The 57,671-nt window shown below is 36.6% G+C and carries 46 protein-coding genes and 2 other annotated features; of the genes, 12 read left to right on the top strand and 34 right to left on the bottom strand.

Annotated elements, in window-relative coordinates:
- Window positions 1–561 precede the first annotated feature (561 nt).
- Both trpA and trpB read right to left on the bottom strand, forming a co-directional pair.
- Window positions 562–1,332, bottom strand: coding sequence for a tryptophan synthase subunit alpha (trpA, locus tag HHT355_RS12780; protein ID WP_103203835.1), 771 nt, complete (start codon window positions 1,330–1,332; stop codon window positions 562–564).
- Complete coding sequence (gene trpB / locus HHT355_RS12775; RefSeq protein WP_103203834.1) at window positions 1,325–2,509, bottom strand: tryptophan synthase subunit beta; 1,185 nt, start codon at window positions 2,507–2,509, stop codon at window positions 1,325–1,327. Before trpB ends, trpA begins: the two co-directional genes overlap by 8 nt.
- 236 nt (window positions 2,510–2,745) lie before the next feature.
- Window positions 2,746–2,995: a binding site (T-box leader), on the bottom strand.
- A gap of 400 nt (window positions 2,996–3,395) precedes the next feature.
- Here trpB and HHT355_RS12770 point away from each other — a divergent pair.
- Window positions 3,396–3,917, top strand: a complete 522-nt coding sequence (locus tag HHT355_RS12770) for a cysteine hydrolase family protein (RefSeq protein ID WP_103203833.1) — start codon at window positions 3,396–3,398, stop codon at window positions 3,915–3,917.
- A 74-nt stretch (window positions 3,918–3,991) separates the two neighbouring features.
- Here the strand turns inward: HHT355_RS12770 and HHT355_RS12765 are convergent, their stop codons facing one another.
- Window positions 3,992–4,387: a BRcat domain-containing protein gene (locus HHT355_RS12765; protein ID WP_103203853.1), complete on the bottom strand. Its 396-nt coding sequence runs from the start codon at window positions 4,385–4,387 to the stop codon at window positions 3,992–3,994.
- 167 nt (window positions 4,388–4,554) lie between these two features.
- Between HHT355_RS12765 and spoIID the strand changes: the two genes are divergently transcribed.
- Complete coding sequence (gene spoIID, locus HHT355_RS12760; RefSeq protein WP_103203832.1) at window positions 4,555–5,511, top strand: stage II sporulation protein D; 957 nt, start codon at window positions 4,555–4,557, stop codon at window positions 5,509–5,511.
- Between the two features lie 187 nt (window positions 5,512–5,698).
- A complete protein-coding gene (locus HHT355_RS12755; RefSeq protein ID WP_103201687.1) occupies window positions 5,699–7,018 on the top strand; it encodes an IS1380 family transposase in 1,320 nt (439 codons plus the stop codon).
- Window positions 7,019–7,110: 92 nt separating this feature from the next.
- On the opposite strand, the gene HHT355_RS12750 is transcribed toward HHT355_RS12755, so the two are convergent.
- The 5 genes from HHT355_RS12750 to HHT355_RS12730 all read right to left on the bottom strand — a co-directional run bounded on the left by HHT355_RS12750 (window position 7,111) and on the right by HHT355_RS12730 (window position 13,881).
- Window positions 7,111–9,588, bottom strand: a complete 2,478-nt coding sequence (locus HHT355_RS12750) for a transglutaminase family protein (protein WP_158245969.1) — start codon at window positions 9,586–9,588, stop codon at window positions 7,111–7,113.
- 25 nt (window positions 9,589–9,613) lie between these two features.
- Window positions 9,614–10,807: a DUF58 domain-containing protein gene (locus HHT355_RS12745; RefSeq protein ID WP_103203830.1), complete on the bottom strand. Its 1,194-nt coding sequence runs from the start codon at window positions 10,805–10,807 to the stop codon at window positions 9,614–9,616.
- Window positions 10,808–10,833: 26 nt separating this feature from the next.
- A complete protein-coding gene (locus HHT355_RS12740; protein WP_103203829.1) occupies window positions 10,834–11,772 on the bottom strand; it encodes an AAA family ATPase in 939 nt (312 codons plus the stop codon).
- A gap of 101 nt (window positions 11,773–11,873) precedes the next feature.
- Complete coding sequence (locus HHT355_RS12735) at window positions 11,874–12,575, bottom strand: 5'-methylthioadenosine/adenosylhomocysteine nucleosidase (protein WP_103203828.1); 702 nt, start codon at window positions 12,573–12,575, stop codon at window positions 11,874–11,876.
- A gap of 145 nt (window positions 12,576–12,720) precedes the next feature.
- Window positions 12,721–13,881, bottom strand: coding sequence for a serine hydrolase domain-containing protein (locus tag HHT355_RS12730; RefSeq protein WP_103203827.1), 1,161 nt, complete (start codon window positions 13,879–13,881; stop codon window positions 12,721–12,723).
- 189 nt (window positions 13,882–14,070) lie between these two features.
- Between HHT355_RS12730 and HHT355_RS12725 the strand changes: the two genes are divergently transcribed.
- Together HHT355_RS12725 and HHT355_RS12720 are read left to right on the top strand one after the other, a co-directional pair.
- Window positions 14,071–14,322 (top strand): TIGR03905 family TSCPD domain-containing protein, encoded by a 252-nt coding sequence (locus tag HHT355_RS12725; RefSeq protein ID WP_103203826.1) that lies wholly within the window; start codon window positions 14,071–14,073, stop codon window positions 14,320–14,322.
- Window positions 14,319–15,383 (top strand): undecaprenyldiphospho-muramoylpentapeptide beta-N-acetylglucosaminyltransferase, encoded by a 1,065-nt coding sequence (locus HHT355_RS12720; protein ID WP_103203825.1) that lies wholly within the window; start codon window positions 14,319–14,321, stop codon window positions 15,381–15,383. The genes HHT355_RS12725 and HHT355_RS12720 overlap by 4 nt, the downstream gene beginning before the upstream one ends.
- Before the next feature lie 149 nt (window positions 15,384–15,532).
- Here HHT355_RS12720 and HHT355_RS12715 read toward each other — a convergent pair whose 3' ends face one another.
- Window positions 15,533–15,946, bottom strand: a complete 414-nt coding sequence (locus HHT355_RS12715; protein WP_103203824.1) for an HIT family protein — start codon at window positions 15,944–15,946, stop codon at window positions 15,533–15,535.
- A 134-nt stretch (window positions 15,947–16,080) separates the two neighbouring features.
- Here HHT355_RS12715 and HHT355_RS12710 point away from each other — a divergent pair, with 134 nt between their 5' ends.
- Window positions 16,081–16,803 (top strand): sensor histidine kinase, encoded by a 723-nt coding sequence (locus HHT355_RS12710; RefSeq protein WP_103203823.1) that lies wholly within the window; start codon window positions 16,081–16,083, stop codon window positions 16,801–16,803.
- Here the strand turns inward: HHT355_RS12710 and HHT355_RS12705 are convergent.
- The 14 genes from HHT355_RS12705 to HHT355_RS12640 form a co-directional block, all read right to left on the bottom strand.
- Window positions 16,798–17,796 carry an SCP2 sterol-binding domain-containing protein gene (locus tag HHT355_RS12705; RefSeq protein ID WP_103203822.1) on the bottom strand — a complete coding sequence of 333 codons (999 nt, stop codon included), beginning with the start codon at window positions 17,794–17,796 and terminating at the stop codon, window positions 16,798–16,800. The two genes, HHT355_RS12710 and HHT355_RS12705, sit on opposite strands and share 6 nt — an antisense overlap.
- Window positions 17,793–18,872, bottom strand: a complete 1,080-nt coding sequence (locus tag HHT355_RS12700) for a rhomboid family intramembrane serine protease (RefSeq protein ID WP_103203821.1) — start codon at window positions 18,870–18,872, stop codon at window positions 17,793–17,795. The genes HHT355_RS12705 and HHT355_RS12700 overlap by 4 nt, the downstream gene beginning before the upstream one ends.
- 17 nt (window positions 18,873–18,889) lie before the next feature.
- A complete protein-coding gene (gene glpK, locus HHT355_RS12695) occupies window positions 18,890–20,383 on the bottom strand; it encodes a glycerol kinase GlpK (RefSeq protein WP_103203820.1) in 1,494 nt (497 codons plus the stop codon).
- Window positions 20,384–20,661: 278 nt separating this feature from the next.
- Window positions 20,662–22,050, bottom strand: coding sequence for a DUF6382 domain-containing protein (locus tag HHT355_RS12690; protein ID WP_158245968.1), 1,389 nt, complete (start codon window positions 22,048–22,050; stop codon window positions 20,662–20,664).
- Between the two features lie 12 nt (window positions 22,051–22,062).
- On the bottom strand, window positions 22,063–22,629 hold the full coding sequence (locus tag HHT355_RS12685; RefSeq protein ID WP_103203818.1) for a TadE family protein: 567 nt from the start codon (window positions 22,627–22,629) through the stop codon (window positions 22,063–22,065).
- A gap of 69 nt (window positions 22,630–22,698) precedes the next feature.
- Window positions 22,699–23,133, bottom strand: coding sequence for a hypothetical protein (locus tag HHT355_RS12680; RefSeq protein WP_103203817.1), 435 nt, complete (start codon window positions 23,131–23,133; stop codon window positions 22,699–22,701).
- A gap of 2 nt (window positions 23,134–23,135) precedes the next feature.
- Window positions 23,136–24,014: a hypothetical protein gene (locus tag HHT355_RS12675; protein ID WP_103203816.1), complete on the bottom strand. Its 879-nt coding sequence runs from the start codon at window positions 24,012–24,014 to the stop codon at window positions 23,136–23,138.
- Between the two features lie 196 nt (window positions 24,015–24,210).
- Complete coding sequence (locus HHT355_RS12670) at window positions 24,211–26,730, bottom strand: DUF5702 domain-containing protein (protein ID WP_103203815.1); 2,520 nt, start codon at window positions 26,728–26,730, stop codon at window positions 24,211–24,213.
- Window positions 26,731–26,769: 39 nt separating this feature from the next.
- The gene (locus HHT355_RS12665) at window positions 26,770–26,964 is read right to left on the bottom strand and encodes a Flp1 family type IVb pilin (protein WP_330403407.1); all 195 of its coding nucleotides are present in this window, start codon (window positions 26,962–26,964) and stop codon (window positions 26,770–26,772) included.
- Between the two features lie 30 nt (window positions 26,965–26,994).
- Entirely contained in the window at window positions 26,995–28,482 is a 1,488-nt protein-coding gene (locus HHT355_RS12660; RefSeq protein WP_103203814.1) for a type II secretion system F family protein, read from the bottom strand.
- 9 nt (window positions 28,483–28,491) lie between these two features.
- On the bottom strand, window positions 28,492–29,235 hold the full coding sequence (locus tag HHT355_RS12655) for a type II secretion system F family protein (RefSeq protein WP_103203813.1): 744 nt from the start codon (window positions 29,233–29,235) through the stop codon (window positions 28,492–28,494).
- Window positions 29,236–29,247: 12 nt separating this feature from the next.
- Window positions 29,248–30,459, bottom strand: a complete 1,212-nt coding sequence (locus tag HHT355_RS12650) for a CpaF family protein (protein ID WP_103203812.1) — start codon at window positions 30,457–30,459, stop codon at window positions 29,248–29,250.
- 14 nt (window positions 30,460–30,473) lie between these two features.
- Window positions 30,474–31,466, bottom strand: coding sequence for a P-loop NTPase family protein (locus tag HHT355_RS12645; RefSeq protein ID WP_103203811.1), 993 nt, complete (start codon window positions 31,464–31,466; stop codon window positions 30,474–30,476).
- Window positions 31,467–31,706: 240 nt separating this feature from the next.
- On the bottom strand, window positions 31,707–31,976 hold the full coding sequence (locus tag HHT355_RS12640) for a pro-sigmaK processing inhibitor BofA family protein (RefSeq protein ID WP_103203810.1): 270 nt from the start codon (window positions 31,974–31,976) through the stop codon (window positions 31,707–31,709).
- Between the two features lie 146 nt (window positions 31,977–32,122).
- Between HHT355_RS12640 and HHT355_RS12635 the strand changes: the two genes are divergently transcribed.
- The gene (locus tag HHT355_RS12635) at window positions 32,123–32,350 is read left to right on the top strand and encodes a YaaL family protein (RefSeq protein WP_103203809.1); all 228 of its coding nucleotides are present in this window, start codon (window positions 32,123–32,125) and stop codon (window positions 32,348–32,350) included.
- A gap of 85 nt (window positions 32,351–32,435) precedes the next feature.
- Here HHT355_RS12635 and HHT355_RS12630 read toward each other — a convergent pair whose 3' ends face one another.
- From HHT355_RS12630 to HHT355_RS12620, 3 genes are all read right to left on the bottom strand, one after another.
- Window positions 32,436–32,915, bottom strand: coding sequence for a flagellar export chaperone FliS (locus HHT355_RS12630; protein ID WP_103203808.1), 480 nt, complete (start codon window positions 32,913–32,915; stop codon window positions 32,436–32,438).
- A 49-nt stretch (window positions 32,916–32,964) separates the two neighbouring features.
- Window positions 32,965–34,557 carry a flagellin N-terminal helical domain-containing protein gene (locus tag HHT355_RS13675; protein WP_158245967.1) on the bottom strand — a complete coding sequence of 531 codons (1,593 nt, stop codon included), beginning with the start codon at window positions 34,555–34,557 and terminating at the stop codon, window positions 32,965–32,967.
- A 71-nt stretch (window positions 34,558–34,628) separates the two neighbouring features.
- Window positions 34,629–37,799, bottom strand: a complete 3,171-nt coding sequence (locus HHT355_RS12620; RefSeq protein WP_103203807.1) for a DUF6240 domain-containing protein — start codon at window positions 37,797–37,799, stop codon at window positions 34,629–34,631.
- Between the two features lie 197 nt (window positions 37,800–37,996).
- On the opposite strand from HHT355_RS12620, the gene HHT355_RS12615 reads away from it, so the two are divergent.
- Window positions 37,997–39,754: a DUF885 domain-containing protein gene (locus HHT355_RS12615; protein ID WP_158245966.1), complete on the top strand. Its 1,758-nt coding sequence runs from the start codon at window positions 37,997–37,999 to the stop codon at window positions 39,752–39,754.
- Window positions 39,755–39,956: 202 nt separating this feature from the next.
- On the opposite strand, the gene metG is transcribed toward HHT355_RS12615, so the two are convergent.
- Together metG and galE are read right to left on the bottom strand one after the other, a co-directional pair.
- Window positions 39,957–41,936 carry a methionine--tRNA ligase gene (gene metG / locus HHT355_RS12610; protein ID WP_103203805.1) on the bottom strand — a complete coding sequence of 660 codons (1,980 nt, stop codon included), beginning with the start codon at window positions 41,934–41,936 and terminating at the stop codon, window positions 39,957–39,959.
- A gap of 121 nt (window positions 41,937–42,057) precedes the next feature.
- Window positions 42,058–42,304 (bottom strand) — a binding site (T-box leader).
- Window positions 42,305–42,918: 614 nt separating this feature from the next.
- Window positions 42,919–43,932: a UDP-glucose 4-epimerase GalE gene (gene galE / locus HHT355_RS12605; RefSeq protein WP_103203804.1), complete on the bottom strand. Its 1,014-nt coding sequence runs from the start codon at window positions 43,930–43,932 to the stop codon at window positions 42,919–42,921.
- Between the two features lie 196 nt (window positions 43,933–44,128).
- Here galE and HHT355_RS12600 point away from each other — a divergent pair, with 196 nt between their 5' ends.
- Window positions 44,129–44,866 carry a hypothetical protein gene (locus HHT355_RS12600; protein ID WP_103203803.1) on the top strand — a complete coding sequence of 246 codons (738 nt, stop codon included), beginning with the start codon at window positions 44,129–44,131 and terminating at the stop codon, window positions 44,864–44,866.
- Between the two features lie 106 nt (window positions 44,867–44,972).
- On the top strand, window positions 44,973–45,959 hold the full coding sequence (locus HHT355_RS12595; protein WP_242967679.1) for a S1 RNA-binding domain-containing protein: 987 nt from the start codon (window positions 44,973–44,975) through the stop codon (window positions 45,957–45,959).
- Between the two features lie 146 nt (window positions 45,960–46,105).
- On the opposite strand, the gene HHT355_RS12590 is transcribed toward HHT355_RS12595, so the two are convergent.
- Complete coding sequence (locus HHT355_RS12590; RefSeq protein WP_103203802.1) at window positions 46,106–46,921, bottom strand: GTP pyrophosphokinase; 816 nt, start codon at window positions 46,919–46,921, stop codon at window positions 46,106–46,108.
- Window positions 46,922–47,452: 531 nt separating this feature from the next.
- Here HHT355_RS12590 and HHT355_RS12585 point away from each other — a divergent pair.
- Window positions 47,453–49,252, top strand: a complete 1,800-nt coding sequence (locus HHT355_RS12585; protein ID WP_103203801.1) for an ABC transporter ATP-binding protein — start codon at window positions 47,453–47,455, stop codon at window positions 49,250–49,252.
- Window positions 49,243–51,018: an ABC transporter ATP-binding protein gene (locus tag HHT355_RS12580; RefSeq protein WP_103203800.1), complete on the top strand. Its 1,776-nt coding sequence runs from the start codon at window positions 49,243–49,245 to the stop codon at window positions 51,016–51,018. Before HHT355_RS12585 ends, HHT355_RS12580 begins: the two co-directional genes overlap by 10 nt.
- A 391-nt stretch (window positions 51,019–51,409) precedes the next feature.
- Here the strand turns inward: HHT355_RS12580 and HHT355_RS12575 are convergent, their stop codons facing one another.
- The 5 genes from HHT355_RS12575 to HHT355_RS12555 all read right to left on the bottom strand — a co-directional run bounded on the left by HHT355_RS12575 (window position 51,410) and on the right by HHT355_RS12555 (window position 57,378).
- Window positions 51,410–52,846 (bottom strand): sensor histidine kinase, encoded by a 1,437-nt coding sequence (locus tag HHT355_RS12575; protein WP_146039195.1) that lies wholly within the window; start codon window positions 52,844–52,846, stop codon window positions 51,410–51,412.
- A gap of 22 nt (window positions 52,847–52,868) precedes the next feature.
- Entirely contained in the window at window positions 52,869–53,546 is a 678-nt protein-coding gene (locus HHT355_RS12570; protein WP_103203798.1) for a response regulator transcription factor, read from the bottom strand.
- Between the two features lie 206 nt (window positions 53,547–53,752).
- Window positions 53,753–55,735, bottom strand: a complete 1,983-nt coding sequence (gene tkt / locus HHT355_RS12565; RefSeq protein WP_103203797.1) for a transketolase — start codon at window positions 55,733–55,735, stop codon at window positions 53,753–53,755.
- Between the two features lie 156 nt (window positions 55,736–55,891).
- A complete protein-coding gene (locus tag HHT355_RS12560) occupies window positions 55,892–56,443 on the bottom strand; it encodes an ECF transporter S component (RefSeq protein ID WP_103203796.1) in 552 nt (183 codons plus the stop codon).
- A 215-nt stretch (window positions 56,444–56,658) separates the two neighbouring features.
- Window positions 56,659–57,378 (bottom strand): NAD-dependent protein deacylase, encoded by a 720-nt coding sequence (locus HHT355_RS12555; RefSeq protein ID WP_103203795.1) that lies wholly within the window; start codon window positions 57,376–57,378, stop codon window positions 56,659–56,661.
- Window positions 57,379–57,671 lie beyond the last annotated feature (293 nt).

Below are 57,671 nucleotides of genomic sequence, written 5' to 3'. Positions count from 1 at the left end.
TGCCCTGCATGCACATCATTCGCATATCCATATCAAAAGAATTATTATTGCTAAATAGGATAAAATCTTTATTCATGCTTTCTGTTCCTTTCCGGTTTAATAATTCATACTAAACATATAAACATTATATGTTTTATTCATGCAAAAGTCAACCAGTATTTGCTATGTTATGTAAATTTATTGCATTTGTATAAAATTTAGCTTCGTTTACTTTTATTTTTATATATAATATTCAAACCATACATATATGTATACTTGGTATTATGATTGTATATATCTGATTAACTGCAGTGTTTTTGTTTAAGATTATTATATAATTTGGCTGTTTTTAGCAGACATAAAATATCCCGGCTGACAGACAAAAAAAGTGTACGAATATATCAAAATACACAGTTCGTACGAACTTAAGAAAACTCCCCTTTTTAACATTACACTTTTTAACCGTGTATTTTGCTTATATTCGTACAACTTATATTCAATCAAAGATTAGTCTCTGATTTTCTCCGTATGTATATTCTGCTGCGTTTTATAACTACTACCATCTGCCTGTAAAAGCGCAACTTATTTAATAGCCTGAAGCATAGTTTTTACATATTCTGATACCGGTTTTATACAATCTTTGCCGTATCGTTCAATAATCTTGACTATGGCGCTTCCTACTATGATCCCGTCTGATATTTCCGCCATAGCCCTTGCCTGTTCCGGTGTCGATATTCCGAAACCTACGGCACAGGGAATATCTTTAACGGCTTTTGCACTTTTAATCATATCTGCCGCATCCATACCGATTTTATCCCTGATGCCGGTTACTCCCAAAGACGAAACGCAGTATATAAAGCCCTCCGCCTGACCGGCTATATTTTTTATTCTTTCCCCTGACGTAGGCGCAATCATTGAAATAAAGGCAATTTCATATTTGTTGCAGTAGGGTTTTGCTTCCTCCCGTTCTTCAAAAGGCAAATCAGGTATGATAAGCGCATCTATTCCGGCTTCTTTGCTGTTTTTTATGAAGTGTTCCGTGCCGTAAGAAAATACCGGATTAATATAAGTCATAAATGCCAAAGGTACATCACAGGCCTTTCTTATTTCTTTTACCATATCAAAAATTTGGTCTGTAGTAGTCCCTGCCAAAAGAGCACGATTATCCGCAGCCTGTATTACAGGTCCTTCCGCAACCGGATCGGAAAAGGGAATCCCCAGTTCAATCATATCAACTCCCAAATTGGCCAGTTCATATACGAGTTGCTTGGTAATTTCCAAATTTGGATCCCCTGCCGTAATAAAAGGAATAAATGCCTTTCCGTTTGAAAATACCCTGTTAATCCTATTCATATATATTCTCCCCCTTATAGCGGGCTATCGCAGCCACATCCTTATCTCCTCTGCCCGACAAGTTTACAACTATAATTTCGTCCTTTTTCATTTTTGGAGCCAATTTCATAGCATATGCCACCGCATGGGCACTTTCAATGGCAGGAATTATTCCTTCGGTTATTGAAAGATATTCAAATGCTTCTACCGCCTCCCGGTCGGTTATTGCAACATACTGCGCTCTTTCTATATCTTTAAGATAAGCATGTTCCGGACCTATACCAGGATAATCCAGCCCTGCCGATATGGAGTAAACCGGCGCTATCTGGCCATATTCATCCTGACAAAAATAAGATTTCATGCCGTGAAATATCCCGATTTTACCCTTAGCCATGGTTGCCGCATGCCGGTCGGTATCAAGTCCTTCCCCTGCTGCCTCACAGCCTATTAATTTGACTTCGGGATTATCTATAAAGTCATAGAAAATACCCATAGCATTGCTGCCTCCGCCTACGCAGGCTATTATCACATCCGGCAGTTTTCCCTCCGCCTTAAGTATCTGTTCTTTAACTTCTTTTCCTATAATACTTTGAAAATCCCTTACAATTTCGGGGAAAGGATGCGGCCCCATAACCGAACCGATAACATAGTGGGTATCTTCTACCCTGGATGTCCATTCCCGTAAAGCTTCGTTTACGGCATCCTTTAATGTCTGTGTTCCCGTTGTAACCGCATGGACTTTGGCTCCTAACAGCCTCATTCTGAATACGTTTAAGGCCTGACGCTCTGTATCCTCTTTTCCCATAAATATTTCACATTCAAGTCCTAAAAGTGCCGCTGCAGTTGCCGTAGCCACTCCGTGCTGGCCGGCACCGGTCTCTGCTATCACCCTGGTTTTTCCCATTTTTTTTGCCAATAGCACCTGCCCCAGGACGTTATTGATTTTATGAGAACCTGTATGGTTTAAATCTTCCCTTTTTAAGTATATTTTAGCTCCTTTTAAATCTTCGGTCATATTTTTGGCATAATACAGACGGGACGGCCTGCCCGCATAATTTATCAATAATTCCTGTAATTCCCTGTTAAACTCTTCATCATTCTTATAATGATTATAAGCGGCTTCAAGCTCAATAACTGCATTCATCAGGGTCTCCGGTATATACCTGCCGCCGTAAATACCAAATCTCCCATTTGACATAATATCACTCCCCGTTTTAATATTTATGGCTACAATATTAAAATTCTTAATATTACCGAATAGTTATAACTGAAAATCATATATAAAATAAATATAAATACTTACAATTTGTTGCTGCTTAAACTGCATATTATAAAAAGTAAATTTGTCATCTTTATTTATAATTTATAAACCTTTGATACAATAATCCGGAAAATCAAAAAATGTTAATAAAAAAAGCCTTTGTCTCTGCAAAACGCAGGGACAAAAGCTTAAGCTTCTGCGGTACCACCCTAATTGCCGAATAAAAACGGCCACCTCGTCTTATGCATACAATCATATGCATCCTTCTGATAACGGGCAGGATCCCCGTAAGCGCCTACTCTCCCATGATTTCGGGCTTCCCTCACAAGTCCATTCAAAATTGCTCCTGTTACCGCTTTCCCACCGCCGGCGGCTCTCTGAAAACATTCAGCAATTTTTACTACTCTTGCTCATCGGTTTTACATATATAAATTTACAAATATTATCTGTATAATTAAGGGAATTATATCAATATAATTAAGCTCTTGTCAATATTAATATAATAATATTTGTAAATCATTTAAGTTTTTTGATTCAATAATACACGGCTATGCCAAATATGCTGAACTTCTTTTATTGCAATTTAAAAACTGAAAAACTCTTGAGCAAAAACTTTAAGTTTTTATTCTGCATCTTATTTTCTTCATTAAAATAGAACTTAGCAGATATATTAATTTGTAAATATAATCCCAACAAAAAAGAAAAACGGTTTCAAAGACAGAGGCTCCGACCGTCATCTCTTTTTAAACTTGACATCATATGGTTTTAGCCATATTATCAACTTAACAAAAATCCGGTAAATTTAAAAAGGGAGGCTGTATAGATGAAAAAAGTATTGATTGTAATAGACATGCAAAATGATTTTATAGACGGAGCGCTGGGGACTAAAGAGGCCGTAGCCATTGTGCCTAATGTAAAAAGAAAGATTGAGGAATATAAGAAAGCGGGCCATACGGTAATATTTACAAGAGATACCCATGATAAAGATTATCTTCAGTCCCAGGAAGGGAAAAATCTTCCGGTAAAACATTGCATAAAGGGAACAGACGGATGGGCAATTTCACCCCAACTGGATACAAGCGATTCTTTAATTTTTGATAAGGGTACTTTCGGCTCCCTATCCTTAATGTCCTATTTGTCTGAAAATTATAAAGATGCCGAGTTTGAGATAATCGGCCTGTGTACCGATATATGCGTTATATCCAATGCCTTAATGCTTAAAGCCTTCCTTCCGGAAGCCGTTATAACCGTTGATGCTTCCTGCTGCGCAGGTGTTACTCCTCAAAGCCATAAAAACGCCCTGGAAGCCATGAAAATGTGTCAGATACAGATAATAAATGAATAAACAAGGATGTGCCGCAAGTTTTAAAAGCGGCACTTTTTTATACCTCTTACTAACCGGTTATGTTATGGTAATTACTAAGACTTTCTGATAAAGTCCGTTTTACATTTCGGACAGGTAATCTGAACCCTGCCCTTTCCTTTTGGTATCCGTATTTTCTGCCCGCATCCGGGACATTTATATATACGGTATATCCGTCTTTGTTTAAATATATACTTTTGCTTGCGGATAAAATTGATCAATTTATTTTTATAATTTAGAAAGGCCTGGTTTTCCCTGTACCGGCTGTTTATGTTCTTAGAAAATATTCTGTAATATACAATTATAAGAACAGATAAAGAAACAGCATACAAAGCGGTTCTTAAGAAAAATCTGGACATTAATAATATAATCAGCGCCATCCCCAGTAAAAACCTGCCCAAATCATCTATTCCGTAACGGCCCATCATAAACCTTCTTAATTTATCTTTCATGCCGATCATAATCCTCCTGTTAATTAAATCTTATCCCTGAATATTAATATCGTTAAATAAACTTTTATTTCAATTTTTAAATAACTATAAACAACCCCTCTGTTGTATACATAAACAGTCTTTTTTCAAATATAATGTATCAATATCAATATTAAGGAGTAACAATAATGAAGAAGCTGATAGTAAAACTTCTGACCGTAAGTACCTTCGTATTGCTGCTTCCTTTTATCCTTACCCTAATTATATCAGACAAAGACAACTTCCCTTCTATAGAAACCATGGATTATAAAATATATTATGAGCAAAACGGCAATAAGCAGATATTGGATTTTGACCGGTATCTGATAGGTGTTGTTGCCGCAAATATGCCTGCCGCTTACCATATAGAGGCACTAAAGGCTCAAGCTGTCATATCCAGAACCTATGCCCTTTATAATATATCCCTGCTGTCTCAGGAAAATCCGTATAAAAAAGAATTTAGCACCTCTGAACTTGGCTTATCCTATATCGATCCGGACGAAATGGAACGTTATTGGGGCAATGACAATTATATAAATTATTTTTCCAAGCTGGAAAACGCGATTTACGCTACTAAGGATGAAATTATGGTCTATGAAGACGATTTGGTTCTGCCTGTCTTTTTCGGTACGGGGACAGGTTATACCAGGAGTGCCAAAGAAGCCTGGGGTGTAGATATTCCTTACCTTGTCAGCGTATCAAGTAAGCACGACGTAACTTCCGTCAATTATTTAAGAATTACGGAATATGAACCCGCCGTTCTCGTCGGTATTTTAACACAAAAATATCCTAAGGCGGATATAGATGAAAAAACATTTTTTCAGGATGTTACCGTAGCGGAAAGAGACAGTACAGGCTATGTTACAAAAATGAACCTTGGCTCTTTGACTGTATCCGGAGAAGAGTTTGCCAAGGTTTTAGGCCTTAATTCCAATAATTTCTATATAGAAAATTATGACGGAATGGCAAGAATTATATGTACCGGTGTAGGTCACGGGGTCGGATTAAGCCAATACGGGGCCAATGCAATGGCTCAGGAAGGATATACATACGATGACATTTTGACCCATTATTATACCGGTGTTAAAATTATAAATATTAAATAACTTAATTAGTAATTATCCTGAATTATTCATCGTAACATATACAACAGTGCCTGGCACTGCATAATTACTATGTTTTTATCTTCTTATTGCTTTCACTTAAAAAGTGAAACTGAACTATAGAAAAAGGGTCTCAGCTTTGCTAAAATGAAGTTTACCAAACATACAAATCAGCAAAGGAGAAACCCTTATGTCTAGTTTAAATGCACTTCACTTAGAAAGCAATAGTAAATTTAAAATAAATTTTCACGGCGGCGATTTATCTTCCGATGCAGGTTTGCTGTTACTTAATGAATTCATTCACAAAATTGGTCTTAAGCCGCTTGTTAAGCAACATTTTCAGACCAAGGACAAAACAATTCGTATCCATACGGATGCTGATAACCTGTTGCAAAAAATTTACCAGCAGATATCCGGTTACTTTTCTGATGATGACTCGGATGAGCTGACTGATGACCCGGTTTTTACAAATATACTTGGCAAACAAGCATTGGCCTCCCAGCCTACCATGTCCCGGTTCTTTAACCGCATGGATGATGTTACTTTGATGCAGCTTGACTGGATACTTTACCTTCTTAGACAAAGGATTTATTCCATCAAAAGGCCTGAGATGGTTTTGTTGGATATTGATTCCACTCTTTTTGATACCTTCGGTAAACAGGAAGGCAGTGGATATAATTATCATTATTCCAATTATGGTTACCATGCACTAATGTGTTATGACGGGCTTACCGGCGACCTGCTAAAAGCTGCCTTAAGGCCGGGAAATGTATATTCCTCTACGGATTGCTGCGAATTTCTTCAGCCTTTACTTACCGAATATCAGGAGGATTATCCTGATGTAAAGCTTTTTCTTCGTGCTGACAGCGGATTTGCAAAACCTGAGCTGTTTGAACAGTTGGAAAGCAACGGTACATCCTATGCAATCAGGCTGAAGGAAAATGCCATCTTAAAGGAGATGGCTGCATATCTGGATAAGGAGCTTGACGAACTTACTGCTAATAATAAAGTTGACTATGCAGTAGTATATGGTGAAATCCATTATGCAGCATCCAGCTGGTCCTATCCGAGAAGAGTTGTTGTAAAGGCAGAAAAACCGGCAGGCCAGCTTGTATATATGCATACCTTTATTGTAACCAATATGTATATGAAAGCTGAGGATATCATTCATTTTTACTGTAACCGTGGCAAGATGGAGAACTTCATAAAAGAATCCAAAAGAGGATTTGATATGGACACCATGCCAAGCTACAGTATGGTGATAAATGAAAACCGGCTGCAGATATCCGTATTGGCATATAATATATTTAACTGGTTTAGGCGTTTGGTACTTCCGGCAAGAATGAGAAAGCTGCAAGTTGATACCATTCGCCTGAAGTTGTTGAAGGTTGCCGCCAAAATAGTGCATTCAGCGAGGTATATAACATTCAAGCTATGCAGTAGCTGTCCTTATAAAAATGAGTTTTATGAGACATTGAAAAACATACGGCTTCTGCCAAAGCTTGAATGATATATAAAATGTACCTTGACAGTTCAAGAAATTTAAAATGTGGATAAACCAAGGGGATATTATACCCTTTTGTGAATAACTTTCATAAAAATTTATCCTCGGAAATGAACTGTCGTAATAATTCCATGGGTAAATCTATGATTTTTTACCCTCATGAATAATTCAGGATTATATATATTTATATTGTTTTTTCTTATTAGGAAGGCAAATTCCTCCATAAATTGTTTTAGTCTGCTGTTATTTTCTTGCCGATATTCTGATAATCCTTTATAAAATATTTGTACGGTATCAAATTCCTCTTTTGATACCGTTTTTTCCCCGTAACGGTATGCCATATAAATATCAGCAACATCACCAAATACAATGTTACCATACCTGTACCTGTCTTTAATCCTGTCGCTCAGCAATAATACGGTTTCCTGTCTGCTCAACCCGAAACCTTCGTATTTAAGCATCACCAAAATCCGTATAAAAAGCATATACATCTTCCTGTTGTAATCGGCCCTGTCAAATTCTTTTTTGTACTTAACCTTTAATATCAGATAGTAGACGGCTATGGCCCCAAGCAAAATAAAGATTACCGCACAGGATGTCAAAATCCACATCAGAATATCCCCGGCTTTTTCTTCATCCTCCGTAATTTTTGGTATCACCGGAGTTTGCACAGAAGGCGGTTCTTGCGGAATCCGTATATTATTCACATAATTGTTGACGTTTGCTTTTCCGGTCTTTTCAGGCCAAACCGTGTATCTTATCTCATGAAATCCCGGTGTCGGTTCAAAGGGAATCCAGCCTATTCCTTCGAAATATGCTTCCACCCAGGCATGGGCGTTGCTGTTTCTTACCAAATAGCCCTCACCTGCCCGGTCGGAATAATCCACCAGAAAACCCTCCACATAGCGGGTAGGAATTCCGGCACACCTTGCCAGTACAGCCATGGAAGTAGCAAATGAAGTACAATACCCTTTTTTGTTTTCAAAGAGAAAATAGTCCACAAAGTCCCATCCTTCGGGAACACTCCCCGGTTTATAACTGTATGTATACTTAAGCAAAAAAGCTTCGATTGCTTTAAGTTTATCATAAGTATTTACTTCATTTTTTGTCAATTCAATAGCCAGGTCTTTTACCCGTTTTGGCAAATTATCGGGCAGCTGCGTATATACTCTGCGTATAATTTCAGCCCGTTTTTTTAGCAGCTTAATAAAATCTTCTCTGTTTAAGAAAAAGTCATCTTTATCCCTGACATAAAATTTACTCTCCATAGCCTTAATCTGATCATAATTAATTTCTTTATCATTTTCATATGTAAAAAAGTCGGCAGATCTTAACATTTCCCGAAACTTCTGCCCCTCAAGATTCAATTCATAATAAGATACCATATAAGCCGCCTTATCTCCCATGGCTTTGGGAAAGGTAATGCCGGCCTTATTGGTCTCAAGCCCCTTGACAGGGTTAACAAAACTAAACCGGTAGCTTTTTAACGGATAGAAAAAAGTTTTTGTTTTTATGTTTTTATAAAAAACCGTTATAGTCATTAATTCCAAAAATCTGTCTTCTTCCAACACTACAGGATCTAATCTTGATAAGCCAAAAATTAATTCGGCATAATCTATCAGATATTCACTTTCCTCAGGCAGAAATCCGTCGTCGCTTTTTTCCCAACTGTATCCTGTGTATGTATCGCTTACCGATCCTGTTAAATACAAAGGAGAAAGCCCTTTTCTGCCCTGTACTGTCAGCGCAATTTTATTATTTTCGTATAAATCTTCATTATCCAGGCTGCCGTCATCCGAATATCCGGTTAAAGATATGGAAAATGTACCGTCTCCTTTTCCGGTAAAAAACTCCCACTGCGTTATCATCTTGTCTATCGTGTTTTTTATGGCATAGTAAATATTCTTAATGCCCGACCATTGTATGGGTTCCGGTTTGGACGGAAGACTTATAGATATTACCGTAAGAAGAATACATACAGGTATAAGATAAAGAATACTTTCTTTTTTATCTGCTTTTCCTGCCTTTCTGCCATAGATAAGTCCGCTTATTTCCATAAGACAGCATAAAATATAAAATATGCCTATTCCCACAACAGCCTTATTTAGATTCATTTGAACAATACCAAGTGCTATAAAAGCGGATAAGATAATCCCTGCCAAAAGCAACCGGGTTACGGTTTTTTTCATAAATATATAAAAGAGTATGCTTAAAAGGCAGGCAGCCGCCGCAAGAACCGTATACGCAGGTATAAATTCATACAGATCTTCTGTACGGTCATACCGCAAGCACCAGTCTATTATACCTTTTACCCATAAAAACGGATTTGTCCTGCATACCAAAAAAATCAATCCGAGGGACGGTACCAAGCTAATTAGAGCAATATATCTTGCGGCATTATTTTTGCTGGTGTCAAAGAAATATATAAGGGCCGAAAAAACAAGGCAATATAAAATAGCGGCAATCAAATGCACCCTGAGCACAAAATAATCGTTGACCCACAAAATAAATGCTAAAGCTAACACTGTCTGCAAAAAGGAAAGATATATCCGATAACCCTTTTCTTTAAGATTCATTGTTAATTCTCTCCTGAATGTTAATTTACATTGCCTTGTTAGAAAGGATATTTTCGATTTCGTCCCCCGGCAGGATTTGATATACATCAGCCCCCGCCTTTATCATGTCAGCTTTTAGAGTTTTTGCTTCCTCGGATACGTCATTGCTGACATATAATACGCAAAGGCGGTTCCCTTGATTAATGACCTGAAGAGAAATAAGATACAGATCCTTATTTAACTTTCCTGTCGCTATCAAATAGAAATTGCCGCTGTCTCCTCTTTGAAGCCGTTTTGCAACAAGTTCTGCGACAGAGTTTTTAGCATCAAATCGAATGTTTACACAATGCCTGTAAAAGGCATTAAAATCTCCTCTTGAATATATGGGTATTTGCATTATTTTGTCCATGTCATAGATTATAGTAGAGGGCATATTTTTTAACGCATAGTGATTAGCAACGGCCAAAATACTTTCTATAATTTTATCCTCGGTAATTACTATACTTAGTTCATCCGAGTTTATTTTTTCAAGGTCCATGAACAATACCGCTTCCGCCTTGGGCTTTCTGTAATATTTTCTGCTAAGAAGCTCTCCTGCTTTAGCCGATGCTTTCCAATGAACTCTCTTTTTACTGTCTCCGGGATTATACCGGCGGACTTCCGTATCCAGTTCTTCTTCTACCGTATTGCTAATAAAAACCGGATTTTTAGAGTCTATAAATGCCGGGGCTATTCCCAGCTGTTCCAATTTAAGGACTCTGGGCAGAACCAATACCTTTAATTTAGATTTTATAGGATAAGTTATTTTAAAAAGATATAAAAAGTCCGAAACCTCTATAGAATCTACTCCGATAAAATACTCTCCCCGGTAATTGCACCGTATTTGGGTTTTCAGGTGTTCACTTTCCCCCGGCAGTAAAGAGTATTCAACTGTTTCGTCGGTTTTCTTAATAGTGGATTTGTCATAGAGAAAATTGACCTTTACGTTTCGAAATGTTATAAAGTCTTCGTTACCTATGGTAAATGAGTAATTATTCCAGTCACCTTTGACGACTATATGAGTGTCCAGGGATTGATATATTTTAAATCTGACATATACATACAGAGTATAAAGAAATGATATAATCGGTACAAAAACAGCAACATAAAAAAGGGCATAAGAAATGTTGCCTCCGAAATATGAGGCAAAAACTCCGCTCCCGATAATAAAAAGTATACAAATTAAACGATTTACCAGCATTTTATATCCCTTTATATATGTATAAATTAACTTAATACGGGTATCGGAATCCTTAATAAAATATCTTTTAATACTTTTTCGGTATTGGTTTTGGCAAGTCTTGCTTCCGGCGAAAGAATAATTCTATGGGCAATAACCGGTACAATTAAATCAAGGATATCGTCGGGTATGCAGTAAGTCCTTCCTTTAATATAAGCTCTTGCCTGGGCGGCCCTGATCAGGGCAAGGCTTGCTCTGGGACTTGCCCCAAGGGAAATATTGCCGTCTTTTCTTGTCTCCTGCACAAATCTTGTAACAAAGCTGATTAAATCCCGGTTGACCTTAATATCGGCAACTTCCTCCTGCATTTTTATAACAGTATCTTTATCCGCAACCGGCTCTAATCTTTTTGTCAATTTCTTATTTATAAACCTGTCTGCCATCATCTGTTCGTCTGCCATGGAGGGATATCCTATGGATATCTTAATCATAAATCTATCCAGCTGTGCCTCGGGCAGATTATATGTTCCCAAAAAATCAACCGGATTTTGGGTGGCAATTACCATAAACGGCCGGGGAAGAGGATATGTTACACCGTCAACCGTAACCTGCCTTTCTTCCATGGCTTCCAAAAGGCTGGCCTGAGTTTTCGGTGAAGTACGGTTTATCTCGTCGGCCAAGATAATATTATTCAATATTGCCCCCTTGGAATATTCAAACTGTCCTGTTTTCATATTATATATGGATAGCCCGGTTACATCACTGGGCAGGGTATCCGGTGTAAACTGAATTCTCGTAAATCCGCAGTCGATGGTTTGAGCCAATGCTTTGGCCAGGGTGGTCTTGCCGACACCCGGAACGTCTTCCAGCAAAAGATGCCCACCGGCCAATAAAGTAGTAACCGTATACTCGATTACTTCTCTTTTACCCACAATTATCTGTTCAATATTATTAAATATCCCAGTAATGATATTCCGACTATCCATTACGGATACCTCCCCAAATGACAATTAAATTAGAATAATATCGGTAATATTACAATAAAACATAATACCTTTATAAATCATATGGAATTTTCACATTATACTTAATCAATCCGTTTTATCAGTTCGGTAAGCAATTTTACAGAATTGTCTATAGCGATAGCCTCAAACTCATTAAATGCCATTTCTGCGCTGTGATCGGCTTTATCTGAAATGGCCCTTATAATAAGAAACGGAATATTATTCAGGTAAGCAGCCTGTGCAATTGCAGCCCCTTCCATCTCAGTGCAATAACCGTCAAATGTTTTTAATAGCCACTCTTTTTTATCTGCATCCGATATAAACTGGTCCCCGCTTACAATCCTGCCTTTGTGGACACCTACATTCGGTAGATTTTCCTTGCATACTTTTTCTGCCAGGTCAATAAGGTATTTATCCGCTTCAAAAACGGACTTTTTCATCTGAGGTATTTCTCCGACCTTATACCCAAAACCGGTAGCATCCATATCATGTTGAAGGGCATCCGTCGATAAAACAATATCGGCTATATCTATTTCGTTTCTTAAAGATCCTGCCACTCCTGTATTAATGACCAGATCAATACCGAATCTGTCAACAAGTATCTGCGTACATATGGCCGCATTAACTTTTCCTATACCGCTTCGTACCACAACAACCGATGCATTATTCAGATTCCCTTCATAAAAATCCATGGCTGCTATGTTGCTGATTTTAACTTTTTCCATTTTATCCTTTAACCTTTTTATCTCTTCTTCCATTGCTCCTATAATTCCGATTTTTTTCATATGGTTTGTTCCTCCTAATAATCGTAATTAAAATACTTATTTCCCGGACCTTATACTGATAAATATAGGTTTTTAAAAATTTTCTTTATAGATATTATAACATTTTTTGTAAAATGCTTAAATATTCTCAGGATAAAAATCCCCATTATATTAAGCCGGACCACATAATCGCCGCAGCATTATACAAAGGTTCAGGGCACCACTGTTCGTTTACAAAGGGCACAAACCAAGCTGCAACCAGCTTTTCAGTAGGGTCTATCAGTAAACAGCAGGCTCCGGCCCCCTCATGGAAGTAAGATCCTTTTGTATAAAGGCTGGCTTCGTTGCATCTCATATCCGGCCCCAGTCCGTATTCCCTGTAGACTCCACCGGCATTCCAGCAGTAATCCTTAATATTAGGCCCCGTGTAAAGAGTTGTCATTTTTTCTATGGCCTTTCTTCCGACAACACGTATTCCGTCGATATAGCCCCCTTTAAGCAGCATAGTTCCAAACCTGCAAAGATCCCTGGCTGTTGAGAACATGCCTCCGCCGGTTCTTGGCACCTGTTTCCATACTTCATCTGGTTCTTCCAGCTTTCCTTCAAAAAAAGCTTTTATAAGCTCCTCTATCCTTTTGTTAGGTATATTAAGCCTATTTGCAATCTCTGCTTTTTCAACATTAAAATAAGTATCCTTCATACCGCAAGGTTTTACAATATTTTCTATAATGTAGTCTTCGGCCCGGATACCGCTCACTCTTGAAATAACTTCACCCAGTATTGCATATCCGAAACTGCTGTATGCCCATTCTTCACCCGGTTTATTACGTAAACCACTTTGTAAAGACGCAGCAATCCAGTTTTTGCTTCTGTCTTTATCCACAAAATCCCAGGGGGATACAAAATACTTATTTTTAAAACATCCAGAATCAGGCTGCAAACCTGAAGTGTGGCTGAGCAATTGGGCAATTGTTATTTCATAAAACGGAGGAGTATCAAATTCCTCGATAATCTCCCCCACCCTCTGGTTAACACGAAGCTTACCGTCCTCGGCCAGTTTCCATATGGCAACGGCGGTAAAAAGTTTTGTAATTGATGCAATTCTTTGAATTGTATCCGGCTTAAGTTCCCTTGTATCATCCTCTCTGTAAGAAAGCCTTCCTATTGCCGTATCCGCAAATATTTTACCGTCCCTTGCCATACAATAATTGGCCGATATAATCTTCTTTTTGTCTATTAAATCCTGAAAATGTTTATTAAGGACTTCTATTCTAGAAGGATCATAACCTACATCTTCCGGAGCATACATTGTTTTATAGCTAATCATTTAATACCATCCTTATTAAAAATATAGACAATTTATGCCATGTCAATATGTATATTATACCACAGTCTTCCATTTAATTCAAACATCTGTTTGGCAATATATAAAAAGTGTTTGCAAAATTACCGGGGGTGAGCTAAAATGTATTCACCATATACATATTCTCGATGAGCAAAAGAAAGGATGTTTTCCATGATATATAAGACTTCCGGTGTATGCTGTACAGAAATCGATATAGAAATTGAGGATGAAAGCGGTATTATAAAGTCCGTGCGTTTTACCAACGGCTGTCCCGGGAATACCGGCGGTCTTTCCCGCCTTTTGGTGGGAATGAAAGTAGATGATGTCATAGAAAAACTCGAAGGAACAACTTGCGGAAGAAAATCTACCTCATGTCCTGATCAGTTGGCTCAAGCCCTTAAGAAATGGAGGTCTTCCAAATGAAGCGTATTGTCTTAACCGGCGGCGGTACGGCTGGACATGTAACCCCCTGTATCGCTTTGCTGCCGGCTCTTACCAAGGCGGGCTATGACATTCGCTATATAGGATCTTATAACGGTATTGAACGAAAACTTATTGAAGAATACAATATCCCTTACTACGGTATATCTTCAGGCAAATTAAGAAGATATCTGGATTTAAAGAACTTTACCGATCCGTTCAGGGTTATTAAAGGATATTTTGAGGCAAAAAAAATATTGAAAGAATTAAAACCCGATATAGTATTTTCTAAAGGGGGTTTTGTAACCGTACCGGTTGTGCTGGCCGCAAAGGCATGCCATATTCCGGTTATTATTCATGAATCGGACATAACTCCAGGCCTTGCAAATAAAATTGCCATTCCTGCGGCCAAAAAAGTATGTGTAAATTTTCCCGAGACTTTAAATTATATACCTAAAGGAAAAGCCGTACTTACAGGGACCCCCATACGGAAGGAGCTTTTTGCAGGCAATAAAATAAAAGGCCTTGATTTTTGCGGTTTTACGGCTAATAAACCTGTTATTATGATTATAGGCGGCAGTACCGGTTCCAAAACTATTAACGACATAATCAGGGGAATGCTTCCCACCCTTTTGAGAGATTTCCAGATTATACACCTTTGCGGTAAAGGCAACCTGGACCCAAAACTTGAAAATTTAAACGGATATGCGCAATTTGAATACATTAAAAAAGAGCTGAGCGATTTATATGCTGCATCAACCCTTGTTATATCAAGAGCCGGAGCAAATGTCATATGCGAATTGCTTGCCCTTAAAATACCAAATATTTTAATACCTTTAGGCCAGAATGCCAGCAGGGGTGACCAAATTCTGAACGCGGAGTCATTTGAACAGCAAGGCTATTCCTATGTGCTAAAAGAAGAAGACCTAAGTGTCAGCAGCCTCATGGAAGCCATAGAAACCGTAATGTCAAACAGGCAAAAATATATAGAGGCTATGAATCAAAGCAAATTAAATAACTCTATCGAAATAATAATGGACCTGATAAAGAAAACGCAATTATAACGGCTTTAGTTTATTCCAAAGATAAAAAACATAGTGTATAAAACAAATAATGTAATTCATACCTGTTTTATACACTATTTTTCTCTCATATTAATTAATATTAGAATATGCCCGTATGAAATAATAAAAACAGCCGCTTCTTTATATGCTTAAATAATATGCTTTGCTATTTTTTCGGCAAGTTCTTTGGCTTCACCGTCTTCATATTTACCGGCTGTCCATGGAACCTTTACATTGTCGCCGTGATATCTTGGTATCAGGTGAAAATGGATGTGAAACACACTTTGTCCTGCGGCCTGACCGTTATTTTGAAGAAGATTAAGACCGTCACAGTTTAACTCTTTTTTCAAAGCAGCAGCTACTTTTTTGGCTACTACCAGTACTTTCTTTGCCGTATCCTCATCCAGTTCAAAAATATCGGCAAAGTGCTTTTTCGGTAATATAATGGCATGGCCTTTTGCTGCGGGAGCTATATCCAAAATTACTTTGAAATCGTCATCTTCATAAATTACGTTTGATGGGATTTCCCCCGCCGTAATTCTGCAAAAAATACAATTCTCCATATTATCCCTCCAGCCTTTAAATATTATCTTAATTATTGCATTTTTATTTACGCTTTGATAATATACTTTTGTAATGTAACTGTAAATATTTTCAAATAAAACGGTTTATTTTTATTCCCGGAAAGGAGATAAGTATGAACCATGACTTTACTCTCTCAACCGAAGAAGCCATCCAAAAAATAAGGGACGAATATAAAAATCTTACTTCAATGTTTATCCATGAGCTTAGAAATCCCTTGTCTCTTATAAAAGGAACGCTTCAATACATAGAACTAAAATATCCGGAAGCCAAAGATTATAAATACTGGGGTCAGCTATTTGAACTTATCGGCGAGATGGAAAAAATGATGTCAGATGCATCTTTGCTTAATTCCTGCGCCGTTCTTAATATGAATCATACAAATCTCTTCAATCTAATTCAAGGTGTAGTAAATAATTACAAGCCACAGGCTGAAAACCAGCAAAAACAGCTTTCGGTTAGAATGTCTGAGGATATTGAAAGTATAATCAGTTCATATTACTGCGATCCTGACAAAATGAAACAGGTTATTTCAAATCTGATTAAAAATGCTTTGGAAGCAACTTCACCCGGTGATTTTATAGAAGTAGTTATAAGTATAGACTCCGGTCAATCCAGGCCCATGCTGTCCATACAAGTTAATAATAACGGTCCTAAAATTCCGGAAGATCAAATAGAAAATATTTTAAAACCTTTTGTTACTTACAAAAAAGGAGGCAGCGGAATAGGCCTGGCCTTAGCCAAGAGGATTGTAGAAAATCACATGGGCAGTATCAGCATATCATCCAGCGAAACCTTAACCAGTTTTAATATCCTGCTGCCTATATACGTTTTATAATACATTAAACTGAAATATCTGGTCGAAGGTACGAAGGGTCTTAAAGTTGCCTTTGGCCGTTAATTCGCCGGACATAAATGCACCCTGAAATGTAACCCGGCCAAGTACCAGCTTATTCATTACTTCTCTGGTGGTTTTTGCGATAACATCTGCATCAGGTTTATCTCCGTAATAACATTTTAGCTGTTTTCCGTCAACTTCAATTATCAGATTTCTGTTTACGTCGGATAATATTATATTATAAGAAGCCTTAAAATCATCTATCGGACGAAAGTTCTCATTCAGGTTACGGATAAATTCCTGCCCGGTATCACCATCGGAGTTGCTTAACATATTTTTATATAGCTGCGTAAGCTCTTCAATGTCCTGTTTTTGCTTCCTTACGTATTCGTCATCGGAAACATACATAGACAACTGCTCGCTTTCCTGCGGTGTAAGCACGATAGAATTACTTTTCATAAGGCTCTGTCTTAACACCATATTGCTGGCCGGAAGCATAACCCGTTTTTGATTAATAACCCTGTAAAATGATTCTGCTTTCTTTTCTATTAGTTTTGCGTATTCGGAATTCATCTCAAATTCAACATTGTCTTCCACATAAGCCGATAAACCGCTATAAGGTATGCCGCCAAGCATCTCCCATGCCTGTATCAGAAACAAAGTGGCTTCTCTTTCACCGTAAGTTCCTGTGGTTACAACAGGCAGCATATAAAGTTTTTCCAGCTTTTCCTTATCACCGTACAGCCAACAGGCATCCAAAAACTGCTGCATATATCCGCCTATGCCTATCCATTCCACCGTCGTAGCCAAAATAACACCGTCTGCTTCTTTCAGGGTTTTGGGAAGCAAGGCCAGAGAATTTTTTTCTTCAAACAGGTTATAACGGGTAACATTGACTCTCAGCTCTTCCAAAACTTCTGTCAGCTTTCCGATTATATATAGAGTCGGATCCTCAATCAGTCCTCTTCCTCCGTAGTAAATATTAACTTTCATAAATCTGCCTTCCTCCTGTTCTCTTTGGTTATTTTTTTAGGCCTTCGGTATAAAAGTAATGATAATATAATTCCGGCAATAAAGCCACCGATATGAGCAGCATTATCGATACCCGTATTAACAATTCCCCCATATAGGCTAAATACGGTAAATAAGATAATCTGCCTGGTGCTGATACCCTGCAGGCGCCCTTTATTTACAAACAAAATATAAACCATGGCACCTACTATACCAAAAATGGCTCCTGAAGCCCCGATGGAAAATACCGGCTCATTTTTAAGCATATTATAGCCTATTGAAAAAATAGCTGCAATTATCCCGGCTCCAAAATATATAATCAAATACTTAATTTTTCCCGCTATCCGTTCCAGTTTATCTCCTACAAAAAACAAGACCAGCATATTATTCATTAAGTGTTCAAAATCAGAGTGCAAAAACATGGACGTAAATACTCTGTAGTATTCCTTTCTGATTTTTATACGATACCATGACAATGCACCCCTATGAATTAAGTCGTCGGTTTCTCCGAAAGCATTGGAAATATGGACAAGCAGAAAAATTATTATATTTGCCGCTACCAATAAAGTATTTATCAATGTTAACCATTGTTCTTTGTTATTCGTGTACTCTTTATATTCTCCGGCATATCCGGCCGGATTAATGTCGGCATCATAAGACTCGTCATGTATAATTTCTTCTATTGATGAAATTATCTCCAAAAAACAAGGGGTAAGTTTTTCATACACTAAAAGCCTCCTGTTACTGATATCCACTATGATATGATCGTCCTCATCAAGACAGTATTTCCTTGCCCTATCGGCAAAGGCCGTAAAAATCAGCCCCAGTAGTTTTACTTCTGTAAACCCCTGTTTATTAAAGAGATTTTTAATGTTATCAACAATAAATTTATACTCTTCTGCTGTAATTTCGGTTGCCGTTAAAACACGTAGAATCAGTACAATATCCGTACATGATATATCTGTACGGTAAAACATATCTATATTATTTAATTTAGTTTCAAGCCACTTATACTCCTTATCCAGCAAAAGCCTTATAATACCGTCTTCTATCCTCATAATATCCTTATCCCATTCTAATCCTGAGCCCAGGCAAACGACCTTCCGACCGCTTTGTGCCAGCCTTTAAGAAGGTTTTCTCTGTGTTCCTGCTCCATATTGGGTTTAAAAGTTTTTGACAGAGCCCAGTTCTTCTTTATTTCATCCCTGTCTTTCCAGAATTCAACTGCCAAACCTGCAAGATATGCCGCTCCCAGGGCTGTCGTTTCAATGCATTCCGGTTTATGCACCGGGGTATTAAGGATATCTGCCTGAAATTGCATTAAAAAGTTATTAGCACAAGCCCCTCCGTCCACTTTCAGGGATTTTATGTTTTCTCCCAAATCTTTTTCCATGGCTTTTATAACATCAAAAGTCTGATATGCTATGGATTCTAAGGTGGCCCGGATTATATGCTCACGGTTACATCCCCTGGTAATACCGACAATTGCCCCTCTTGCATACTGATCCCAATAAGGTGCTCCAAGTCCGGTAAAAGCCGGAATTACATATACCCCGTTGGTATCCTCTACTTCCAGGGCGTATTTTTCGCTCTCTGCAGCATTCCGGATTAACCTTAACTCATCCCTCAGCCACTGTACGGCAGCACCTGCAACAAACACGCTTCCCTCCAGGGCATATACGGGTTTGTCGTCTGTACAGGCTGCAATTGTTGTAAGAAGGCCATGCTTGGATACAACTGCATCTTCCCCTGTATTCATAAGAAGGAAGCAGCCGGTGCCGTAAGTATTTTTTGCTTCCCCTTTTGAAAAACAGCATTGACCAAAAAGGGCTGCCTGCTGGTCTCCTGCTGCTCCCGAAATGGGTATTTCTTCTCCGAAAAGCGATCTGTCAGTTACACTGTATAAGCAACTGGATGGCTTAACCTCGGGAAGCATTTCATAAGGTATATCAAGTGCATTTAAGATTTTGTTGTCCCAGGCCAGTCTTCTTATATCAAAAAGCATGGTTCTGGAAGCATTGGTATAATCCGTTACAAAAGTTCTTCCTTTTGTCAGATTCCAGATAAGCCATGTATCAACCGTTCCGAATAAAAGATTCCCTTTTTCGGCTTCTTTTCTTGCCCCGGGAACATTATCAAGAATCCATTTAATTTTAGTGGCAGAAAAGTAAGCATCCGGAATTAATCCCGTTGTCTTTCTGATATAGACTTCAAAGCCCTTTTTCTTTAAATCCTCTACCATATCCGCAGTTCTTCTGCATTGCCATACAATTGCATTATAAACAGGCTGCCCTGTTTGCTTGTTCCATACTATGGTTGTTTCCCTTTGGTTTGTTATTCCAATAGCGGCTATCTCATCCGCTTCTATTCCCAGTTTGGCCATAGCCTCAGTAGCAACAGAAATCTGAGATGACCAAATTTCCATCGGGTCATGCTCTACCCAGCCGGGCTTCGGATATATCTGGGTAAATTCTTTTGCCGCCATGCTTTTAATTTTTCCTGATTTGTCAAATATAATACAGCGGGAACTGGTTGTTCCCTGGTCAAAAGCCATCACATATTTTTTCATGAAATAAAAACCCCCGCTTTATTTCCAATTTAATATTATTGTAGCATTCTTAATCTTGTAATTACAATATAATTCTGCAAAAACCCAACAATATACCTAATTTTACAAAACACCCACCGTCATTTAAGTAAAAGAACAGTTTGGGTCTATTTACGCTTTATTACGGCTTTAAAAAGTAATTCATGCATAAAAAAGCAGTATATTTTTCTCTTAAAAATAATAACAGAGGCTTTTAGATATAACCTGAGATTATCAGGTTATATCTGCATACCCCTGCTTTAATAAACACTATCCCTAAATATATATCTTATACCGGCTATAGATATTTCGTCACCTTCTTTAAGCTCATACCTTTGATAACAGCAAAGAGTCTTATTATTAAGGCAGGTTCCGTTTAAAGAATTCAAATCCATTATATAGTATTTGCTGTCTTCTTTTGTTATCTTTACATGATATCTGCTTACGATTTCTTTATTAAGGAAATAATCCACGTTATCTTTATGTTTTCCTATTATAAAAGGGAAACTCCTTATATAAATAACCTCGCATGTATCATCTATAGGTTCCAGACGGCATATGTAAGACTGCATATCCTTATTGAGCAAAACCGTAGGATTTATTTCTTTATAATTTTGATCTATGTCTGGTTCACTGAAAGATGGCGTACATTGCGTCTGTTTAACATCGGTCGAAAAACTCTCATCAAACTCATCCGAATTTTGCGGTGGGTTTATATACTCTATCTTTCTTATAACCTTGGTTTTCCGGTTATTTTTGTCCCAAATCCTTTTTAATAAATAAGCGCTAACGGCAGACAATATCAAAATCAGAAACACTAGTTTACTGTAATCTAACCTGGTTCCCAGTGATGTATAAACAATTCTTGATTTAATGCCGGCTAAAAAAACTGATATTGCCCCAATACAGCACGCAGCTGTATATATGTATGTTTTTATGGGATAATAATATATTTCCCGGTCATCTGATATTTTCTCCTGCATGACCGGTATTTGAATAACAGCTTCCTTATTTTCAGTCTTTTTCTCCTGTTTAGTTTCTTCTTCATTCTTATCCGAAATTTTGCTCTTTCCTGACCTGATATTTTCAGATGCTTGGCTACTGTGCGTATCTTCTTTTGCTTGCATTATGAATTTTTTATAAGAAAACCCTTCCTCTCTGCTTATGGCATATAAATTATATATATATAGTACCGCCTCGTTGTCTTTATAATCGACTTTGTTCATAAGGTATTCTATCAAATTGACCAACTGTTTTCTTATATCCGTGTTATAGCCGGGAAGATAACATAAGCTAATGTTCCCTAAAGATAGATCTGTATAAATATATTTGGGCTCCAAAATAAGATCATTTTCATCAAGCAGATATTCATAAGTCTGATCCATAATCTCCGTTATATTAATAAATAAATTTTTTAGCTGCCTGTAACTTATCGGAGATTTTTCATATATAACATCCAGAGCTTGTTTTGAAGTTATATCATAGTAATAAAAAACCTTGTTATCAATAAATCTTAAATCCGGTCTTAAAATACCGGGTATCTCATTAGCCTGCAGCATTTTTATACAATATGAATTTTCACTGCTTTGGTTTTCTTTAGAAAATACAAGATAATTACTTCTAAGGTCTTTTATATAATTTGCTTCCATAATCATTCTCCTTTATGGCAACAGGGTTTTCAGCTTATCTTCCAATTTATTAAGCCCATTAATCTTTGACCCCAGTTCTAAAATTACTTCATATATGCGGACCGTATTTGCGGGGTTATGAATTTTTCTCTCGGCTTTAACCCTTACGGTTTTTTCATTAATCGGCAAAATACCTATACCTTTTATGGGTAACTGAAACACTCCTTCAACATATGCGATCACCTTAAAACTATCCGCAGATACTTTTACATCCGTAACTTCTGTAGCAATAAGACCTCTTGACAATTTTTTGGATAAAAGACTTTCCATACTGTGTATTTTGTAATCGGGAATTGAAAAAGCCTGATAAAAAACTCCCTGTTTTTCTATATCTTCGTAAAATATTTTCCCGTTTTCTATGTCAGATTCATGTTTTAGATATAAGGCAGCCTTATGAAGTAAAGAATCTGTAATACCCTGAATTCTGCAATAATCATAAAGATAAAAGGACATAAATATGACAGAAACTATAGCAAGCAGTACAACCGGCATAACAAGTGCGGCCTCTACGGTAAACTTTCCATTGACTGTTTTAGACAAGCTTTTCCTCTCCTTAAGAAAACCTTATAAAATATTTTGTATTGCAATTTATTTTATATCAAAGTAGATTTATGCCCATATGGGGATATGTAAAAATAAATAAGAAAATAATATAAAAGGAATGAAAGGTATACTGTTTTTCATATTGACAAGCCGCAGTATCAGAAGAAAAACTGAAAAGGCTGCCGCAATCGCAAGGGCCAAGGCAAAAAGTTCCAGGTTGCACCAGAATCCTAAGCCTAACCCCGTTACACTAAGTACAAGTCCGTCGCCCATTCCTATTTTTCCTTTAGTAGCCTTACTTAGTAATACCACCCCTGTTCCAAGCAGCAATCCAAATAATCTGTCAAGTACGGTTAAAGAGGGGCAAAAGGGGATACAAATACATACCAGCAAGGTATACAGTGCCACCACCCAGACTTTAATTTTTCTTGAAATTATATCCTGAGCGGCAGTTGTTATAAGAAACAACCCTATCAGGCCTTTTAAAACATATTCCCACATAATTATCCTCCTTTACATCTTTTACAGGGGGGCAAATGTTCCACTTCAGATAAGGATACCTGCCGTATGGTTCTTTTTATCCGGGAACAATCCTCTTTTATATGATATCTGTCCCCGTAAGCAGTTATAAAATAGATTCCGGTTTCCGGATGTTCTCCTTTAATGCATGATTCGCAGGGATAATATTTTCCTCCATTATTGTTTCTTTGCCATGTGGGTATTTGGTTTATGGCTTTTACCGACAGTTTTATATGGGAGCAATTTATGTCCAGGTGATATACAGAACCGGATTCGGTTACATATACAGTCTTATCCTTGCTCTTATCATCATCTTCTACCACCGAATATAAGGGAGGAAGCTTTAGTCCACTCCAGGCTCTTAACCTTACCCTTTGAATCATATCTATTTCAGGCAAACCGAAAAAACGGATGGGTATTCTTACCTTATAGCTGGCTACTATATCTATGTCATCGCTGCCCTGCATAACCTTGGAGCAGTCAAAATTTATTCCTTCCAATCCTCCGGCTATACAGGATGAATTAAAACTTATTTCATTCAGTCTGCTTTTTACGGCATATTTAATCATGCCAGCATAACCTGCGGCATCAAGAAATATCCGTAACTCTTCCCGCAATTCTTCATCCAGGAAAGATTCATCAAAATTTTTCGCTTCGTCTATATTTAAAAAATCCGAATAAAAATATGCCGTTTTTGCATAACTAAGCCCTACATCGGTAATAACCTGCTGCAGTTTTTCCTGCAGGATAAAAATTTGGATAAAATATAAAAATACAGCAAAGAAAATCAAAAAAACCGGCAATACCAAAGATGTTTCGACCGTCAATGAAGCACTTATAATACTCTTTTTCTTTTTTTCCATACCTCATTTACCTTAAACCCTTTTTATTGATGGCCTGGAATGTCCGTTCTTCCTGATTAAAAGTTTATTACGGCAAATGATTCCCTGGAGAGAGTTATTTGATTTATTTTAAATTTTGAATATATGAAATGTTTTAAAGAAGTGACTTAAGAACATATAGAAGAACGGACATTCCAGGCCACCATTTAACTTAACTTCAGTAGCTGTAACCGGAACTGACCGCATAATTCCGCTCAAAATCGGAGCCCAGATGTTCTTTTACAAACCCAAAAACCGTAAATAACGGTTTAATATCATATAAAGCTTCAGCTTCCAATCCGAATATACAGTTATGAAAAATAAAATTTACCCCGTAGCGCATATTTATGTTTTCCTGTATCAGATCCATCATACGGTATGAAAGTTTAGTCTGATCGGTAATGCAAAGGAAGAAGCTTATATATTCACTATAAGATATCCCTTTTACATTCTTATATACTTGGGCCTTTTTCTTTATTTTTTCTTTGGTCAGTAAAATCAAATCAGAATAATTTAAATCAATTTTCTTTTTAATAAAAGGTACTTTATAGCCTAAAAGTAATGCACAGATATCCACAAGACTTTCGGCAAAAGCCAGTAATATTATCAAAACACTTTGAGTAATTGCAACCAGAACAGGAAGTCCGGTAAATCCGACCAAAGAAGCTGCTATGACTTTGGCCTCACTTACTTTACCCTTATCAGCCAAAATAGAAATGAAATTAAGAACTGTCCTGATAAGGATCAATCTCATAATTATGGCATCTAGATTGTCCTTATCGGCGTTTTTTCCGTAAATAAGATATTCTCTTTCATAATCCAAAGCAGAGGGTTTTTTTTCGTTTTTTTCATCTTCATTTAATGTAAACTTGTAAAAATGCTCCTTAATATACTCAAGCAATAATATCCGCTTTGCTACCAAGTCCAGGCTGTTTTTCTTAAAATCTGTAAGGCTCAAATAATCAAAGCTTCCGAATAACTGGTCCAAACCGGTATTTTTATTGCCTATTTTTATTTTTCTAAAAAATTCTTTAAAAGAAAATTCCTGTTTATCTTCAGAAAAATATATAAGATCCGAAGGCATATTTCCCGAACCCAATTTTTTTGATGAAATAAAGTCTTTGTCCACTACCAAACCGGTTATGCCTTGTTCAAAGAGATCTGATATTGCCTTAAGAAAATCCGGATTATCCTCCCCTTGAATAAACAATGTGCTGTAATCAAGATTAAGTCCGTCGGTCTTATAACCTAAAATCTTAATATAAGCTTCCTTATATTTGGCTTTTGCCAAATCAAAATTCATGGCTGATAAAGCGTTAGATCCTTCGTTAAGGAATGTTTCGCATTCTTTCAGTATCTCACAATTACTTATAAGGATTGCTTTCATGCGGTCAAAGTCATATCCCTGTCGGTTTTCCGGCAGATAGGTTTTTATATCATTAAGCTCTTTTTCTAAACTGTCGTAAACTTCTTTGTCGATTTCATTCTTATAATTTTTTAAATTTTCTTCATAAGATATAATTTTGGGTTTAGCTTCTTTTACACTCTTTATAATTTGTTCCAATTCATAAATTGCCTGTTCTGTCGCATAAAAGCATCCGGCTATAAGGCTTTTTGTCTCTGACCCATTTCCTGCTATGGTATTTATACATTTGTTTTTTTCATCCGTATATTCTGAAATATTTATTTCAATTTCCCGGATTTTATCTTCAAGATCTGATATCCTAGCCTTTATCTCATTGATTTGAGCCGATAAACTTTCTTTTTTTTCTATATCATCTTTATCCAAAGACGACATATTGCTTTCCAGGCCGGAAAGGTTTAATCGGGCTTGTTCAATTTGCTCCTGTATATTATTTTCTTCGGCCCGGGCTTCTTCTATATTCCTTAAAACAAGCTGAAGCTTTTCAAAGTTACTTAAAATTGATTCAAATATTGGGGACGGATTTACATAATTATTCTGTAGGGCAAGAAATATTTGCTTATTGTTTATTCCTGTGTTTTCCATCGTGGGGATATCAAAAAGAATCTTTTTGGCAAAAAATTTTTCAGTTTTTAATATTCCGCCCTTATTTCTTAGCAGGCCTTTTTTTCCGGTCGATATTCCATCCAAATATTTCATCAACGCAAGTATCCCTTCATCTATAGATACCAATTCTTCATCAAGTTTTACTTTTTCTTCATACAGGATACTTATTTTTTGGGGCTGCTCAAACCATGATGTTTGCTTAAGAAAAGTCTCTGCCGCATTTTCCGCAGTTTTATATTTCATATATTCCGTAACTTCATGGATAAATAAACTTCCACGATAATCCGTAAGTTTTGCAACGTTTTTAACTTCTGCCGTTTTTAAGGTTATTCCGTATAATTTAAAGTTTGGTTTTTTCTTAAAGTCCAGTTCGGGATTAATGGTATAAGACATATAATTTTTTATTTTTTCATTAATTGAAGAAGTGTCAATTTCACTTTTGCCATAGGAAGCATCAAGGCCAAGTATATGATATTCATCCATAAGCGGCCCGTAAAATTCCGCCAATACGGAATCTAAAGATGTCAAAAAAGATCTTTCGGCAATTACTCTCGCAGCAGTAAGCCTCGCTCCTTCTATAACAGTCATTATAAGCGATAAAAGCAGTAAGAGCGTAAGGCTTAAAAATACGGTTATTGATGCTTTATGATTGCCTTTTAATAATCCCACCCCGACCACACCTTTTTTGGTAAATTCTGATTTAAATTTTTAAACTTCGGTAATAGCTTCACCTATTCTGTCAAATAATGTTTGAATAACCTCCTGTATATTGTCACGAAAGATTATTACCAAACCTATAAGAACCACAATAATTAATATAATTTCCACTACTCCGATTCCGCTGGCTTCAGCCGACATAAACCTTCTAAATTTGTTTGTCATATCTCTTATTCTCTCTTGCATATATAAACACTCCTTTCTTTTTTTCTGAATTTAAATACTAAAAGACATGAAAGCCGGTACCATAATTATTATCAGAACAATAAAAAGCATTATAACCATTGGTGCCAAAAGCTTTGTAGAAGCTTCTTCTCCCATCTTTTTAGCTGATTCTTTTCGTTCATGATAAGCTTCCATAGCTTCTGCTTTTAATAAGTTTACCATGTCCTTATTTCCTTTTTTTAAGTTCTGAACAAGTAAAGAACTGAATTTCATATACGACAAAAGGCCCGTTCTTTTGCCGAATCTCTCATAAGCCTGCACTTCCGGTATACCCAGTTTAAGTTCATATAAAGTTATAATCATTTCCTCATATACATACCGTTTTTCCGTATTATTTTGTTTTTTCTTATTTGCATATTCTTCACATATATTTGTCCATGCCTGTTTAACCGTCATACCGGCATTAACAAACAGACAGAATTTATTCACTATTTCGGGATAATCTTTTTGCATTTGAGTATTTCTTTGCCTTATCTTATTATCCAGGTCCCTGTCGGTTGCAAACCAGATCAATAGGGAAGCAACCAAACCAAGCACAAACAATGATACTGCAGGGTTAGATACAGGCTTTTCCCATTTGATATCATAATCATCCAGTTTCTCGGGCAGGACCCACTCTTTTTTGCTGTCAGATTGTTTTTCAATTTCCGCAATAGAATCCTTAAGCTTTTGATACAATTTTTCCTTTTTGCTTAAAACGGCAGGCCAAACGGTAAATGAAATAGTATGCTCAGCTTTTCTGTCCCGATATTTTAATATAGCTCTTACCTTTGTTTGCTTTTCTTCGGTCAGCTCCTCATTGTGGACTATCCCGCTTGCCGAAACAAGGCGGTAGTCTTCGGGCATCCACTCAACACTTATCCCTGTATTCGGAATCTCGGTAAAGAAATTAAGATTCGTCTGAATATAATCCGGACTTTGATTTTCCCCCAGTACTTCCCGTTCAAGATAAGGTATGGATTCTCCTAATATTTGATTCCATTCTTCATCGGTAAAATTTCGGGCATTATTTTGTATAATTATTTCGTCCTCATAAATGTCTTTTCTATCTTCCCGGTTTTCCATCCGAAATTTTAACCTGATATTAATGCTGCCGCTGCCGGTATCGGGACGGGTCAAGACACCGTCAAAGTAAGAAGGATTATTAAAGATGTTTTGAAGGGATATTATTAATGAGAGACCCGAAAAAGCAAAGATAAGAGCCAAAACGTAAGATAATTTTTTATAATGATAGAGTTTTATACAAGTATCTTTTTGGTCTGTGACACAAAGTGACCGGACTTTATTTTTTATCTCTGTTTTATTAATTAATTTTCCCATGCCGGTCTTTTCAAATATATATGCTGCCATAGGGTATAAGAAGTATAGAGTATGCTGTTTTTTATTCAAATCCTCTGATAGCAGCTCATTTCTTTTCTTTACAGATATGATATAAAGAAGTGTAAATAAAATTAATATTAATATACTGATGTACAACATAGCCTATCCCTATATTTCAATGTTCATAATTTTATTTATCAATCGGGATGTATACAAATATACCCCCAGCAGTATTGTCATTAGGATAATTCCAAAAATATTATGATATAAAGGTTTCAAAAGATTTGGAGAAGAAACGGACAAAAAACACAAAATACCTGCAGGTACATATTTCATAATATTAGCTTCCAATTTCTTTCCGGCAAGCATTGTCATTATTTCTCTTTTTACTTCCAGCTTATCGCTGATTATATTGGCGGTGGTTTTGATTATTTGTATCAAATCCCCGCCGGTCCTCTTGGCTGTTGAAAACACCTCGGCAAAACTGATGATATCTTCCATACCGCTTCGTTGGCCGAAATTGTATAAAGCTTTTTCAACCGTAATATTCATTTGAATTTGGTTGGCTATATAAGCAAATTCACTGATAATCATAGCCCCGTTGGGATACATACCTCTTAAATCTTTAATCGCTTCTTCAAACGCATGCTCTACACTAAACCCGGCTCCCAATGCCGCAGCAAGACTATTTATTCCATCCTTAAATTCCATATTTAGCTGCCATTTCCTCTTTTGGGCAAGCTCCTCTTTTTTTAATTTAAAATGTATTAAAATCAAAGGACATAGCATTATAATTCCCATTATACTTTTATAAAACAAATATCCCAAAGTAACTGCCATTAATAGACCTTCTAAAAAATAACGCATTTTTTCCCTTACGCTAAAACTATAAGTACCGTAGTCTTCAATCATCGTTATCTTCTCCTATAAGGCAATTCCTGCCCTGATAAGTTTATCCCTCCATTTTAAATCTCCTACCTTTTCCAATGTCCCTGTTATCTTTCCTTTGTCTTCACTCTTTTCGACAAAGGTATAAATAGGATTTAATACATATTCTCCGTTTTTTAAGTCCAAAAGTTCGGTTATTTCCAGTACTCTTCTTGACTTATCCCGAAGCCGCCCAAGATGAACTATAATATCTATGGCTGAAGCTATCTGCCTTCTGACCGCCATAAGGGGAATATCAGCTCCCATAAGGACCAGGGTTTCCAGCCGGCTTAACATATCTGCCGGAGAATTGGCATGCCCGGTGGAAAGCGATCCCTCATGGCCGGTATTTAAAGCTTGTAGCATATCAATGGCAGCTTCATCTCTTACCTCCCCTACTATAATCCTGTCCGGCCTCATTCTTAAGGATGTCTTTATTAAATCTCTTATTGTTATAGCGGTATTTCCTTCGGTATTACCGTTTCTAACCTCCAGACGGACAAGGTTTGGGATATTGCGAATTTGCAGTTCCGCCGCATCTTCGATTGTTATAATTCTTTCATCCTTGGGGATAAAATTTGACAGGACGTTAAGAAATGTTGTTTTGCCGGAACCGGTTCCGCCGCTTATAAATATATTGTATCCGGCTATAACCAGCTTTTCCAAAAATAAAGCCGCTTCTTTTGTAATAGACTGATATTCTATCAGCCGGTCCATAGTGATGGGATTTTCGGGAAATCTTCTTATGGTAATTACCGGACCGTCTATTGCTATAGGCGGAAGAACTATATTAATTCTTGAACCGTCAGAAAGCCTTGCGTCAACAATCGGATTTGAAGTATTGACAGCCCGGTTTGACTGGGACACAATTTGCTGAATTACATCCTCAAGTTTTTCAAGCGATTCAAAACGCTTGTCATATCGGATTATGATCCCGTCTTTCTCTATAAATATGTCTTTTGTGCCGTTTACCATAATTTCAGTAACAGAAGGGTCATCAAGCAAATCCTGAAGAACATCCAGTTTGCGGATAGAGTTAAAAATTTCTCTTCGCAGCCTTCTTTTTTCCTGCATGCCAATATAATTTTCCCTGCTTTTTGCAATCAGTATTTCATCTATTACATTCAATAGCTCTTCGTCAGTTATATCCGAGGTCAAGTCTATACTGTCAAGGACTTCTTGCCGAAGTTTTTCTCTTAACCAACTCATAGCTACTCCTTTCGTTACTTATAAATCTGCTCTGCCGCTTCTTTTCCGTAAGGCCTGACCGCATTAAATATATACTCTGGGTCTTTATTTTGTCCGGCTAAAGTGCCACCCGCCGGAAGAATTATTTTCTGGCAATTTATCTCCTCGGCTATGCCCATAAGATCTATCTGTCTTGTCCATTCCTTTATAACCAATTCTTCGTATGGCAGATTGCAATAAGCAAGGTAAGCTTTATCACTCTGCCTTAAAATCTCCATAGAAGCTTCCGTATATAATCCCAGGTAAAATACGACTGTTTCATATTCCTTATGATCTTTTAATTCTTTTATGAACTTTTCGGTTTCTTCCTTGCTAATAGAAAGAAGGTCAAATCCGTGCGCTAACCCTGACAAATATGACAGCCTTTCCGAATAGTTAAGATATTCTTTTAATTTTTCAATCATATCCGGCCGGTTTTCCTTAAAATAATACAAATACTCCGACAAGGCATAAGCCGCCTGCTCACTTTTTGCAGCAATATTTACCGGAAACATGTCCAAATTAATGAAAAGAGTTTTTCTTTTATGTGAAAGTTCCTTGGCAAGTGACCAGGCAAAAGATATTTTTTCTGCTCCGGCAACAGGGGAAAAAACGGATATAATCATAACATCCTTAAAAGCTCTTTTTTCATTACTGTCTTCAAGTTTCGTGTAGCAGGATACTATATCCGATGCAATATTTCCAGCCGACCGATATTTGTAAATTTGGCATTGCTGACTTTGAGAATCTTTTTGTGTTTCGGTAAGATGAATTATGTATTTAATGTTCTTGTTAAGCATTTCATCAGGAAGACTGTCAGTTCCGATAAGCAAAATTTCAACAGGCTGATATTTTATAAAATCAGCCAAACTTTCCTGCCTTGTAAAAAGTAAAATATCAAAATCTTCCCATTTCAAATTTTTTAAATACTCCATTAATTTGCCGGCATATTGTACGTCTGAATCATATAAGGCCAGAATCTTTTTCATTATAACCCCCTTTTAAAGGACAATAAAACAGCCGTAAGAGTGGTACAAAAACTATTAGAAGGATTTTATAAAAAAGCAGGGGATTAAAAAGAAGCTAAGAATTCAATCAGAAGTTTTTGAACTTGGAACAAGCATATAATACAGCCGCAACACTGTATTGTCAATATATTCCTGTTGAGATTTGTTGAATTTTGTAAAAATAAACAAAAAAAGCCCTTCCGGGCAGGCATTGTAACCAAATTATAGAGAATAATAAAATGCTAGTCCATAAAGAAGGATAAATCCGGGAAGCCCAAGTAGGCCGTTGGATAATATAGTGAATGCATTTACCCCCACGGCAACCTGATACCCTCCCAATCCGAGAATAAAATCCAAAAAATATATACCTGCCGTTCCGACACAGGCCCGAAGTACAAAATTAAGAATTAAATCCGGCTTGCGTCTTAGTATACATATCCCGATAAAAACAATACAAACTGCTATTATAATAGCAAATATTATCTTTTCCATATCTTCACCGCCAGGACAAAATAGGAATATATATACAACCTATAATATATATATATATAAATTTATCCAAAATATTCTAGCTGATAGAATAAATGGTTAAAAATCTGACTATACTAATAAAAAAATACGGTGGAAAGTGATGTGAAATGAAATTTTTATTCAGAAAAAAACCACAAAAAGAAAATAGTCTATTAAAAGAAATATATCAGACAAAAATTGCTTTGGAGGCTGCTTATTCCCAGTTTGAATATGTTGTTGACCCGGATTTGATAGACAGTTGCATCTATGAAATGAATGCCATACAAAACAGATATAAGTATTTATTAAAGCAGGCCAAAGCATCCGATCTCAGTTATATTGAAACAAAATTTTAAGTATTAGCTGCTGTGCAAAAAAATAAGGAGTGTCGCATAATCAAGAGGATATAGAATTATGCGACAATCCCTTTTGTTTGTCAGATTACGCTATGAAACCCCGGCTTTTATTATTAGGATTTATATAAGTTTCGTTTAAGGTTCCTTTCCCGTAAGTCAATCCTGCATAAAGCTGTTGGGTATTTTTCATCAAAGGTCCGCTGTTATCGTTTTTGCTTACCTCTTCAAATCCTGTCAGCAGTTTTTGCATAACTGATTTGGCATACTGCAAGGTAATCGGGTCACGCTTCATAAGAGCGCTAATGATTTGCTTACTAACGTATATGTAAAGACTCATCAGATTATAGGAAATTTTATATCTGAAATCCAAACATGCCATAAGCTCGCTTACGCATTTTTGCGCCCCTTTAAGCTCCTTCTCATAAATATCAGGATTGTTTTCATTGAAAGCCTTTATAGCTTCTTCAATTTTAGCCAGGGTTATTTCGTAAAGGATAACTACCAGCTCACTTCGGGAAGCCTGGGTTATTCTTGCGGTAAATGCCCTTATGGCTTCTTTATCCATATATTATTCCCACCACCGTTCTTCTGCATCCTTATCCAGTTAACTTAAATTATTGCTGCAATAAGGATAAGATTTGCTGCGGTCTTGCATTTGCCTGAGCGAGCATGGCGGTTCCTGCCTGTGCAAGAACGTTCCTTTGGGTGTATTCTGCCATCTCTTCGGCCATATCCACATCTTCTATGCGGGATAAAGATTCTGTCATGTTTTCAGAAGTTACATCAAGATTGGATATAGCGTGTTCCAGACGGTTCTGGTAAGCTCCAAGCTTTGATCTTATGGCAGATATTTCATTTATGGCATAATCCAGTAAGGAAATGGCTTTTTGAGCCCCATCTGCGGTCGCAATATTAATTTTATCTATTCCTAGAGTTTCAGGAGTCACCCTTGGAATACGGATGGACATGGTCTGTCCTTCATTTGCACCGATCTGAAGGTCCATGGGACCCGCATCAAGGACTGTTACCGTAATATCAACCGGAGTATAAGTTACCGTATCGTCTATCTTTCCATATGTAGGCTCATTATCAGGGTCTGTAATCACGGTATCTTCAAAAACCGTTCCTACGGTAGCCGGAGCCACTTCAAATACCATCTTAAAGTTATTACGGTCGGAAACCGTAACTTTATTTCCCTGAACGGATACGGTAGCTGTTTTTTCAAACAGCGAATCAGGTTTTTCAACGGAAAAATCTATCTCAGCTTTTGCATCATATCCCCGAACCTCAGTACCGGCTACGGTTAATCCTAAAAGCTCGCTTAAGCCCGGCGAATCACAATAAATCGAAATTACCTGATCTGAGCCGTATTCCTTTGAAACAAATACTAAAGATTTGCCTGATGAAAGAGATTCGCTGGCATAACCGGCAAGCTCCGGATATTTAGCCGTATCAAGAGGTTTGGACGGATCTGCCGCAAATACTGTTACATTAACAGCATCGCAAACATCTCTCAGCTTTTGGAATACTTCGTCTATTGTTTCCCCTTCTTTTATTTCTACGGTCTCTCCGTTGATATTAATTTTTCCGGCTTCACTGGCACTTATTTTTCTTGTTGTAGTAGTATACGGCACGTCATTCTCGTCTTTGCCTAAGTCAATAGTATTTCCTACCAATACGGCCTGTCTTGCATCCTGAGTAATCTTTATTGCATATTTTCCTACAGATACGGTATCAGACAAAGAAATAAGATTAACGCTGTTATTATTGGAAAATGACTTTCTGTCAATATTGCCGTTTAATAAGGTCATTGTATTAAATTCGGTATTTTCAGCGATACGGTTAATCTCTTGATTTAACTGATCAATTTCTGCCTGAATTGCAATTCTGTCTTCTATTGTATATGTACCGTTAGCTGACTGAACAGCCAGTTCCCTCATTCTCTGAAGCATGGCTTCAACTTCTATTAAAGCCCCTTCAGCCGTCTGTATTACGGAAATACCGTCGGATGCGTTTCTTGAAGCCATATTAAGGCCGGAAATCTGGGTTCTCATTTTTTCCGATATGGCAAGTCCGGCAGCATCGTCAGCAGCACTGTTGATACGATAGCCTGATGATAATCTCTGTAAACTTGCATCTAATAATTTATTGGTTTTTGCAAGCTGATTATTTGCTTTTAAAGCGGAAATATTATGATTAATTCTCATTGTCCGTCCCCTTTCCTTCTTTTCATAGCTGCCACAACCCTTCCTTGGACGAATGGACAGCAGACATTATTTTAATCAGCAACCTCCCTGTGGCTGACAATATCAGTTTCTTCCGCTGATGTAATCATATTTAATATTGCTTTCGCCACCCTGTATAATATCTTTTCGGTTTCGGGATTACCTGTCTCTTGAGTTTCTTCGGTATTTATATAACCCCGGATATTTTCCGGTGACCTTTGCAGGCAGAAGTTAATCTGCTTAATATCGAGATTTTCATTCTCTAAGTATCTTTTTAGCTTATCAGCCTGTTCTTTAAGTAAGTTTAGACCCTCGGCATTATCGCATACGAAATAACCGCTAAGTTTATTGTCTTTTATAGTTGCTTCTGCCTTTATGCTGCCTAGGCTATCAGATGTGTAATTTACGGAAACTTTACCTTTTTCACCTTTTCCTCTAATTATAGTCAGATTGACATGGGTTATTTTACCCCCTACTTCAACCGGTATATGGTAAAACTCCCGTTTTGCCAGGTTTCTTATAAACTGCATTTGAAGGCCCAGGCTTCTTAAACGGTTAAGCTTAAAGGAATCTATTTCCTCACCTTCGGATTCCCTGTCAATTAACTCGTTTACTTCTTTCTCAAGCTCATCATAAGCCTCATTCATTGTTTTCTTGTCAATTAATGTATCGGTTAAATCGTCAGTTTTCTTTAGTTGTTTTTTCATATTTTTGAACAAGGTATCTTTATTACTAAGAACATACTCTGCCATAATCAGGTTGGTTGTGGTGCATGGAAGCTTAAAATCATTTAAGAAACGTATCGCCTGATCGCAATTAGTGTATATTTCCCTTAATTCTTTTAATCTTTCATAATAAAAATCCTGATTGGCTCCCGTGTCGGTTTTCATATCCCTTATTTCATCAAACAGCTTTTCAACAGTCATATTGCCAATAGTATCCCAGACTTCCGCTTCCGTGCTATACGGTGAATTTTCCTTAATCTTTCGATGAAGTCCGTAAAGTTTCTCGGGGCTTAAACTGTCTAAAAGCTGTTTTACAATAGATTGCAAAATTTCACCCTGAGCAAAATTACCTTGGTCAGCCTGGTTTTCAAATACCGCACCCAACTGGTCGGTTATAGTCTCATTTTCATATGTAATATCCTTCAAAAGTCCGAATTCGTCATCAATCTTATAATCTGTATTTACCTTCTGGTTTGTTCTTAGGGCTGACAGAAGATGGTTTAAAGTCATTTCACGGCCGGATTTAATAACAGCTCCCAAGGCTGCCCCGTCGGACTTGTCAAGTTGATATAACAGCCTGTATATACCGATATACGCCTTTTTCTCAGCCTGCGATATCTCACCTTCTTTTTCCAGCTTATAAAGATAATTGCTGTACTTTTCCAAGGATGAATATCCTTGCGATTTCAGCTTTTCAATAAGGCTGTTTAGTTCTTCAATATTTAGGTCCATAGGGTTTATGCCATTCTTGATAATTTGAACCGCGACTGCAGGATTAAGGTTATTAAGAAGATAATTAACCTTAAGGTCATAAGCCTTAACCTGTTCTATGTTTTCATAAGTAATTTCCATCCGGTTATAGGCCAGTATTCTTATGGCTCTCCTGTTATAAACCGTATCTTCTATACCCATTTCATTCATAAGGGAATCCATATTGGCAAAAGCCTTTTGAATACTGTCACCGTAATCGGATCTGGGTTTAGTAAGCAACGGTTCATACGCTTCTTTTGCTTTTTCCAGTACGTCCAGCATATTTTTCCCGGCATTCAGTAAACCTGTCATGGTTTGCTGATCTCTTTCATGAAGAGTAGCACCTAGAATATATGCGGGCATAACTTTTAATTCACGTACGCTTTGGGTTGTTAATCTAAGATTTTCTATCTGATTTTCGTCGGGCCTTATTCCCTCAATCTCATAAAGCTGTCTAAAATAGTTTTCTTCTTCATAGCGAAGCCTTTCTACCACTTCCTGCAAAGGCCGGGTATCTATGCTGAAACCTTTTCTTTCAAGGCGCAGCGCTGCTTCCGCGGTCATTTTAAGCCTGATTTCTTCAAGCTGCCTTTTTGCGGCTAAAACTTTTGCCAATTCCTCTTTCGTAAGCTCATCTTCGGTATATTCTACGGTATTGTCACTAGTCCGAAGTTCTTCCAGGCCTTTAAGGGTCATTTCCCGATCGGTTTTTACAGCTTTTATAATTTCACTGTCATAGTTTTCATGAATATTTTCAATTACGTGTTTTACTTTTTCCCAATCAGGGTCTGATAAATCCTCCGTACTATATGTACTTTCGCCGTCCAATAGCTTATCATCATCCAATAAAACTACATCCTCAGGATATGCTCCGTTCCGCATTCCTTTTAGAATCTTATTCAAAATTTGGTCTTTGTCATAATTTTTTGAAAGATTATCAATTCCCGATACGATTTTCAAATTGTCTTTTGTTATAGGAAGGTCATTTTCAATAAGCCATCTGGCATTGTCAATAGTACTGTTATCAGCAAAAAGTCCGGTTTTATTAATCGCTTCTTCTATCTGAGGAAGAAGTTCCTGCCAGTCACTGTCGGACAGTTTTTTTACAGTACTTTTATTTTGGCGGCTGTATCTTGCTTTATATAAATTTTCAATGGTAAAAGGTAAATCTTTTTTTAGAAGATATAATACATCCTTTTTTTCTAAATTAGGAATCTCTTCACTTAACTTTAAGGCACCATTAATCCGATCAACACTTTCTTTTGTAACCGGCAGGTTAAAGGATTCCATTTTCCTTATCAGGTTATCCTTTGATTCTTTTGAATTTTGTGAACGGTCCGAATCTTCCCTGGAATTATCGGTTGAATTATATTCTTTTATATATTGTAGGGCCAAGGAAAGGGCTTCTATTGATAAATCTTCGATTCTAAAACCTTCTTCATAAAGCAGCTTATAGTCTTCTTTTGTCATTCTGTTAATAATATCTTCTATATATTTTTTTATATTCTGAAATTGTTTGTCGTTCTTTCTAAGGTTTAAGTCATTATTTTTAACTGAAAGCATAAGTTTTCCGTCTATATCGGAACTGATTGACGATAGCTTGGAATTACGGATATATTTAGATGTTTCTGTCTGAGTTATATTTTCTTTTTTCTTTTCTGTACTTGCTTTTAATGTTCTTGATTTTCTAAGTATTTCTAATAAAAGATCAATATCGTTATTTGCGTTATTTGTTATTTTGCTGCTCATATATATCATACCTTCCCAAGGTCATATATTTATTTTAAAATCCCAATTATCTGATATAATTTTAAGTGTTTACAGTCTATATATCGGTTCTAATAAATTAAAACTTAACCGAAAGCAAATTATTATAAGAACTGCTTCTTATGGAAACGGTCCGTGAATAAACTTAAATGATATCAAAATTAACCAACGGAGGTAAAATGTTTAAAAAAATTAAATTATATTCTGTACTATCCTTTATAGTAATTTTTGCCTTATTTTCCGCAGGCTGCACATCCTCATCAAAACCGGAATACCATCAAAAAAAATTCGATAATTTTATACAGGAACTTTTTGTTAAAGAGGTTCAATCCGATTCCATATCCTTAAATTATTCTCTTGCTAATCCTGAGGCTTTCGGAATAAAAAACACCAAGGCAACCCTGGGTGAATACAATGTAAGAAAAATAAAAGAAGACTTAATGACATTTGAACAATATTTAAAAGATCTGGATAATATAGACTATAATGCTTTGTCTGCCGACAGGCAGCTTACATATGACATTCTTTACAATTATCTGGAAACCGAAATTGAGTTGGGTAACTATTTATACTATTTTGAAAGTCTGGGACCTACCACCGGACTTCAGGCCCAGCTTCCAATTCTTCTTGCTGAATTTAATTTCTATGACAAAGACGATATTGACAGATATCTGGATTTGCTCCCTTGTGTTTATGATTACTTTGAAGATATAGTTGAGTTTGAAAAAGAAAAATCCGAAAAAGGCCTTTTTATGTCCGATGCAGTTGCCGATCGGATTATTGAACAATGTACGGCCTTTATTGCAGAACCTGAAAACAACTTCTTGATTGAATATTTTAATGAGAAAATCGAAAATTTTCCCGGTTTGACGCAGGAAGAAACCGAAAAATATAAGAATGAAAACAGGCAAAGGGTTCTTGAATATGTAATTCCTTCCTACAAAATGCTGATAAATGCCTTAGAAAGCCTGAAAGGAACCGGAATAAATAATGCAGGCTTATATTACTATCCCGAAGGCCAGGCATACTATGAATGTCTGGTAAAATATAAAACCGGTTCCGCAAAAAGCATGGAAGAAATTATAAATATGCTGGAAACTGCCATAGATAAGGGATTTCTTGAAATAAACCGCTTGCTTATTTCAGATCACCGGATTTTAGATAAGCTTGAATCTTTTACATCCTTCCCTTTAACCGACCCCGCAGAAATACTTAATGATTTAAAGAACGACATAGTAACCGACTTTCCTGAACCGGTAGAAGTAAATTGTGAAATAAAATACGTCCACGAATCCCTTTCCGATTATTTAAGTCCGGCCATGTATCTTATGCCGGCCATTGATAATTATACAAATAACAATATTTATATCAACGGAAATGATGAAGAAACATTGGCTACCATCTATACAACCGTTGCCCATGAAGGTTATCCAGGACACCTATACCAGAACGTATATTTCAGAAGTCAAAATCCTGCACCAATAAGAAGCATCCTTGACTTTGTCGGCTACGATGAAGGCTGGGCCACTTACGTTGAATTTCTGTCTTATAAATATGCCGGAATAGATCCCAATCTGGCGGATTTATTGGAGGTTAACAACAGAATTCTGCTTCTTATGTATGCCAGGGCCGATATAGGAATTCATTACGAAGGATGGACCAAAAAAGAAGCCGTTTCATATATTAACAAGTTTTCTAATGATGAAGAAATATCGGCTAAAATATACGATATTCTTCTGGAAGAACCTGCCGCATACCTTCCCTATGCCGTAGGATATCTTGAAATAACAGAGCTTAAAAACAAGGCGGAGGAAGCACTGGGCGATGATTTCAACCTGAAAGAATTTCATCAGTTTTTACTTGATATAGGCCCCGCCCAATTTGGAATAATAGAAAAATATTTGGATGCATGGCTGGAAAATAAAAGAGCTAATTAAAAGCAAGCTGATATAAAATATCAAAATAAGTTATAATCGAAATAAACCTAGCTATATAATTGCCGTAATAAAATGCATTGCAAAAATATTTGATAAACCGTTTCATAATCGTATAGATATATGGCATATTAAAAAACACATAGTGAAAATCACTAATGTTTATAACATTACGTGAATATTCACTATGTGTTTTATTAATTTATTATCTTATTTCAGCTCCGGGAGGCATAGGTCTTTCCGGTACCATAAGAGAAAGGTTTCCTTCGGCATCTTCGGCACAAAGAATCATTCCCTCAGATATAAGTCCTGCCAGTTTTGCAGGTTTAAGATTAGTTACAACCATGACTTTCTTTCCTACCATTTGATCCGGCGTATAATGAGCCTTAATACCGGATACAATCTGTTTTACCTGTGACCCAATTTTTACCTGGGAACATAAAAGCTTTTTGGAATTTTTAACTTCTTCACAGGCAATAATTTCACCAACCTGGAACTGAAGCTTTGCAAAATCGTCATAAGTTATTTCCGGTTTTGCTTCAAGGTCTATAACCTGCTCATCCTTCTTTTCCTCTTTGCTTACTTCTTCCTTTGTTTCATTTTCAGCTTTTTTTGCTTCCTCAACCTGTTTTAATACCTCGTTTATATCAAGCCTTGCAAATAAAATCTCCGGCTTTTCGGTTACCTTGGTTCCAGAAGGATATAAGCCGAATTCTTTAATTTCCTCAACGGTCCTTTCTTTAGCAGAAAGCTGTGCAAATATCTTGTCGGCAGTATCAGGCATAAAAGATTTCAGTAAACTTGCACCTATACATATGCTTTCTACCAAATTATACAAGACTGTTTCTAGACGCTCTTTCTTTGTCTCATCTTTTGCCAAAATCCATGGCATGGTTTCGTCTATATACTTATTGCAGCGCTTAAACAGATTTATTATCTCAGTAAGGGCATCAGCTACCCTAAGCTGATTCATTTTGGCAATTACCTTATCCGGTGTTTCAGTTACCGTTTTTTTCAGGTCCTCGTCTACAGGCTCTTCAACCTTGGCATCTCTTACAATACCGTTAAAATATTTGTTTATCATGGAAACCGTACGGTTTACCAGATTTCCGAGAGTATTTGCCAAATCGGAATTAATTCTTTCAACCAACAGCTCCCATGTAATAATTCCGTCATTTTCAAAAGGCATCTCATGAAGAACAAAATATCTTACCGCATCTACACCAAACAATTTTACCAATTCGTCGGCATATAAGACGTTCCCTTTTGACTTACTCATTTTATCTCCGGAGCTTCCCGTTAAAAGCCAAGGATGGCCAAACACCTGCTTAGGAAGAGGAATATCAAGTGCCATAAGCATAATAGGCCAGTAAATTGTATGGAATCTTAATATATCTTTTCCTATCAAATGCAAGTCTGCCGGCCAGTATTTCTTAAACTGCTCGCTGCTGTTACCGTCCGCATCATATCCTATACCGGTTATATAATTGCTTAAGGCATCAATCCAGACGTAGACCACATGCTTATCGTCAAAGTCAACCGGAATACCCCATTTGAACGATGTTCTTGAAACACAGAGATCCTGAAGGCCCGGGATAAGGAAGTTATTCATCATTTCGTTCTTTCTTGATTCTGGCTGTATAAATTCGGGATTCTCTTTTATATGAGATATTAAACGGTCCGCATATTTGCTCATTTTAAAGAAATATGCTTCTTCTTTTGCATAATGTACTTCCCTTCCACAATCCGGGCATTTGCCGTCCTTAAGCTGAGAAGGAGTAAAAAACGATTCACAGGGAGTACAGTACATCCCCTCGTAATATCCCTTATAAATATCCCCTTTTTCATATAGTTTCTTAAAAATTTTCTGTACCTGAATTTCATGATCAGGATCGGTAGTACGGATAAATTTGTCATAGGAAGTATTCATTAAATCCCAAATTCTTTTTATCTCTCCGGCAATTTTATCTACATATTCCTTAGGTTTGATTCCGGCCTCTTTGGCTTTTTGCTCAATTTTTTGGCCATGCTCATCGGTTCCGGTCTGGAAAAACACATCATATCCTTCCCACCGCTTAAATCTTGCAATACTGTCCGCCAAAACAATTTCGTAAGTATTGCCTATATGGGGCTTGGCGGAAGTATAGGCAATGGCAGTTGTAATATAATACGGTTTTTTGCTCATGGTTTCCTTCCTTTCTCTTTAATCTATTTATAACGATTAGGAGTATTCGGCTATGAAACTTGATTTTAAACGCAGTTACATGGAAGAATTTTCTAACCAATAAAAAACTCCCGTCTTTAAACTTAAAGACGAGAGGACTTCCCGTGGTACCACTTTAATTCGCCTATATCTCGCGATACAGGCCTCAGTCGCTGCAAAATAATACAGCCTAGCATGATAACGGATGCCGCCGTCACAGCCTAAGAATTACTTCCTCGGTGTGCCGCTCCGAGGCCATCTTCGTCGGTTTCCGTAAGTCCCCCCTTCTCAGCTGCCGGGGTTCTCTGTCGACCACATTCACCGATTACTCTTCTCTTCACAGCGTTTTCCCGATATTTATGACAAAGTATACCATGCCTTTTTTGCTTTGTCAAATGTTCTGTTTATAACCGGTAATAGATAATTCTTATATATCATTTCATTTAATTTATACGATAGTATACAATAAATCTTGCTTAATAATCGGTTTCGGACAACCGTTATACATTTGTTATAATAGGTAAGAATAGAGTTATGATTTAAAGCAATTATATATATATGAATAACCAAAATAAACAAAGATAAAAATGCAAATTCAACTGTCTTTTACGGTATTAAGTTTTTCCTTATTATGTATCTTATATTCATCTTGAAGGCAGGATGTGCAAAAAAGATCACAATTATTGCCGCATGCCGAAACTTCAAAAACATACTTGCCGTTAATTCAGGTAATATCAATAACAGCAGCAATGACCAATAAAAATAAGATTAACCGAAAAGGTACATCCATATATGGACATACGTTTCAGCTAATCTTATTTTATATTTATCTACCCTCTCTTCTCCCCCGCTAAGTTTACCGGTAATACCTCCTCCAGTATGACCTCCTTTAGAATATCAAAATTTAGCCAAAATGTCAATAGTAATTTCAAATTTTGGATATTGTACTATCAAATTGCATAAATTATCTGCCGTATCCGTTAGGATTTTTTATTTGCCAGTTATAAGAATCCCTGCACATCTGTTCAATATCTCTTACAGCCTTCCAGCCCAGTTCTTTATTTGCTTTTGAAGGATCTGCATAGGAAACGGCTATATCTCCGGGCCGTCTGTCTGTAATAACATACGGAAGCTTTTTGTTACAAGCCTTTTCATAATTGTGAATTACTTCTAAAACACTGTATCCCCGCCCGGTTCCAAGATTATATGTAACCAGGCCCGGGTTTTCTTTAAGTTTTTCAATAGCCTTTATATGTCCGATGGCCAGATCTACCACATGGATATAATCCCTTACACCGGTTCCGTCGGGAGTATCGTAATCGTTTCCGAATACATAAATTTTATCAAGGGCCCCCAAAGCCACTTTAGCTATATAAGGAACCAGATTATTTGGAATACCGTTTGGATCTTCACCGATCTCTCCACTTTCATGGGCTCCTATAGGATTAAAATATCTTAATATGGCTATGTTCCATTCCTTATCGGAAGCATAAAGATCCCTTAATATATCTTCGATCATTAGCTTTGACCTTCCGTATGGATTGGTCGCCGACAAAGGAAAATCTTCGGTTATGGGTACGGTTTTTGGATCACCGTAAACTGTGGCAGAAGAAGAAAATACAAGCTTTTTAACATTAAATTCAGCCATTACTTCAAGCAAATTAACGGTTCCGCATACATTGTTTTTATAATACTTTAAGGGTATTTTGCAGGATTCCCCAACCGCTTTAAGCCCTGCAAAATGAATAACCGCATCTATTTTTTCTTCATCAAATATATTTATCAAAGCATCTTTATCCAATATGTCATTTTCGTAAAACTTTATTTTTTTACCGGTAAGTTTTTCTACTCGCTTTACAGATTCTTTACTGGAATTATACAGGTTATCTACTGCAACAACTTCATATCCTGAATTAAGCAGTTCCAAATTAGTGTGGCTGGCTATATAGCCTGCCCCGCCGGTAACCAAAATTTTCATGATATTTCTCCTTCTTATTTTTATTAAATTTTTTTATCTTGTTTAATCTTCACGAAATTTATTTATTGTCATTATTTCACTTTATAATAACTTATAATACCGTAATTTTCAATACTCTTCCGACCGCCCTTTTTCAAGGTTTTTCTTGCCTTATCCGGACCATATAATGTATCCTGTATTTACAGGAGGGATTCTTATGGATAAAGAATTATTTAAAAAAATATGTGACGAAGTCATCGGAAATGAAAGGATTTCTATGGGTATCGGTACCTTAGGTGAAAAATCCCTTCACTGCGTACTTAAAAATTATTATGATCTCAATACACAAAATCATGAGATAAAAATAAACGGATATGTCGCAGATATTTTTAACGGACATGAGATAATAGAGATACAAACCCAAGGCTTCAACCGTTTAAGAAAAAAAATACCCGTGTTTTTAAACTGTTATCCATTGACTATTGTATATCCCATACCGTATATAAAATGGATTTATTGGATAGACCCCGAAACCAAAAAGGTCAGCCCTCCGAGAAAATCGCCCAAAAAAGGCTCTCCGTATATGATTTTTTGGGAATTGTATAAAATAAAAAATTATCTGACTTTACCTAATCTCAAATTTAAAATAGTGCTTCTTAATATAGAAGAATACCGGTTTTTAAACGGATGGAGCAAAGACAAAAAGAAAGGCTCAAGCAGATACGACCGGATTCCGACTGATATAGTTGATGAAATCTATATAGCCGGCCCGGATGATTATAAACTTCTTATCCCAGATACACTTGATAAAGAATTTACCTCCGGTGATTTTCACCTGGCAAGCGGCCTTTCAAAAAATACATCATCCATAGCTTTAAATATTTTAAATTATGTCGGCTGCATCGAAAGAATAGGAAAAAAAGGCCACAGTATTTTATATAGGAGAAAAAATTAAATATTAAAGACAAAGGTTTTTAACTTTGCTATAATTTATCTATAAACTTATCTAAAATCTCTTATAATAAAATTGATTTTAAAATATCATAAGGAGAACTGCGGTTATGAGCGATGAATTAAAAAAATATGATGAAAATAATCAAATGGAAGCAGTACCGGATACAATGGTAACAGAACAGGCCGAACCCATTCCTTCCATGGATGATTTTAAAGACCTTATTGACAAGTCTTTCAGAAAAATTTCCGAAGGAGATATTATAAAAGGCATTGTAATCGGAAAATCGGATACCGAAGTTAACGTAGATCTGGGATATTATACCGAGGGTGTAATTCGGCTTGAGGAATTAAGTAACGACCCTACTTTTTCAATAAAAGAGGATATTATGGTTGGAGAAGAAATCTCTGCCATGGTTTTAAGCACTGATGACGGAAACGGCAATATATTGCTGTCAAAAAAACGGGCAGATGAAATACTTGCATGGGATAAAATTTATGAAGATTTTGAAAACAGGAGTATTGTAAGGGTTAAAATAGTACAGGCCGTAAACGGAGGTGTTGTCGCATATCTTTACGGCGTCCGTGCCTTTATCCCTGCATCACAATTAACCCTAAGTTTTATTGAGAATTTGGAATCTTGGGTTGGTAAAGAAATTGAAGCCGTTATAGTTACTGCATTAAAGGAGAACAGAAAGCTTGTTTTATCCGGTAAAGAAGTAGAAATTCAAAAAGCAGAAACTGAAAAAGCAAATAAAATATCAAAACTTGTCCGCGGTACTGTAACAACAGGAACAGTGGAAAAAATTATGCCGTACGGTGCCTTTGTCAGCATAGGTGAAGGTTTGTCTGGACTGCTTCACATATCCCAAATCAGCGAAAAAAGAATTAAGTCCCCCAATGAAGTTATTAAAGCCGGTGATACGGTTACGGTAAAAATAATTGATATAAAAGACGGCAAGATAAGCCTTAGCATGAAAGATGTCGAAGACAAAGATGCAGTTGTTGAAGACGTAGAAGATATGCCCGTATCATATTCTACGGGCGGCGAAGCCACTACCGATTTGGCTTCTTTATTAAAAAATATTAAACTTTAATTCGGTCCTAAACCGTTACTGCAATATATTTATGTTATTTAAAGAATAAACCCGTTTTTGATATAAACAGATATCAATATATTAATAAAAAAGGGTAATCCATGGAATGTATCTCCGTGGTTACCCTTTTTATTTTTTAACAATTATCATATTCCAAACCCAAATAAAAATCTATTTTTTCCGGCCTGCCTCTTTTCTTTTTTCTCTTTCTTTTTACCGTTATTTGGCCCAATATCCAAGATATTGTCGCTTTTGCTTTCGTCCACTATTGTTCCTATTGATTCTATTACCGGAGATTTGTATTTGGTATCATAACTATAGTTATTTGCCGGATGAGGGCTGTAATTTTGAATTTCCTTACTTAAAGAAAGCATTTTCTTGTCCAGATAAGCCAATAACTCAGAGCACTCTTTCAGTTCTTTTTGTATATGTTCCGGTGCTTCACCTTCAAATTTATAGCAAATCTTATGTTCCAGGCTTGCCCATACATCCATGGCTATTGTTCGTATCTGGATTTCCACTTTGGTGTCGACAGTTATATTGGAAAGACAAACCGGTACGGATACTATCATATGATAGCTGGTATATCCGTTAGGCTTGGGATTGGCTATATAATCTTTTATTTTCAATACCTTAATATCACTCATTTTTTTTAATAAATCGGCAATCCTGTATATATCGGAAACAAAGGAGCAAATTATTCTTATTCCCGCAACGTCGTTAATATATTTGATTATATTTTCTATATTTACATCTTTACCGTATCTCATGAGCTTTTTTGCAATGCTTTTAGGGGTTTTAATTCTGTATGTAATATGCTCAATCGGGTTGTACTGATGAGACAATTTAAATTCATTGTTGAGGATTTCCAGTTTAGTGTTTAATTCTTTAAGCGCTGCGTTATAAAGCATTAAGCAATAGTTCCACTCCTCAGCTTCATTGTACAAAACAGGCAGATCCATTGTATCACAACCCTTCAATCTGTTAATATTCACAAAAAAGTATAATTCGTCATGCAAGTTTTGTAGATTAAGTATAACACAAAATTATGAACAAACCTTTAAGAAATTAAATCTTAATTGAAAATTAAGATTTTTATATGTTATTTTTTAAACAAAAATTATTTTTTGAAATTTACTGGTTGACAATAATTTCTTTAATGGATATAATGGTGGAAGAATCCTATAGAAAGTGAGGTATAACACATGATCTTTAATATTAATATCAATAACAACATGAATAACCGTAATTTTAAATCAACTGAATATGTGTTTTATTGTGTGGAAATACCTCACGGTAATGATTAAATCGGTTTATGTTTGAAAAATCGATTTCTTTTGTCTGCAGCAAAAGAAAAACGAGTAAAATAATTTCTGATTACCAGCCGTGGTGTTTCTGCCACGGCTTATTTTATATCTTTTTTGGGGGAGGTAATTGACTTCATCAAGTTCAGAAAACATCTACATCAAGGTTATGCAGGAAGTGGAGGAGAAATGAATAAATTATCTTATTATCTAAAAAAATACTGGTATGCTTACGCTTTCGCCCTTTTATGCACAGTCATTTCGGTAACTTTGGATATGATTTCACCGCAGGTGACAAAACGCATTATAGATGATGTTATCGTTGGCGGCGAAGTAAACCTGTTGTTTTCGTTACTGTTAACCATACTGGGAATTGGACTGGGCAGGGCCGTATTTGCTTATTTCAAGGAATTAATATTTGATACTGTAAGTTCTAGAATAGCATCACAGTTAAGGAAACGCCTGTTTATTCATATACAGGGCTTATCCATCAGTTTTTTTGACGAAAACAATACCGGAGAACTGATGTCCAGGGTAAAAGATGATATTGACAGGATCTGGGCAGCCACCGGATATGTCAGCATGCTTATTTTCGAAGTTACTATCCATACGGGAATTGCCATGTTTTTTATGTACAGGGAAAGCCCCAGCCTTGCTATAATTCCCACGATAGTACTGCCGATTGTGGCAGGCCTAGCCATATTAATGGAAAATAAGCTAGGTAACATTTATGAGCAAATAAGCGAACAAAATGCAAAACTTAATACCGTAGCCCAGGAAAACTTAGCGGGTATCCGTACGGTAAAAGCTTTTGCTAGGGAAAAATATGAAATAAATAAATTTCTTTCTCACAACAAGCAATATTATGAGTTAAATATGAAGCAGTCCAAGGTATTTATAAAGCTGTATCCTTATTTTCAGCTGATTACCAAGCTTCTTCCTATGATTATTATTTTGTTCGGTGGCTACAAAGTAATTAAAGGATCTATTACACTTGGAACCTTAGGTGCTTTTACAGAATATTCAATGAATATTGTTTGGCCCATGGAAATGCTTGGTTGGCTTTCAAACGATTTTGCGGCAGCATTTGCTTCATACAAGAGAATAAAGAAAATATTTGATCAGAAACCGGAAATTACTGAACCGGAAAATCCTGTCGTTCTTGACGAAGTAAAGGGATCTATTGAATTTGACCATGTTTCATTTTCTTTAAACGGCAAACAGATACTTACCGATATTAATTTCCGTCTGGATGCAGGAAAAACTATCGGTATTATGGGAGCTACAGGAACCGGTAAATCTTCAATAATTAATCTGCTCCAGAGATTCTATGATGTCACCGAAGGAGAAATAAGGCTTGACGGTGTCAATATAAAGGATTTATCTCTCAAACAGCTGAGAGGAAACATATCCCTGGTTATGCAGGATGTATTTCTCTTTTCAGATACTATCAATGAAAACGTAAAAATGGGGAAAAAACGGTGGTTAAGGCAGGAAGATGTCATAGAGGCGGCAAAATACTCCCAGGCCAGTGAATTTATTGAACGTATGGAAGACGGCTATGATACGGTTATCGGTGAACGGGGAGTCGGCCTTTCCGGCGGTCAAAAGCAAAGAATCAGCATTGCAAGAGCTATTGCCAAAAAGACCCCGGTCCTTGTTCTTGACGACTCTACATCCGCCCTGGATATGGAAACCGAACTTTTAATTCAGCAGTCACTGGCTCAGGTTAAGGCAACAAAAATCATTATCGCCCACAGAATATCCGCCGTAAGACATGCCGACGAGATAATCATATTGGAAGACGGCAAAATTAAAGAACGGGGTACACATGAAACCCTGCTTAGTCAAAAAGGGTACTATTATCAGACCTATTTAGCCCAATACGGCGAATATCAAAAATTATTATCACAGGAAAATAAATCTGTTTCTTCCGATATGACTGATCACACCGGCTTTGATGACAGGGAGGTGGCCGAATGTCAATAAACGCCATTAAAGATGACGAACACATAAGTACAGCGAGTAAAAAGACTACTTTGCTCAGATTATTCAGATATCTTTTAGCTTACAGGGGGACTATTGCATTAGTTATAATAATTATGCTGATTACAGTAGCCATATCCATAATAAACCCCCTGTTAATAGAAAGAGCCATAGACGTTCATATAGCCAATAGAGATGTAAAAAGGCTGCTGTTGCTTGTAGGTTTTGCAGTGGCAATAAATCTGTTATTTATTTTATTGGTTAAAATAAGAATGTATTTGATGGCAAAAATGTCAAACGATGTTCTTGTACGTATCCGGCAGGAGCTGTATACCCATATTCAAAAATTAAGTTTCAATTTCTTTGACAGCAGACCAACGGGTAAAATTCTTGCCAGAATAATCGGTGATGTCAATTCCTTAAAAGATGTGCTGTCAGACAGTGTCACAACACTGATACCGGATTTTGTAACCATAAGTGCTGTAGTTGTTATAATGCTGATAAAAAATTGGAAACTGGCTCTTGCCTCTTTGATAAGCCTTCCTTTGATGATGGGCGGCTTGTGGTTTATCGAAACCAGATCTCATCAAAGATGGCGTATACACAGGAAAAAGAGCTCCAACCTGAATGCCTTTATCCATGAAGACCTTTCTGGAATGAGGATTATTCAAAGTTTTACGGCAGAAAAAGAAACCGAAGAAGATTTTGATATGTTACTAAAGGAACACAGAGATTCTTTTATGGATGCCGTAAGAATAAACGATGCCTTTTTCTCAGTAGTGGATTTAAGTTGGGGTATCGGAACCATTGCCTTATACTTTGTGGCTATAAAAATAATGGGCATAGGGACCGGTAATGTAGGAACCCTAATATCTTTCGGTATGTTTATAGGAATGTTCTGGCGCCCTATTATGAATTTAAGTAACTTCTATAACAAATTAATTACAAACATATCCGGTGCAGAAAGAATTTTTGATATTTTAGATACAAAGCCAGACATAACCGACAGGGAAAATGTTATAGAAATGCCGCCCATAAAAGGAGAAGTAAAATTTGAACATGTATCATTTTCTTATGACGGAGATACCAAAGTACTAAATGACGTGAGTTTTACCGTAAAACCCGGTGAAACTATCGCCCTTGTAGGCCCTACCGGTGCGGGAAAAACTACGATAGTAAATCTGATAAGCAGATTTTACGATGTTCAGGAAGGCAATGTATATATAGACGGTTATAATGTCAAGGATGTGTCTATAGAAAGCTTAAGAAAACAGATGGGTATCATGACTCAGGACAATTTCCTCTTTTCCGGTACAATCAAGGATAATATCAGATACGGAAAACTGGATGCTACCGATGAGGAAATTATTGAAGCTGCTAAAGCGGTTAACGCCCATGACTTTATAATGAAACTTGAAAAGGGTTACGATACGGAACTAAAAGAAAGAGGCACGGGCCTTTCCATAGGTCAAAGGCAACTTTTGGCCTTTGCAAGAACCATGGTTTCCATGCCTAAAATATTAATACTTGATGAAGCAACTTCAAGTATTGACACCCATACGGAAATATTGGTTCAAAAAGGTATCGAAGCCTTGCTTAAAGGCCGTACTTCCTTTGTAATTGCTCACCGTTTATCTACCATAAGCAAAGCAGACCGAATTTTTGTTATTGATGACGGAAAAATAGTAGAAGAAGGCACATCCGAAGAACTGCTTGCCAAAAAAGGTTTGTACTATAACCTTTATATGGCTCAGTTTAAGAACATATAAGCAAATTGAACTGTGCTGAGTAAATAGAATAATGTACTAATTGGGGCTGTGCAAATTATATATGCAACAGCCCATTTTTTAATAAAAGGATACTGTTTATACATATTTAGTATATCTTATAGATGCCATTTAGTATTGCAGGCAAACGAACAAGGATGATTTTAATTACATTTAATATAATTATTGATACGTACAATATATGCCGTTATTTGAATGTCATAAATTATATCCTTTATGACACCCAGGTAACGGCATTATGTTTTTATTGAATTTTGCCGGTTACGCAGATTTGTGCTGTAAATCAATTCATTTTAGATATCTGCTACAGTCGTTAAATACGTTTTGCACATATTACTAACCGTAAATTTATTATTTAATAGTCCGTTCAATATTATGATAATAGCCTTCTGTCAGGCAAGGTTATAATAAAACTGGTTCCCTTTGTAAACTGAGTACGGACCTTTATCTTTCCGGTATGGGCAAGTATAATTAACTTTGCAAGAGATAGTCCAAGTCCATGACCGCTGATATTCTTATTTCTTACATATTCAGACCGATAAAACCTGTCAAAGATACGCTCCGCGTCCTGGCGGGTCATGCCTATTCCCGTATCTTTTACTGTAATAACACAATCACCGTTTTTATTTTCACACGTAATTGTAATCTCGTCCCCGTCTTCGGTATATTTTATAGCGTTATCAATAAACACTCTTATTGCCTGCTTTAACGCCTGCTCATCTCCGTACACTATAACATCTTCCAAAACAGGGCTGTTTATTATACGGTTTTCTGCAACCAGTCTGGTCTCTTTGACCATATCCTCAACTACAGGTTTCATATTAAATCTTTTTTTGTGAAGCTTTAAAGTCTTTTTATCATGCCTTGATAGGAAAAGCAGTTTTTCAACCAAATCCTGCATGGACCTGGCTTCATTTTGTATAGCCCTGATTGATTCATCCAAAACTTCTTTGTTTGTACTGCCCCATCGGTCCAAAAGATTGGCATAACCTTGGATTATGGCTATGGGAGTTCTAAGTTCATGAGAAGCGTCTGATACGAACTGCTTCTGGCTTTCGTAAGAAGTCTCAATCCTGTCCAGCATATCGTTAATAACGTTTGCCAGATCCTTTAACTCGTTTTGGGTACCTTCAACATTTAATCTTTCACTGTGCAGATTATGAACGGTAAGCCGGTTTGCGGTTGCCGACATAACACGGATAGGTTCAAATAATTTTTCGTCACTTTTTCTTCCTTTACGAATAACAAGGGCAACTATAACTACATATATAATTATAAGCTTCCATAACATAGAAAGAAAATTTCTGTAGCTGCCGGATAAATCATATTGAAAAGTAGCCTTATAAACTATATTGCCAACCGAAAATTGCCTGTCTTCGTTAATAACCAATATGTTCTTATCACTTTTACTGTCAAAATGTATACCATGAAAAAAAGCTTTATCCGATGTAGGCTGATATGCTATATCATTATATATTTCTTCGCCGGTATCAGTCCTCTCAATTTTCATGGACAATCCTTGAATATAATACGGATTTATATATTCCATTTTATTATCTTCATTTACGGATGCAATAATATTATCAGCCATAATTTCAAAGTTTTCTTTTTCTGTATACATATATATAAGAAAGATACCGGCCATAAGAAGAAGGCCATGAGTAATAAGAAGCCTCAAATAACCCATGGATATTCTAAACATTATGGAAAACCTGAATTTACTTAAAAATTCCTCCCTCTTTTTTCTGATAGGCAATATTATTTTGACTAATATCCTTCTTATAATTTCTAAAAAATTATCCCAGTTCATATTAATCCTTTCCGCCAATTAACTAATCCTTAATTATATAACCTACTCCGCGGACAGTTGAAATCAAGTGGATTCCGTATTTTTCATCTATTTTTTGCCTTAGATATCTTATATAAACATCAACAACATTGGTATCTCCGAAATATTCATAATCCCATACCTGATTTAAAAGCTGTTCCCTGCTTAAAACAATGTTTTTATTACGAACCATATATTCCAGTAGTTCGTATTCTTTTTTGGTAAGGGTAAGTTCATCATCTTTATAAAATACACTGCGGCTGGCCATGTTTATTTTTAAATCTCCAATCTGAAGAATGTCATTTTTGGGTTCTTTCTGGTTCCTTTTTCTGTTTAAGGCAACACGAATTCTTGCAAGAAGTTCTTCTATGGCAAAGGGTTTTGTCATATAATCATCGGCACCGGTATCCAGTCCGGCTACTTTGTCAGATACATCGTCTTTGGCGGTAAGCATAATGATAGGTACCTGTGATTCCTGACGAATTCTGCGGCATACTTCTATTCCGTTTAAACCGGGAAGCATAATATCAAGAATAATTAAATCTACATCCTCATTTAAAGCCGTTTCCAGGCCTTTTCTCCCGTCTGTGCATATCAATACGTCATAACCCTCATGTCTTAATTCCAGCTCCAGAAATCTGGCAATCTTCATTTCATCTTCTATTATTAAAATTTTTGCCATTTAATTACCCTCCCATATCCATAGCAATCCTAATTATAGTTACTATTGTATATTTAATAAAAATAATTTTCAACATTCCAAGGTTAGAATTCCATTAAAATTGAACCAAAAGTGTTTTTATACATTATCTTCGGGATAAAAAAACCGTCTGTCAGTTTTACTGAACAGACGGTTTTTACTTGTTTATATTAATTTGGCTTATTTAATTACAGTACGCTTTTTACCGCTTTTACAACATTTTCAACGGTAAAGCCGAATTTCTTGAAGAGTACATCTGCAGGTGCAGAAGCACCGAAGCTGTTCATAGCCACAACAGCTCCGTCTAAGCCGACATATTTGCCCCATCCGAAATATGACAAGGCTTCTACCGCAACTCTAGCCCTTATATTCTTCGGAAGGACTTTTTCTTTATATTCTTCAGGCTGTTGTTCAAATACATCCATAGAAGGCATACTTACTACTCTTACATCAATGCCTTCTTTTCTTAACTCTTCCTGAGCACCAAGGCCGAGTTGTACCTCGGAACCGGTTGCAATAATAATAGCATCGGGTACTTCCTTTTCAGAATCGGAAATTATATAAGCACCTTTTAATGCTTCCTTTGAAGAGCCCGCAAGCTGAGGAAGATTCTGACGAGACAGAACGATAGCTGTAGGTGTCTTGGTTGAAGTAATAGCATAGTACCATGCAGCAATACATTCTGTTGCATCAGCCGGACGGTAAACGGTAAAGTTAGGCATAGCGCGAAGCATTGCCAGCTGTTCAATAGGCTCATGGGTAGGTCCGTCTTCTCCTACACCTATGCTGTCATGGGTTAATACATAAATTAAAGGTTTTTCCATCAATGCTGACAGTCTTGCCATAGGTTTTACATAATCACTAAATACAAAGAATGTGGATACAAAAGGCTTAAGTCCGCCATGAAGAGCCATTCCGTTACCGATACCTGCCATGGCCAGCTCTCTGACGCCAAAGTGTATATTGCGTCCGGAATAATTATCTTTTGAGAAGTCTCCGGCATCTTTCATAAGAGTCTTTGTTGAAGGAGCCAGATCGGCACTTCCTCCGATAAAGTTAGGCAAGTGATCTTTAATTCTGTTTATAATCTGGCCTGAAATATTTCTTGTGGCATCAGGCTTGTTATCAAAAGCCCAGAACTTCTCATCGTCAATCAGATGCTTGGCAGCATTTTCATCATGATACTGATCCCACAATTTTTTCATTTCAGGATACTCTTTGCAGTAACGCTCAAATAATTTATTCCATTCTTCCTCTGCCTGAGCATTTTTCTTTGCAATAGATCTGTAGTGCTCATAAACTTCTTCGGGAACCTCAAAAGGATTCTCACAAGGCCAGCCGAGATTCTTTCTTAATGCTTTTACATTTTCAACACCAAGAGGTTCGCCATGAGCACTTGCCATACCTTCTTTTGGACTTCCGAAACCGATCTTGGTTTTTACGATAATCAGTGAAGGTCTGGAAAGGTCTGCTTTTGCTGCTTCAATGGCTGCACCGATCTCTTCCAGATTATTTCCGTCTTCTACAACTAAGGTCTGGAAACCGAATGCCTCAAATCTCTTCTTAACGTCTTCGGTAAATGCAATATCGGTATTACCTTCAATAGAAATTTTATTTGAATCATAAAGAACTATTAATTTACCCAGTCCTAATGTTCCGGCTAAGGACATTGCTTCATAGGTAATACCTTCCATCATGCAGCCGTCTCCGCCAAGAACGTAGGTATAATGATCTACAACAGGATAACCTTCTTTATTAAATACGGAAGCAAGATGAGCTTCAGCCATAGCCATACCTACAGCCATAGCCATACCGGCTCCTAAAGGTCCGGTAGTTGCTTCAACACCTACAGTATGTCCATATTCAGGATGTCCGGGTGTCAAAGATCCGTCCTGTCTGAATTGAGCCAGATCTTCGGTTGTAAGGCCGTAACCGAACAAGTGCAGTAAAGAATATAACATCATGGAGCCGTGTCCGCCGGACAATATAAATCTATCTCTGTTTACCCATTTGGGATTGGCAGGATTATGCTTCATATGTTTAGCCCAAAGTTCATAGGCCATTGCTGCAGCTCCCAAGGGGAGTCCGGGATGCCCCGAATTAGCTTTTTGCACACCGTCAGCAGATAAAACTCTGATGGCATTTACTGACAAAGTGTCAATATTGCTCATTTTATTTTCCTCCTTTAATATAATATGTGCGCCTCATTATAAAATCTTAATTAATTAAATTGTAGCGCATTTATTACTAAATATACAATAAAACGCAATTTAAGGCAACTGTCAAATAAAATATTGTTAATTTTTTTACATATAAAATATAATAAACTATCTGTTATGTTTTTCTTTAAGAGACGATAAAACAAACACTATTGCAGGTACCAAAATAAGCTGTATTATTATTCCCGGTATACCGAATACTGTGGCGCTTATTACCGACATCGGTGCAGGAACACTCATACCCAAAAATTTTGCCATAACAAGTAAAACCAAAGCATTCACTATTCTTCCTGCAATCATTGAAGTAATAAGGCTTATATATACCTTAACCGGCCTTGCTGTTTTTTGATTCTTGAGCAAATAAATCATAAGGCCAGCAAAGAATCCGTAAGCAGCAAGTTCAAATGCCATTATAATATTTTGCGGAAACACAGGCATACCAAATAAAGAATTAATAAGCGGGGTTATAAAGCCGATAACCAATCCATATAGCGATCCCAGATAAATGCCGGCTATAAAAACAGATAGATGCATAGGAAGAAACATCCTTCCTAAATTTGGTGTTCCAAACATATGAAAGAGCCTTGGTAGTATTATCCCTATTGCAATAAGCAGCCCCCCTACTGTCAGTTTATATACATTGCTTTCTTTATTATTCATAGTGTCTCCTTTCTGTAAATAAATCAATTTATTTTAGGCTTCCTCTTATGTTTAAAGTATCTTTTTAAAGAGAATACTCCTATAATACCACATAACTTATACCTCTAAAACGGCAGAATACCTATTTATAACCCTTTAATAATAAGATCTTTATTAGTTTATATAAAGAAAATTACAAAACATATTCCTATCAGTCTATTTAACAAAAAGTCAGGTTACAGTTCCTTAAAAACTTCTCCCAAACCGGTCTGAATTAGTAAATCTGCCTCATTGTCATAAGGAGTTACAGACTTATTTATTAATACCATTTTTCCGCCCTTATAAAAACGGATTAGCCCGGCTGCAGGATATACGTTTAAAGAAGTACCTCCTATTATAAGCATATCTGCCATTGAAATGGCCTTTACTGCTTTTGACACAGTATCATCATTCAAACTTTCTTCATATAAAACCACATCAGGTTTAATAATACCGCCGCAATCACAATGTGGTACTTTTTTAGTCTGTATTATTTTTTCCAAAGGATAAAATCTGTGACATTTCATGCAAAAATTACGCCATACCGAACCGTGAAGCTCCAGCACATTCATACTTCCGGCCATTTGATGAAGCCCGTCAATATTTTGTGTTATAACTGATTTCAACTTGCCCTGTCTTTCCAGTTGAGCCAGTTTATAATGAGTTATATTCGGTTTTGCATCTGTATATATCATCTTGTCCCTATAAAAGTCATAAAACTTTTCGGTATGTTCCATAAAAAAAGAGTGACTTAAAATAGTTTCGGGAGGATATTCATACTTCTGATTATATAATCCGTCAACACTTCTAAAATCCGGTATTCCGCTTTCGGTTGATACCCCGGCTCCTCCGAAAAATACAATGTTATCACTTTCTGAAATCCATTGTTTCAACAAATCTTTTTTTTTAATAAACATATAACCCCTCCTTTCTGAAACTTATCCACATAAAATATAAAAATCGGTTGTTTTTTCAACAACCTATTCTTATATACACTCTATTAATAATATCTTTCTTGCAAACCTATGTCAAACAGTTATTCTTTTATTTAATAAGCCTTTTATATTGACATAAAAAAAAGAGTTTCCATAGCGAGACTCCCAATTAAATTATTTTATTTATAAACTTTCTTATTTTACAATTTTATAACGATACTGACGAAGTTCAATCTTGCAGACTATACCTAAAATGAAGATTACTTTTATTATAA

It is taken from the genome of Herbinix hemicellulosilytica (assembly GCF_002904165.1).
Classification (GTDB): Bacteria; Bacillota; Clostridia; order Lachnospirales; family Lachnospiraceae; genus Mobilitalea; species Mobilitalea hemicellulosilytica.
This window is presented reverse-complemented; position numbering and strand designations above follow the sequence as displayed.

Coding starts and splice junctions, on each gene's coding strand:
- galE (WP_103203804.1), bottom strand. CDS start 43,932: ATGAAAATTTTGGTTACCGGCGGGGCAGGCTATATAGCCAGCCACACT.
- HHT355_RS12585 (WP_103203801.1), top strand. CDS start 47,453: ATGAATAAATTATCTTATTATCTAAAAAAATACTGGTATGCTTACGCT.
- HHT355_RS12640 (WP_103203810.1), bottom strand. CDS start 31,976: ATGGAAAAGATAATATTTGCTATTATAATAGCAGTTTGTATTGTTTTT.
- HHT355_RS12660 (WP_103203814.1), bottom strand. CDS start 28,482: ATGTTGTACATCAGTATATTAATATTAATTTTATTTACACTTCTTTAT.
- HHT355_RS12575 (WP_146039195.1), bottom strand. CDS start 52,846: ATGAACTGGGATAATTTTTTAGAAATTATAAGAAGGATATTAGTCAAA.
- HHT355_RS12690 (WP_158245968.1), bottom strand. CDS start 22,050: ATGGAAGCAAATTATATAAAAGACCTTAGAAGTAATTATCTTGTATTT.
- HHT355_RS12725 (WP_103203826.1), top strand. CDS start 14,071: ATGATATATAAGACTTCCGGTGTATGCTGTACAGAAATCGATATAGAA.
- HHT355_RS12595 (WP_242967679.1), top strand. CDS start 44,973: ATGAGCGATGAATTAAAAAAATATGATGAAAATAATCAAATGGAAGCA.
- tkt (WP_103203797.1), bottom strand. CDS start 55,735: ATGAGCAATATTGACACTTTGTCAGTAAATGCCATCAGAGTTTTATCT.
- spoIID (WP_103203832.1), top strand. CDS start 4,555: ATGAAGAAGCTGATAGTAAAACTTCTGACCGTAAGTACCTTCGTATTG.
- metG (WP_103203805.1), bottom strand. CDS start 41,936: ATGAGCAAAAAACCGTATTATATTACAACTGCCATTGCCTATACTTCC.
- HHT355_RS12745 (WP_103203830.1), bottom strand. CDS start 10,807: ATGCTGGTAAATCGTTTAATTTGTATACTTTTTATTATCGGGAGCGGA.
- HHT355_RS12645 (WP_103203811.1), bottom strand. CDS start 31,466: ATGAAAAAGATTCTGGCCTTATATGATTCAGACGTACAATATGCCGGC.
- HHT355_RS12720 (WP_103203825.1), top strand. CDS start 14,319: ATGAAGCGTATTGTCTTAACCGGCGGCGGTACGGCTGGACATGTAACC.
- HHT355_RS13675 (WP_158245967.1), bottom strand. CDS start 34,557: ATGAGAATTAATCATAATATTTCCGCTTTAAAAGCAAATAATCAGCTT.
- HHT355_RS12590 (WP_103203802.1), bottom strand. CDS start 46,921: ATGGATCTGCCTGTTTTGTACAATGAAGCTGAGGAGTGGAACTATTGC.
- glpK (WP_103203820.1), bottom strand. CDS start 20,383: ATGAAAAAATATGTGATGGCTTTTGACCAGGGAACAACCAGTTCCCGC.
- HHT355_RS12680 (WP_103203817.1), bottom strand. CDS start 23,133: ATGTGGGAATATGTTTTAAAAGGCCTGATAGGGTTGTTTCTTATAACA.
- HHT355_RS12615 (WP_158245966.1), top strand. CDS start 37,997: ATGTTTAAAAAAATTAAATTATATTCTGTACTATCCTTTATAGTAATT.
- HHT355_RS12675 (WP_103203816.1), bottom strand. CDS start 24,014: ATGGAAAAAAAGAAAAAGAGTATTATAAGTGCTTCATTGACGGTCGAA.
- HHT355_RS12735 (WP_103203828.1), bottom strand. CDS start 12,575: ATGAAAAAAATCGGAATTATAGGAGCAATGGAAGAAGAGATAAAAAGG.
- HHT355_RS12555 (WP_103203795.1), bottom strand. CDS start 57,378: ATGTTTATTAAAAAAAAAGATTTGTTGAAACAATGGATTTCAGAAAGT.
- HHT355_RS12715 (WP_103203824.1), bottom strand. CDS start 15,946: ATGGAGAATTGTATTTTTTGCAGAATTACGGCGGGGGAAATCCCATCA.
- HHT355_RS12580 (WP_103203800.1), top strand. CDS start 49,243: ATGTCAATAAACGCCATTAAAGATGACGAACACATAAGTACAGCGAGT.
- HHT355_RS12755 (WP_103201687.1), top strand. CDS start 5,699: ATGTCTAGTTTAAATGCACTTCACTTAGAAAGCAATAGTAAATTTAAA.
- HHT355_RS12700 (WP_103203821.1), bottom strand. CDS start 18,872: ATGAGGATAGAAGACGGTATTATAAGGCTTTTGCTGGATAAGGAGTAT.
- HHT355_RS12770 (WP_103203833.1), top strand. CDS start 3,396: ATGAAAAAAGTATTGATTGTAATAGACATGCAAAATGATTTTATAGAC.
- HHT355_RS12730 (WP_103203827.1), bottom strand. CDS start 13,881: ATGATTAGCTATAAAACAATGTATGCTCCGGAAGATGTAGGTTATGAT.
- HHT355_RS12710 (WP_103203823.1), top strand. CDS start 16,081: ATGAACCATGACTTTACTCTCTCAACCGAAGAAGCCATCCAAAAAATA.
- HHT355_RS12635 (WP_103203809.1), top strand. CDS start 32,123: ATGAAATTTTTATTCAGAAAAAAACCACAAAAAGAAAATAGTCTATTA.
- HHT355_RS12765 (WP_103203853.1), bottom strand. CDS start 4,387: ATGAAAGATAAATTAAGAAGGTTTATGATGGGCCGTTACGGAATAGAT.
- trpB (WP_103203834.1), bottom strand. CDS start 2,509: ATGTCAAATGGGAGATTTGGTATTTACGGCGGCAGGTATATACCGGAG.
- HHT355_RS12570 (WP_103203798.1), bottom strand. CDS start 53,546: ATGGCAAAAATTTTAATAATAGAAGATGAAATGAAGATTGCCAGATTT.
- HHT355_RS12665 (WP_330403407.1), bottom strand. CDS start 26,964: ATGCAAGAGAGAATAAGAGATATGACAAACAAATTTAGAAGGTTTATG.
- HHT355_RS12705 (WP_103203822.1), bottom strand. CDS start 17,796: ATGAAAGTTAATATTTACTACGGAGGAAGAGGACTGATTGAGGATCCG.
- HHT355_RS12560 (WP_103203796.1), bottom strand. CDS start 56,443: ATGAATAATAAAGAAAGCAATGTATATAAACTGACAGTAGGGGGGCTG.
- HHT355_RS12750 (WP_158245969.1), bottom strand. CDS start 9,588: ATGAATCTTAAAGAAAAGGGTTATCGGATATATCTTTCCTTTTTGCAG.
- HHT355_RS12740 (WP_103203829.1), bottom strand. CDS start 11,772: ATGGATAGTCGGAATATCATTACTGGGATATTTAATAATATTGAACAG.
- HHT355_RS12650 (WP_103203812.1), bottom strand. CDS start 30,459: ATGAGTTGGTTAAGAGAAAAACTTCGGCAAGAAGTCCTTGACAGTATA.
- HHT355_RS12655 (WP_103203813.1), bottom strand. CDS start 29,235: ATGATTGAAGACTACGGTACTTATAGTTTTAGCGTAAGGGAAAAAATG.
- HHT355_RS12630 (WP_103203808.1), bottom strand. CDS start 32,915: ATGGATAAAGAAGCCATAAGGGCATTTACCGCAAGAATAACCCAGGCT.
- HHT355_RS12600 (WP_103203803.1), top strand. CDS start 44,129: ATGGATAAAGAATTATTTAAAAAAATATGTGACGAAGTCATCGGAAAT.
- HHT355_RS12620 (WP_103203807.1), bottom strand. CDS start 37,799: ATGAGCAGCAAAATAACAAATAACGCAAATAACGATATTGATCTTTTA.
- trpA (WP_103203835.1), bottom strand. CDS start 1,332: ATGAATAGGATTAACAGGGTATTTTCAAACGGAAAGGCATTTATTCCT.